The 57,671-nt window shown below is 51.6% G+C and carries 56 protein-coding genes and 7 tRNA genes (1 of these 63 only partly in view); 16 read left to right on the forward strand and 47 right to left on the reverse strand.

Annotated elements, in window-relative coordinates:
- Positions 1 to 103 precede the first annotated feature (103 nt).
- The gene (locus tag CO251_RS14865) at positions 104 to 463 is read left to right on the forward strand and encodes a helix-turn-helix domain-containing protein (RefSeq protein WP_103376583.1); all 360 of its coding nucleotides are present in this window, start codon (positions 104 to 106) and stop codon (positions 461 to 463) included.
- 21 nt (positions 464 to 484) lie between these two features.
- Here CO251_RS14865 and sucD read toward each other — a convergent pair whose 3' ends face one another.
- The 5 genes from sucD to feoB all read right to left on the reverse strand — a co-directional run bounded on the left by sucD (position 485) and on the right by feoB (position 7,037).
- A complete protein-coding gene (gene sucD, locus CO251_RS14870; protein WP_103376584.1) occupies positions 485 to 1,354 on the reverse strand; it encodes a succinate--CoA ligase subunit alpha in 870 nt (289 codons plus the stop codon).
- Positions 1,354 to 2,466, reverse strand: a complete 1,113-nt coding sequence (gene sucC, locus CO251_RS14875; protein WP_103376585.1) for an ADP-forming succinate--CoA ligase subunit beta — start codon at positions 2,464 to 2,466, stop codon at positions 1,354 to 1,356. Before sucC ends, sucD begins: the two co-directional genes overlap by 1 nt.
- Before the next feature lie 261 nt (positions 2,467 to 2,727).
- Positions 2,728 to 3,657 (reverse strand): malate dehydrogenase, encoded by a 930-nt coding sequence (gene mdh / locus CO251_RS14880; RefSeq protein ID WP_103376586.1) that lies wholly within the window; start codon positions 3,655 to 3,657, stop codon positions 2,728 to 2,730.
- Between the two features lie 22 nt (positions 3,658 to 3,679).
- Complete coding sequence (icd, locus tag CO251_RS14885) at positions 3,680 to 4,897, reverse strand: isocitrate dehydrogenase (NADP(+)) (RefSeq protein ID WP_103376587.1); 1,218 nt, start codon at positions 4,895 to 4,897, stop codon at positions 3,680 to 3,682.
- Positions 4,898 to 5,237: 340 nt separating this feature from the next.
- Entirely contained in the window at positions 5,238 to 7,037 is a 1,800-nt protein-coding gene (gene feoB / locus CO251_RS14890) for a ferrous iron transport protein B (RefSeq protein WP_103376588.1), read from the reverse strand.
- Between the two features lie 57 nt (positions 7,038 to 7,094).
- On the opposite strand from feoB, the gene CO251_RS14895 reads away from it, so the two are divergent.
- Positions 7,095 to 7,451 carry a hypothetical protein gene (locus CO251_RS14895; RefSeq protein WP_103376589.1) on the forward strand — a complete coding sequence of 119 codons (357 nt, stop codon included), beginning with the start codon at positions 7,095 to 7,097 and terminating at the stop codon, positions 7,449 to 7,451.
- Between the two features lie 157 nt (positions 7,452 to 7,608).
- A complete protein-coding gene (locus CO251_RS14900; protein ID WP_103376590.1) occupies positions 7,609 to 8,841 on the forward strand; it encodes an MFS transporter in 1,233 nt (410 codons plus the stop codon).
- Positions 8,842 to 8,905: 64 nt separating this feature from the next.
- On the opposite strand, the gene CO251_RS14905 is transcribed toward CO251_RS14900, so the two are convergent.
- The 8 genes from CO251_RS14905 to CO251_RS14940 form a co-directional block, all read right to left on the reverse strand.
- Complete coding sequence (locus CO251_RS14905) at positions 8,906 to 10,897, reverse strand: (Fe-S)-binding protein (RefSeq protein WP_103376591.1); 1,992 nt, start codon at positions 10,895 to 10,897, stop codon at positions 8,906 to 8,908.
- Positions 10,898 to 10,973: 76 nt separating this feature from the next.
- Positions 10,974 to 11,201 (reverse strand): FeoA family protein, encoded by a 228-nt coding sequence (locus tag CO251_RS14910; protein WP_103376592.1) that lies wholly within the window; start codon positions 11,199 to 11,201, stop codon positions 10,974 to 10,976.
- Positions 11,198 to 11,953, reverse strand: a complete 756-nt coding sequence (tatC, locus tag CO251_RS14915) for a twin-arginine translocase subunit TatC (protein ID WP_103376593.1) — start codon at positions 11,951 to 11,953, stop codon at positions 11,198 to 11,200. Before tatC ends, CO251_RS14910 begins: the two co-directional genes overlap by 4 nt.
- A gap of 20 nt (positions 11,954 to 11,973) precedes the next feature.
- Positions 11,974 to 12,618 (reverse strand): response regulator transcription factor, encoded by a 645-nt coding sequence (locus CO251_RS14920; protein ID WP_242968632.1) that lies wholly within the window; start codon positions 12,616 to 12,618, stop codon positions 11,974 to 11,976.
- Positions 12,587 to 13,498: a sensor histidine kinase gene (locus CO251_RS14925; protein ID WP_103376595.1), complete on the reverse strand. Its 912-nt coding sequence runs from the start codon at positions 13,496 to 13,498 to the stop codon at positions 12,587 to 12,589. The genes CO251_RS14920 and CO251_RS14925 overlap by 32 nt, the downstream gene beginning before the upstream one ends.
- A gap of 120 nt (positions 13,499 to 13,618) precedes the next feature.
- Entirely contained in the window at positions 13,619 to 14,428 is an 810-nt protein-coding gene (locus tag CO251_RS14930) for an alpha/beta fold hydrolase (RefSeq protein ID WP_242968633.1), read from the reverse strand.
- Entirely contained in the window at positions 14,425 to 15,069 is a 645-nt protein-coding gene (locus CO251_RS14935; protein WP_242968650.1) for an NTP transferase domain-containing protein, read from the reverse strand. Before CO251_RS14935 ends, CO251_RS14930 begins: the two co-directional genes overlap by 4 nt.
- A gap of 43 nt (positions 15,070 to 15,112) precedes the next feature.
- A complete protein-coding gene (locus CO251_RS14940) occupies positions 15,113 to 15,565 on the reverse strand; it encodes a CoxG family protein (protein WP_158246375.1) in 453 nt (150 codons plus the stop codon).
- A gap of 174 nt (positions 15,566 to 15,739) precedes the next feature.
- Here CO251_RS14940 and CO251_RS14945 point away from each other — a divergent pair, with 174 nt between their 5' ends.
- The gene (locus tag CO251_RS14945) at positions 15,740 to 16,027 is read left to right on the forward strand and encodes a hypothetical protein (RefSeq protein ID WP_103376598.1); all 288 of its coding nucleotides are present in this window, start codon (positions 15,740 to 15,742) and stop codon (positions 16,025 to 16,027) included.
- Positions 16,028 to 16,030: 3 nt separating this feature from the next.
- On the opposite strand, the gene CO251_RS14950 is transcribed toward CO251_RS14945, so the two are convergent.
- From CO251_RS14950 to CO251_RS14960, 3 genes are read right to left on the reverse strand one after another with little or no spacing between them, the layout of a single operon-like run.
- Positions 16,031 to 17,281 carry a polysaccharide deacetylase family protein gene (locus CO251_RS14950; protein ID WP_103376599.1) on the reverse strand — a complete coding sequence of 417 codons (1,251 nt, stop codon included), beginning with the start codon at positions 17,279 to 17,281 and terminating at the stop codon, positions 16,031 to 16,033.
- A 38-nt stretch (positions 17,282 to 17,319) separates the two neighbouring features.
- Positions 17,320 to 18,489, reverse strand: coding sequence for an MFS transporter (locus tag CO251_RS14955; protein ID WP_103376600.1), 1,170 nt, complete (start codon positions 18,487 to 18,489; stop codon positions 17,320 to 17,322).
- Entirely contained in the window at positions 18,476 to 19,711 is a 1,236-nt protein-coding gene (locus CO251_RS14960) for a glycosyltransferase (protein WP_103376601.1), read from the reverse strand. The genes CO251_RS14955 and CO251_RS14960 overlap by 14 nt, the downstream gene beginning before the upstream one ends.
- Before the next feature lie 144 nt (positions 19,712 to 19,855).
- On the opposite strand from CO251_RS14960, the gene CO251_RS14965 reads away from it, so the two are divergent.
- Positions 19,856 to 20,470: a YigZ family protein gene (locus CO251_RS14965; protein ID WP_158246376.1), complete on the forward strand. Its 615-nt coding sequence runs from the start codon at positions 19,856 to 19,858 to the stop codon at positions 20,468 to 20,470.
- Between the two features lies 1 nt (position 20,471).
- Here the strand turns inward: CO251_RS14965 and tenA are convergent, their stop codons facing one another.
- From tenA to CO251_RS15020, 11 genes are all read right to left on the reverse strand, one after another.
- Positions 20,472 to 21,134 carry a thiaminase II gene (tenA, locus tag CO251_RS14970; RefSeq protein ID WP_103376603.1) on the reverse strand — a complete coding sequence of 221 codons (663 nt, stop codon included), beginning with the start codon at positions 21,132 to 21,134 and terminating at the stop codon, positions 20,472 to 20,474.
- 17 nt (positions 21,135 to 21,151) lie between these two features.
- Entirely contained in the window at positions 21,152 to 21,763 is a 612-nt protein-coding gene (gene thiE / locus CO251_RS14975; RefSeq protein WP_103376604.1) for a thiamine phosphate synthase, read from the reverse strand.
- On the reverse strand, positions 21,754 to 22,551 hold the full coding sequence (gene thiD / locus CO251_RS14980) for a bifunctional hydroxymethylpyrimidine kinase/phosphomethylpyrimidine kinase (protein WP_103376605.1): 798 nt from the start codon (positions 22,549 to 22,551) through the stop codon (positions 21,754 to 21,756). The genes thiE and thiD overlap by 10 nt, the downstream gene beginning before the upstream one ends.
- Positions 22,548 to 23,618 carry an AIR synthase family protein gene (locus tag CO251_RS14985; RefSeq protein WP_103376606.1) on the reverse strand — a complete coding sequence of 357 codons (1,071 nt, stop codon included), beginning with the start codon at positions 23,616 to 23,618 and terminating at the stop codon, positions 22,548 to 22,550. Before CO251_RS14985 ends, thiD begins: the two co-directional genes overlap by 4 nt.
- 432 nt (positions 23,619 to 24,050) lie before the next feature.
- Positions 24,051 to 24,881, reverse strand: coding sequence for a prephenate dehydratase domain-containing protein (locus CO251_RS14990; RefSeq protein ID WP_103376607.1), 831 nt, complete (start codon positions 24,879 to 24,881; stop codon positions 24,051 to 24,053).
- Positions 24,878 to 25,777, reverse strand: a complete 900-nt coding sequence (gene ilvE, locus CO251_RS14995) for a branched-chain-amino-acid transaminase (RefSeq protein ID WP_103376608.1) — start codon at positions 25,775 to 25,777, stop codon at positions 24,878 to 24,880. Before ilvE ends, CO251_RS14990 begins: the two co-directional genes overlap by 4 nt.
- A gap of 37 nt (positions 25,778 to 25,814) precedes the next feature.
- Positions 25,815 to 27,479: a biosynthetic-type acetolactate synthase large subunit gene (gene ilvB / locus CO251_RS15000; protein WP_103376609.1), complete on the reverse strand. Its 1,665-nt coding sequence runs from the start codon at positions 27,477 to 27,479 to the stop codon at positions 25,815 to 25,817.
- A complete protein-coding gene (gene leuB / locus CO251_RS15005) occupies positions 27,476 to 28,558 on the reverse strand; it encodes a 3-isopropylmalate dehydrogenase (protein WP_103376610.1) in 1,083 nt (360 codons plus the stop codon). The genes ilvB and leuB overlap by 4 nt, the downstream gene beginning before the upstream one ends.
- Positions 28,559 to 28,579: 21 nt before the next feature.
- On the reverse strand, positions 28,580 to 30,109 hold the full coding sequence (locus tag CO251_RS15010; RefSeq protein WP_103376611.1) for a 2-isopropylmalate synthase: 1,530 nt from the start codon (positions 30,107 to 30,109) through the stop codon (positions 28,580 to 28,582).
- A gap of 15 nt (positions 30,110 to 30,124) precedes the next feature.
- Entirely contained in the window at positions 30,125 to 31,147 is a 1,023-nt protein-coding gene (gene ilvC / locus CO251_RS15015; RefSeq protein WP_103376612.1) for a ketol-acid reductoisomerase, read from the reverse strand.
- Positions 31,092 to 31,631: a hypothetical protein gene (locus CO251_RS15020; RefSeq protein ID WP_103376613.1), complete on the reverse strand. Its 540-nt coding sequence runs from the start codon at positions 31,629 to 31,631 to the stop codon at positions 31,092 to 31,094. The genes ilvC and CO251_RS15020 overlap by 56 nt, the downstream gene beginning before the upstream one ends.
- A gap of 660 nt (positions 31,632 to 32,291) precedes the next feature.
- Here CO251_RS15020 and CO251_RS15025 point away from each other — a divergent pair.
- The 7 genes from CO251_RS15025 to CO251_RS15055 are packed head-to-tail and all read left to right on the forward strand — an operon-like array spanning position 32,292 to position 39,815.
- The gene (locus CO251_RS15025) at positions 32,292 to 33,659 is read left to right on the forward strand and encodes an isochorismate synthase MenF (RefSeq protein WP_103376791.1); all 1,368 of its coding nucleotides are present in this window, start codon (positions 32,292 to 32,294) and stop codon (positions 33,657 to 33,659) included.
- Positions 33,659 to 35,362 carry a 2-succinyl-5-enolpyruvyl-6-hydroxy-3-cyclohexene-1-carboxylic-acid synthase gene (gene menD, locus CO251_RS15030; RefSeq protein WP_242968651.1) on the forward strand — a complete coding sequence of 568 codons (1,704 nt, stop codon included), beginning with the start codon at positions 33,659 to 33,661 and terminating at the stop codon, positions 35,360 to 35,362. Before CO251_RS15025 ends, menD begins: the two co-directional genes overlap by 1 nt.
- The gene (gene menH, locus CO251_RS15035) at positions 35,359 to 36,198 is read left to right on the forward strand and encodes a 2-succinyl-6-hydroxy-2,4-cyclohexadiene-1-carboxylate synthase (protein ID WP_103376615.1); all 840 of its coding nucleotides are present in this window, start codon (positions 35,359 to 35,361) and stop codon (positions 36,196 to 36,198) included. Before menD ends, menH begins: the two co-directional genes overlap by 4 nt.
- Positions 36,199 to 36,216: 18 nt before the next feature.
- Positions 36,217 to 37,038: a 1,4-dihydroxy-2-naphthoyl-CoA synthase gene (gene menB, locus CO251_RS15040; RefSeq protein ID WP_103376616.1), complete on the forward strand. Its 822-nt coding sequence runs from the start codon at positions 36,217 to 36,219 to the stop codon at positions 37,036 to 37,038.
- A 6-nt stretch (positions 37,039 to 37,044) separates the two neighbouring features.
- Positions 37,045 to 38,511, forward strand: a complete 1,467-nt coding sequence (menE, locus tag CO251_RS15045) for an o-succinylbenzoate--CoA ligase (protein WP_103376617.1) — start codon at positions 37,045 to 37,047, stop codon at positions 38,509 to 38,511.
- Positions 38,512 to 38,538: 27 nt separating this feature from the next.
- Positions 38,539 to 39,405 (forward strand): 1,4-dihydroxy-2-naphthoate octaprenyltransferase, encoded by an 867-nt coding sequence (gene menA, locus CO251_RS15050; protein ID WP_103376618.1) that lies wholly within the window; start codon positions 38,539 to 38,541, stop codon positions 39,403 to 39,405.
- A gap of 29 nt (positions 39,406 to 39,434) precedes the next feature.
- Positions 39,435 to 39,815 carry a hypothetical protein gene (locus CO251_RS15055; protein ID WP_103376619.1) on the forward strand — a complete coding sequence of 127 codons (381 nt, stop codon included), beginning with the start codon at positions 39,435 to 39,437 and terminating at the stop codon, positions 39,813 to 39,815.
- A 14-nt stretch (positions 39,816 to 39,829) separates the two neighbouring features.
- Here the strand turns inward: CO251_RS15055 and CO251_RS15060 are convergent, their stop codons facing one another.
- From CO251_RS15060 to CO251_RS15125, 14 genes are all read right to left on the reverse strand, one after another.
- Positions 39,830 to 40,429, reverse strand: a complete 600-nt coding sequence (locus CO251_RS15060; RefSeq protein ID WP_103376620.1) for a hypothetical protein — start codon at positions 40,427 to 40,429, stop codon at positions 39,830 to 39,832.
- A 279-nt stretch (positions 40,430 to 40,708) separates the two neighbouring features.
- Positions 40,709 to 40,784, reverse strand: a tRNA-Gln gene (locus tag CO251_RS15070).
- An 18-nt stretch (positions 40,785 to 40,802) separates the two neighbouring features.
- A tRNA-Ala gene (locus CO251_RS15075) sits at positions 40,803 to 40,878 on the reverse strand.
- 2 nt (positions 40,879 to 40,880) lie between these two features.
- A tRNA-Gly gene (locus tag CO251_RS15080) sits at positions 40,881 to 40,954 on the reverse strand.
- A gap of 5 nt (positions 40,955 to 40,959) precedes the next feature.
- Positions 40,960 to 41,036 (reverse strand) — tRNA-Trp (locus CO251_RS15085).
- A gap of 12 nt (positions 41,037 to 41,048) precedes the next feature.
- A tRNA-Lys gene (locus tag CO251_RS15090) sits at positions 41,049 to 41,125 on the reverse strand.
- Positions 41,126 to 41,132: 7 nt separating this feature from the next.
- Positions 41,133 to 41,208 (reverse strand) — tRNA-Glu (locus CO251_RS15095).
- 2 nt (positions 41,209 to 41,210) lie between these two features.
- Positions 41,211 to 41,286: transfer RNA gene (locus tag CO251_RS15100), tRNA-Ala, on the reverse strand.
- Between the two features lie 520 nt (positions 41,287 to 41,806).
- Positions 41,807 to 43,777, reverse strand: a complete 1,971-nt coding sequence (locus tag CO251_RS15105) for a sensor domain-containing diguanylate cyclase (RefSeq protein ID WP_103376622.1) — start codon at positions 43,775 to 43,777, stop codon at positions 41,807 to 41,809.
- A gap of 277 nt (positions 43,778 to 44,054) precedes the next feature.
- Complete coding sequence (locus CO251_RS15110) at positions 44,055 to 44,606, reverse strand: flavin reductase (RefSeq protein ID WP_158246378.1); 552 nt, start codon at positions 44,604 to 44,606, stop codon at positions 44,055 to 44,057.
- Positions 44,584 to 47,676, reverse strand: coding sequence for a DNA polymerase III subunit alpha (locus tag CO251_RS15115; protein WP_103376624.1), 3,093 nt, complete (start codon positions 47,674 to 47,676; stop codon positions 44,584 to 44,586). Before CO251_RS15115 ends, CO251_RS15110 begins: the two co-directional genes overlap by 23 nt.
- Before the next feature lie 24 nt (positions 47,677 to 47,700).
- On the reverse strand, positions 47,701 to 47,850 hold the full coding sequence (locus CO251_RS17470; RefSeq protein ID WP_158246379.1) for a hypothetical protein: 150 nt from the start codon (positions 47,848 to 47,850) through the stop codon (positions 47,701 to 47,703).
- Between the two features lie 13 nt (positions 47,851 to 47,863).
- Positions 47,864 to 48,139 carry a DUF6504 family protein gene (locus CO251_RS15120; RefSeq protein WP_242968634.1) on the reverse strand — a complete coding sequence of 92 codons (276 nt, stop codon included), beginning with the start codon at positions 48,137 to 48,139 and terminating at the stop codon, positions 47,864 to 47,866.
- A gap of 56 nt (positions 48,140 to 48,195) precedes the next feature.
- Positions 48,196 to 49,287: a hypothetical protein gene (locus tag CO251_RS15125; protein ID WP_103376625.1), complete on the reverse strand. Its 1,092-nt coding sequence runs from the start codon at positions 49,285 to 49,287 to the stop codon at positions 48,196 to 48,198.
- A 270-nt stretch (positions 49,288 to 49,557) separates the two neighbouring features.
- Between CO251_RS15125 and CO251_RS15130 the strand changes: the two genes are divergently transcribed.
- The gene (locus tag CO251_RS15130; protein ID WP_103376626.1) at positions 49,558 to 49,989 is read left to right on the forward strand and encodes a hypothetical protein; all 432 of its coding nucleotides are present in this window, start codon (positions 49,558 to 49,560) and stop codon (positions 49,987 to 49,989) included.
- A 138-nt stretch (positions 49,990 to 50,127) separates the two neighbouring features.
- Here the strand turns inward: CO251_RS15130 and CO251_RS15135 are convergent, their stop codons facing one another.
- From CO251_RS15135 to CO251_RS15160, 6 genes are all read right to left on the reverse strand, one after another.
- On the reverse strand, positions 50,128 to 50,904 hold the full coding sequence (locus tag CO251_RS15135) for an enoyl-CoA hydratase/isomerase family protein (RefSeq protein ID WP_103376627.1): 777 nt from the start codon (positions 50,902 to 50,904) through the stop codon (positions 50,128 to 50,130).
- A gap of 82 nt (positions 50,905 to 50,986) precedes the next feature.
- Positions 50,987 to 51,922, reverse strand: coding sequence for a hydroxymethylglutaryl-CoA lyase (locus CO251_RS15140; RefSeq protein WP_103376628.1), 936 nt, complete (start codon positions 51,920 to 51,922; stop codon positions 50,987 to 50,989).
- Between the two features lie 24 nt (positions 51,923 to 51,946).
- Positions 51,947 to 53,464 carry an acyl-CoA carboxylase subunit beta gene (locus tag CO251_RS15145; RefSeq protein ID WP_103376629.1) on the reverse strand — a complete coding sequence of 506 codons (1,518 nt, stop codon included), beginning with the start codon at positions 53,462 to 53,464 and terminating at the stop codon, positions 51,947 to 51,949.
- Positions 53,465 to 53,492: 28 nt separating this feature from the next.
- Positions 53,493 to 53,705 carry an acetyl-CoA carboxylase biotin carboxyl carrier protein subunit gene (locus CO251_RS15150; RefSeq protein ID WP_103376630.1) on the reverse strand — a complete coding sequence of 71 codons (213 nt, stop codon included), beginning with the start codon at positions 53,703 to 53,705 and terminating at the stop codon, positions 53,493 to 53,495.
- Entirely contained in the window at positions 53,702 to 54,382 is a 681-nt protein-coding gene (locus CO251_RS15155; protein WP_103376631.1) for a hypothetical protein, read from the reverse strand. The genes CO251_RS15150 and CO251_RS15155 overlap by 4 nt, the downstream gene beginning before the upstream one ends.
- Positions 54,382 to 55,521 (reverse strand): acyl-CoA dehydrogenase family protein, encoded by a 1,140-nt coding sequence (locus tag CO251_RS15160; RefSeq protein WP_103376632.1) that lies wholly within the window; start codon positions 55,519 to 55,521, stop codon positions 54,382 to 54,384. Before CO251_RS15160 ends, CO251_RS15155 begins: the two co-directional genes overlap by 1 nt.
- Before the next feature lie 126 nt (positions 55,522 to 55,647).
- On the opposite strand from CO251_RS15160, the gene panB reads away from it, so the two are divergent.
- From panB to CO251_RS15175, 3 genes are all read left to right on the forward strand, one after another.
- Positions 55,648 to 56,481: a 3-methyl-2-oxobutanoate hydroxymethyltransferase gene (gene panB / locus CO251_RS15165; protein WP_103376633.1), complete on the forward strand. Its 834-nt coding sequence runs from the start codon at positions 55,648 to 55,650 to the stop codon at positions 56,479 to 56,481.
- Positions 56,478 to 57,374 (forward strand): ketopantoate reductase family protein, encoded by an 897-nt coding sequence (locus tag CO251_RS15170; protein WP_158246380.1) that lies wholly within the window; start codon positions 56,478 to 56,480, stop codon positions 57,372 to 57,374. Before panB ends, CO251_RS15170 begins: the two co-directional genes overlap by 4 nt.
- 211 nt (positions 57,375 to 57,585) lie before the next feature.
- Positions 57,586 to 57,671: the 5' end (the start) of an MFS transporter gene (locus CO251_RS15175; RefSeq protein WP_103376635.1), read on the forward strand. The gene runs 1,255 nt beyond the window's last position; only the first 86 of its 1,341 coding nucleotides appear in the window; it begins with the start codon at positions 57,586 to 57,588; the stop codon falls past the right edge of the window.

Below are 57,671 nucleotides of genomic sequence, written 5' to 3' on the forward strand. Positions count from 1 at the left end.
GATTTGCTATTTTGGCAATTTTCTTAGGCAGCACGGGAGTTGCCTACAGGCAACGAATTGAGTAGGATAGGGATGATACCGTACGGACAAAGGAGGGCTGGTGATGCGTTTTGGGCATTTTCTACGATCCAGGCGACAAGCCTGCCATCTATCCTTGGTGGAACTGGCTCGTCTGAGCCGCACCAGCCCTTCGTACCTCTCGCGCGTCGAACGTGGACTCAGGGAACCTCCCCGCCCCGCTATTTTAGGTCGTTTAGCCGATGCCCTCGACTTACCCTATGAACAATTAATGCAACAAGCCGGCTACCTCACGCCGCATTTACAAGAAGAATCCGCTCCCTACGGGATACAGCCGGACGAATGGGCCGAAGCACTCGCCACCTTGTCAGAGGATGATTGGGCCGATGTCCGGGCCCTTATACAAAACAAAGTGGCCCGAAGAAAACAAGGCCACTCGTCTTAATAGGGATATCCTGTCAAGCCGTTACGACATTACGGAACGGACGGCCTCCGCGACTTGCCATGGCATCGTCACCACTTCCGCACCATGCGCGCGCAGCGCTTGCTCTTTGCTCTCCAAAGTGCCGCGTCCACGCTCAATGATAGCCCCTGCATGGCCCATGCGTTTTCCCGAAGGAGCTGCCCGGCCCGCTAAATATGCGACCACAGGCTTGCCCAATGTCTCAAGATATTCCGCTGCTTCTTCTTCGGCGCTGCCTCCAATTTCACCAACCATTACCACCGCTTTGGTGTCGGGATCCTGGCGAAAATGCTCGAGCACCGTAATAAAGGTCTGACCCACCACCGGGTCGCCCCCCATCCCTACCACCGTGGATTGCCCCAGTTGCGCATTGGTCAGACTAAACGCAATTTCGTAGCTAAGGGTCCCTGAGCGCGCCACGACGCCAATCGGACCCGGTTGATAAATATGGTTCGGCATAATCCCCATTTTCGTGTGTTCACCCGGGGAAATAATCCCAAAGGTATTCGGGCCAATAACCGTCGCACCCAGCGCTTTGGCGCGCGCCACAATATCAATGGAATCTTGCACGGGAATGTGTTCAGGAATCATGACCAGCAAACGAATACCATTTTCCAAGGCTTCAAATGCCGCATCCTTCGCATAGGGTGCCGGCACAAAAACAATGGATGCATCGGCTTTGGTGGCATCCACAGCTTGGCGCACGGTGTCAAACACCGGAACCCCTTCCACCATTTGTCCGGATTTGGTCGGCGAAATCCCACCCACCACCCGGGAGCCAAAGGCGAGCATTTGGCGCGTATGAAATCGTCCTTGATTCCCTGTAATGCCTTGGACAATAATGCGCGTGTCCTGCGTGAGCAAAATAGACATTACATCGCCTCCTTTGCGAGGCGCACCGCTTGTTCCGCGGCTTCAGCCATTTCCGAATACGCTTCGATACCCGCTGCTTTCAAGAGGGCCACCCCTTCTTTTTCATTGGTCCCCACTAAGCGCACGACCAATGGTACGGGAATCCCCGTGGTTTGTTTCACTTGCAAAATTGCGGAAGCCACATCATCACACCGGGTAATGCCCCCAAAGATATTGACCAAAATGGCTTTGGGATGCATCGAGACTAACACCCCGAGCGCTTCTGCTGTAGGACCTACTGAAGCTCCTCCCCCCGCATCCAAAAAGTTTGCTGGCCTTCCGCCAAAATGTTGAATAGCGTCTAACGTGGCCATGGCCATACCGGCGCCATTGGCCATGACGGCAATATCGCCATCGAGCTCGACATAGGCTAGGCCAATTTCATGCACTTTGCGCTCCAATGCTGATCCCTCGTCAACCACCGTCACATCTTTGTGGCGATAGAGCGCACTGTCATCCAAGTTCAAGCGGGCATCGGCCGCCACTAAGTGCCCATCCACAACCGCAAGCGGATTGATTTCCACTAATTCGGCGTCCTTCTCGCGGTAAATCTGATAGAGCTTGACCACCAAGTCGGCAAACTCTTTAAAAATGGTGCCCTCCAATCCTAACGCGGCAGCTACTTCTCTCCCAAAGTATGGCAAGACGCCAACCGCGGGATCCACATAAGCTTTCACAATCTGGTCGTCGGCCACATCTTCAATTTCCATCCCACCCGCTAAAGAGGCCATGACCAGGGGTTTTTTGGCATTGCGATCGGTTGTCACGGAAATATACAGCTCCCGCTCAATCGCCAGCTTGCTTTCTGCGTACAGCAGTTCGACGGTATACCCCTTAAGGTCCATCCCCAACATGTCCTGGGCCACACGACGTCCTTCTTCAGGAGTTTGGGCAAAGCGAATGCCCCCTGCTTTGCCCCGGCCTCCCACTAAGACCTGCGCCTTCAAAGCAGCCGGCCCAATGGTTGCCACCGCCTCCGCCCCGTCCTCAGGAGTACGAACAAGCTGACCCGGGGGAATAGGTATGCCGTAGGCTTTTAATGTGCCTTTGGCTAGATATTCATATTGCTTCACGCGGCACCCTCCTTTTATCCCATGTGTTCTCTTTTGACTTTCACTAACCACAATGCCCTACCCTGACATCCTTGGGATCTCAACTAGACAAAAATTGATGACCTAGACGTAAGGAATATCACAAGGTCAATGGGAACGCTCCCCACCTCGTGGGCGTAAGGGTTCTGTCACGAGTGGGGCGCGGGAAGTCAAGCCTTTGTGCTTGTTCGCCACGCCCCATCCTCATAGTCCCCCTTGGATAGGAGGCATCGCTCACAAATTCTAATAGTTCAGCATGGATAGCGGCTTACGCACAGAGGCGACAGACTTGGCAAAAGCTTGGCGCTCTTCTTCTGTGAATTCCACTTCGAGCACTTTTTCTATGCCATTGCCGCCCACAATGGCGGGAACTCCGACAAAGATATCGTGCTCGCCATATTCGCCATTCAAGTAGCTAATCACCGGAATCACCCGGCGCTCATCTTTGAGCATGGCTTCCACCATCTCCGCCAGCGACGAAGCCGGCGCATAAAAGGCTGAGATTTTCATGAGATTCAGCACTTCGCCACCACCGGTGCGCGTGCGCTGGACGATTTGGGCGATAGTGTCGGCTGGCAGCAATTTTTCGATCGGAATGCCGCCGACGGAAGAATAGCGCACGAGCGGCACCATATCGTCACCATGACCGCCCATCACAAACGCCGTCACATCTTTGGGCGACACATTTAACGCATCCGCTAAGAACGCACGGAATCGGGCAGAATCCAGTACACCTGCTTGCCCAATGACCCGGTGATAAGGGAACCCGCTAGCTTTTTGGGCAACGTACGCCATCACATCCGCGGGGTTGCTCAAGACCACCAGCAACGCATTAGGGGAAAGCTTCGCGGCTTTTTCAACCACTTGATAGACAATCTCCGCATTGACTTTCAAGAGGTCGTCACGGCTCATGCCGGGCTTACGCGGCATGCCCGCGGTCACCACAATAATATCGGAGTCTGCCGTGGCATCATAATCATTAGAGCCCGTCACTTTGAGACTAAAACGCTCAATGGGTCCGGCTTCCCAAATATCTAGCGCTTTCCCCTCAGGAATCCCTTCAGCCACATCAACCAGGACAATATCGCCCATTTCTTTCAAGGCCATGACATGCGCAGTCGTAGCTCCTGTAGCTCCGGCCCCGATAATGGTAATTTTGTGCCTTTTGAACATTCTGATCACCCCTTGGTCTGTTTTAAAATCGGCTGATGATGGCGTCGGCAAACTGCGATGTTTTCAGTTCCGTCGCCCCTTCCAATTGCCTTGCCAAGTCGTAGGTCACCGTCTTCGCTTGAATTGTCTCCTCGAGCCCCCGGACGATCAAATCCGCCGCTTCATCCCAATGCAAATGCTGCAGCATCATCACTGCCGACAAAATAAGTGAGCCCGGATTGACTTTGTCCAAGTTGGCATATTTCGGGGCTGTCCCGTGAGTGGCCTCGAACACAGCAATTTCATCAGACATATTGTTTCCCGGTGCCATGCCTACACCGCCCACTTGCGCCGCCAACCCGTCAGACAGATAATCGCCATTGAGGTTGGGGGTCGCAATAACGTCAAATTCCTTAGGCCTGAGCAAGACTTGCTGAAAAGTAATATCGGCGATGCGGTCCTTCAGCACAATCTTCCCCTCGGGCTGCTTGCCGCCGTACTCGCTGTAGAGGACATCTTCGGTAATTACGATATCAGGGAACTCGCGCGCAGCGAGTTGATACCCATAGTCACGAAATGCTCCTTCTGTGAACTTCATAATATTCCCTTTATGCATCAACGTCACGGAACGGCGGTGGTGCTCAATCGCATATTGAATCGCACTGCGTATGAGGCGTTCACTGCCAAAGCGCGTAATGGGCTTAATGCCAATACCCGCTAATTCATCAATATGTTTCGAAGTTTCCTTGTTGATAAACGCGATAATCTTTTGGGCTTCTTCGGAGCCCGCTGGCCATTCCACACCGGCATAGACATCTTCCGTATTTTCGCGAAAAATGACCATATCGACCCATTCAGGGTGCACCACCGGCGACGGAACTCCGGGCACATAACGGACGGGTCGAACACAGGCGTATAAGTCAAGTTCTTGACGCAATGTGACATTTAAACTGCGAATGCCTCCGCCAACGGGAGTCGTCAGCGGTCCTTTAATCCCCACTTTGTATTCGCGGAACATGTCCAACGTTTTGGCAGGCAACCATTCTCCCACTTGCGTATGGGCTTTCTCGCCCGCTAGGACTTCCACCCAGTGGATTTGTCTCTGGCCTTGATAACTGGCTTTAACAGCGGCATCAACCACCCGCACCGTGGCGCGCCAAATATCTGGCCCAATGCCATCTCCCTCGATATACGGGATGATGGGATCGTTGGGCACCATAATTTTCCCATTGTGATACACAATGGCATGACCTTGTTCCATTGGCCCTCTCCCCTTCCTCGATTGCTCTCTTATGATCGCACAAATTTGGCGAGGGACTCAAGGATCGTTGATAAGTTCAACAAATTTCATTGTTTTGAATTGATTTGACAGATTTCGAACGCCGCGACACCCGTCCGAAGTGGCGAGATTCCTTCCCCCCACAAGATTTCTCGAAGCGGCACACTTGACACGGACTGCCCCACTCCACCACTGCTGCAGCCCCGCACCGAGGACATCGGCCAACTCCTCGCGACAGAGGATATCCGCATTGACGACACGAGGATCCTAAAGACGTTGGCGCCATTCTCATCACCTCATCTTCATCCTATGCCGCTCCCCATTAAATGGGTCCAAAGCGCGCGACCAATCCGCCTACGACCAAGGCCAGAGCAATGGATCCACCCCAAATGGCTGCCCCTTGCATCCAGCCTCGCTCTTTTAAGATGACCAAGGTCGAAGCCATACAAGGAACAAATAGCGTCAGGGTCACAGCCCCTGTCAAAATCTGATGCGGAGTCAACCCTAACTGATAAAATCCTGCGGCTCCAAAATCCCGGCGAATAAAGCCCAACACAAAGGGCTGGACCGCTTGCGCTGGCAACCCCAACCAATAACGCATCACGGGGGCCAAAGTCCGGTCCAACCAAGGCAAAAACCCAAAAATGTCCCCGAGTTCCACCATTGCGGATCCCCATAAGAACAAAGGTCCCGCCTCCCTAAGAAACTCTAGGACTTTTGTTTGTGTTTTCCAGACAACATTGCTCAACTGAGGGACGCTTAAACGCGGCAAATCCAACAGTAATGGGGTAGGACGGCCCGGCAACGACCGATCTAAGACCGTTCCCACGGCCACAAATAATCCCGTAATAATCAGCACATAGCTTAGGGCATAAGGCCATCCAATGCCGCTTAGCAGCCCGATGATGACGCCCATTTGCGCAGAGCACGGAATCGTCCACGCTAACAAAATGGTGGCAATCGTGCGCTCCCGCTGAGTCTCCAACACACGCGTCGTCAGTGTTGCCATCGTCACACATCCAAATCCCAGCACCAATGGAATGACCGCACGACCATTGAGGCCCAGACGCAAAAACCAACGATCCAGCACTGTCGCTAACCGCGGCAAGTACCCACTATCTTCCAGCAAGGCCAGCAGGAGGTAAAAGCCTGTGACTAAGGGCAGCAAAAGGGCCACAATATAGAGCAAGCCCGCCGAAACAATGCCATATTGGCCCATCAGCAGCCGGTACGGCAAAGACGTCCTGGGCACGACACTCCCAATGAGATGTCCTATAAAGGGCACAACCCACTGCATCGTGACACCTTGTAAAAAATTGACCACCGTTCCTGCCACAACCGTGCCCACAAAATAGTACACCAGAATTGAGAGAACCCCCGCACTGGCCAAGCCCCCCCACGGACTTAACAAAACGCGGTCAAGCCATTGCTCCAAAGCGGGTGTGCCCCGCCCGGGGCGATATACGGCAGCCGCTATGCGGTCTGCCCGCTCACGGCGTTCAATATAGCGCCGTTCTCGCTCTCCGGGTTCAGGGCCCGTGCCCACTTGACGCCGCAGTTCCTTGTCTTCTTCATACCACAAGACCGCCTCCAATGAAGACAGATGCCACGTTTCAGACACGGCCCACTGGGGGTCAATTACGGGGGGCTCCAAGCGTGTATCGAGCAGACTTTTCAAGACAGCGATATTGCGCCCTTGAACAGCAGCAACGCCAACAACCGGCACTTTGAGTTCTTCTTCGAGACGAGCCGTGTCGACAAAGCCTCCTTGCGCCGCGACTTGATCCATCATGTTGACGACGACGATGACACAAAATCCCGCATCGAGCAGTTGCAGGGTCAAAAATAAGTCGCGCGATAAATGGGTCCCATCCACCACATTGACCACAAGATCGGCGTTCTTTAAGGCTTCTACGGTAATTCGCTCTTCTTCCGTCCACCGACTCAGTCCATAGACCCCAGGCGTGTCCACTACCAGATCGTCTCCGACCACCGATTCAAACATTTGTACGGTGCTTCCGGGGAAATTGGAAACTTCCACATAACGCCCTGTAAGTTTTTGAAACACCACAGATTTTCCCACATTGGGGTTGCCCACGAGAACAATTTTACGGCCTGGCATAGGTTTGTCCCTCCTAGGACAGACTATGACCAAAATATGGAAGGAAGAACTGCTGCCATGATTGAATTTCGCTTTGATCGCCATGTCTCGATAAGGACATTGAAACGTTTGTGGGATACGTGTTTAGACACGGCAGGGCGTGATCCCGAAAGCATCGATTTAGCCTGGCAGAACAGCGCCTACGTGGTACACGCCTGGCGGGGAGAGGACCTCATTGGCATGGCCCGTACCATTTCTGATGGACGTTATTTTGCTGCGGTCTGTGATGTCATTTGTGCCCCGGATGCTCCCCCCCATCTCGCATCACACCTCAAGCGTTTGGCAAAAGCCCCGTTTCAGCGCCGCGGTATGACCATTGTCTTGATTTCCCCACATCATGCTCCGTCCTCCGCGGTAAAAAAAAACGGACGATAACCGTACGTCTGTGCGAAGTCCATCACACCCCAATGCCTGATAAGTTCGGCACAATATAGGATTTGTTCCAAAGAGAAGCGGAATTTTTTTGCGCTGATCTTTGCGGCTTAAAGGCTTGTATAATAGCGATACGAATGAGACCTAGGACGGGCGAACCATGCGCACATCGTTGCTGCGGAAAAACATGCGACTATCATTGTGGCACGGCGCGTTCTTTACGGCGGCCACCACCATTGTCACAACATTTTTTCCTCTTTTTTTAATTGACTATCTTCATGCCAGCGCTCAGCTGGTCGGCTTGTCGAGCGCACTGCCGGCGCTGGCCGCACTCATCGCTAGTCTTGTCCTCATGGTACGGCTTCCCAAGACGCCCACCTTGCTATCATGGACGACCCATTCGTTTTTGGCGACGCGCCTTTCCTATTTATTGATTGCCGTAGCCCCCTGGCTAACGCCTCACCATGCCGCACTAGCAGCTGTCCTCATCCTCACGGTCGGCAATATCCCGCAGACTTGGGGCCTTATGGGATGGCAAACGATTATTGGCCACGCCATTCCTCCCTTAGTCCGGGAAAGTTTTTTCAGCTACCGTAGTATCGTGACAACCTTGGTCGCTTTAGTGGTCAGCCTCGTGACGGGGCTTATCACGCAGTGGGGAGGAAGTCATACTAGTCTCTTTCTCAAAGCCTTTTTTATCTTGGCAGCTGGCTTGGGCATTGCAGAGGTTATCACGCTCGCACGCCACCGTCTTCCAGTCCGGCCCCCGGCTGCCACTCCTGTCATCCCCCCGATTGCTTGGCGGGCCATTTGGCAGAATCCCGTCTTTGTTCGCTATCTCGTCCTCTCAGCGTTCTTTAATTTTGGTTGGCAAATGTCATGGCCGCTATTCAGCCTGTATCAAATCGGCCAGGCTCATGCCACCGCTTTGTGGCTGGGATTGTTCACCGTGGCCGCTTTAATCTCTCAAGCCATCAGTTTCCCAAGCTGGCGCGCTTTAGCCCGCCGCCAGGGAGGCATGCGGGCACTGGGAATATCCGCCTTGGGACTCGCCTCCGTTCCGTGGCTCACCGTTCTTTCACGCAACTTATGGATCTTAACCGGCGTTAACTTCGAAAGTGGCCTGTTTTTAAGTGGGGTGAATTTGCTGCTGTTTACCGAACTCCTCGCCCATATTCCCCCTGCCTACCGCACCCAATATATTGTCATGTACAACGTCGCCTTAGGCGCCGTCGCTTTTATTGCCCCGGAATTTGGCATTGTAGCGCTACATCAGTGGCATATGCACGGCGCCATGGTATTGTCCTCCATTTGGAGAGCGTGTGGCGCGATAACATTTTTGGCCATCGGTACAAGTGTCGAGCGCAAACGCGCTCAGATTGTGCGCCCCTAATAAAAGGCCAAGGGCTGGTCCCGCGGCTTATGCGGCACCAGCCCTTGGCCTTGACGCCATCATTCTAGTGGATTACAGGCAATACCGCATCCGCTAAAATCTCAGAGAAATCTCGCACCCTGACACCCTCTTCGGCCCCCAAGGACTGCACCCCATCTTTCAGCATCGTCAAACAAAAAGGACAGGCCGTGGCCACCGTGCTAGCCCCCGTCGCGACGGCCTCTTGCGCACGATTTTGGTTAATGCGCTGGCCTTGCTTCTCCTCTAGCCACATTCTCCCGCCTCCCGCTCCACAGCAGAAACTTTGCTCCCGTGAACGGTCCATTTCTACCAAGGACAAACCGGGCACCGATTGCAAAACATCGCGCGGGGCATCAAAAACACCATTGTATCGTCCTAAATAACACGAGTCATGGTACGTCAGGGTCTGCGCCTCTTGTGCCTGAGGAACCAGTTTGCCCTCCGCGACCAATTCGGCGAGATATTCCGCATGATGCTTGACGGTATACTCACCCCCAAACTCAGGATATTCGTTTTTAATGGTATTAAAGCAGTGCGGACACGTCGTCAAAATCAGATCCGGATGCACGGCGTTTAAGTTCTCAATATTTTCAGCCGCCAGGGATTGGAAGAGATATTCGTTTCCAAGCCGTCTGGCGGAGTCACCCGTACATTTTTCCAGCGCGCCCAATACGCCAACATCCACACCTGCCTCTTTCAACAGCTTAACCGTGGCTTCAGCGACCTTGTGCGCGCGGTCGTCGTATGTGGCCGCGCATCCCATCCAGTACAACACCTTGGGCCGATCACCCTTACTCACATCCTTAATTCCCATCTCTTGGGCAAAACGCTGCCGAGGATCGGATCCTAATCCCCAGGGATTACCCTGCGTTTCCATGTTACGAAAAACATTTTGCGCTTCCGCTGGCATTTCTCCTTGGGTCAGCACGAGATGACGGCGCATCCCGACGATTTTCACGACATGCTCATCAAAGACAGGGCAGGCCTGCACACACGCCCCACAGGTCGTACACGCCCACAAATCCTCTTGGGCGATAACACCACCGGCAAGCGGCAGTTCGACACACGCGATTTCCTCCGCAGACCGTTCTTCCGGTGATTTTTGCAAAATCGGACCGACTTCTTCGAGTTGATGGCGCAGGGTGACGATAATATTTTTGGGGGACAGGGATTTTCCCGTCTGATTGGCTGGACACTGCGCGGTGCAACGTCCGCACTGTACACACGCATAGGTATCAAGCAAATCTTTCCACGTCAAATCATTGACCTGGCCAATGCCAAAACTTTCTTGGGTCTCATCTTCAAAATTCAACGCCGGCAACTGCCCTTTAGGTCCTAAATTGCGATAATAAATATTAAACGGCGCCACCATTAAGTGAAAGTGCTTGGAATACGGCAGATATACAAGAAATCCCAACAAAACCAAGGCATTAACCCACATCGAGATGTGCAGCCCCATCACGTCAGCAGCGGGGCCAAAGTGGCGGAGCCAGCGTCCCAAAGCGCTGCCAATAGGCGCATAACTGCCATGCGGTGCCAGCGCCATCTGAAAGCCCTCGATACTCAGCTGCGCCAAAATAATTAACGCAATCAAAATCAGCACGGCACCCGCATCCCAATTTCGGACTAACCGCGGTGTGTGAGCCACATACCGTTTATACGCAGCCATGCCGACGGCAATCAACACCAGTACCGCGACGATATCAAAGGCCGAATCGATGAGCGTTCCTGCAATCCCCCCTGGCGCTCCTAAACCCGGGAAGAGACCATCCAAGAAAAAAATAGCGGTTTCGACGGAGACCACAAAGAAACCCCAAAACATCAAGACATGCATGATGCCCGAGAAACGTTCTTTGAGCACCCGGTGTTGACCAAAAACTTCTGTCATCACTCCAGCCCATCGTTGCCCTGATTGACCTGTGCGGTCATCAGCCTGTCCTAAGTGAACGAGCGCTAATTTTTCCTGGACTAACAACCCAAACCACAACAGGGCCAAAGCCACCAGCGCGATAAAGAAAATATGGTTAAGCGTCACGGCCGTTGCCTCCTCATATGAGGTCTTCTGTCCCATTCTACCATTAGTTAATTATTGTTGTATACAAATATTTCTTTTAAAAATCTTTCATCAGGGTGACGACAACATGCTGGGCCAATGCGCGTCCGAGCGCAATTTTACTGGGGCCAACCAACACAATAACCGGCCCCTTCGGCAATTGCTGGTGCACCGTCAGCACCCGACCTGGAACAATGCCCAGGCGAATCGCTTGCAAGCGGCTGTCAGGCAACAAAATCTCCGATACCAGCACTTGTTGGCCTGGCTTTACCTCATCGAGTGTCACCGTGTACCCTCCGCGTCAGGAGGTCCGCTTGTGGCCGCAACCGTGGTCGCAGGTGCCTTATATGCAAGGCGGGCAACCAATGCGGAAATCTCGTAAACTAAATAGATGGGAATCGCCATCAATGTCATCGACAACGCATCAGGGGGCGCTAAAATAGCAGAAATAAAGAAGGCTAATAAAATCGCATAGCGGCGGTAGCGCCGAAACATGATAGGCTGCACCAGACCCAAGTGTGCCAAGACCCCAGACACCAGCGGTAATTCGGCCACGATGCCAAAAGGAACTGACAAATCAATAATAAAGCTTAAAAGACTTCCAAGACGCCACATGGGTTGGATGCCGTGCCCCGTAAAGGATAGCATCACATGCAAGACAATCGGCACAAAAACAAAATACCCGGCCGCTGTGCCTACCAAAAATAAAACCAGACCGGGTCCTACCACTACGCCCACAACATGACGCTCCACAGGCGTTAGCCCGGGCAAAATAAACGACGCCACTTCATACAAAATCAATGGCGACGTCAAAATCAGCGCCATTGCAAAATCTAATTTAATGAGCGCAAAAAACGCTTCGGTGACGCCCGTCACAATGACGTGATGCACCGGCGTATGCTGAATAATCCAGTGCAAGACGGGACGCGTAAAGAAAAACCCTACTAAAAAAACCACCGCAACCGCTCCCAAGATGACAAAGAGTCGGTTGCGGAGTTCCGTTAAGTGTTCCGTTAACGTCATCTCTCTATCGTTCATAGCCGCTCCTCTACCGCAACCTAATGAGGGTCCACCAACCCGCGCCGAATCGCATAGGCGGCGGCTTGCACACGATTTTCAAAGTGCAGTTTTTGTAAAATGTTGCGGAGGTGATTCTTAACCGTGTTTTCCGAAATAAACAACCGGGTCGCAATGTCTCGGTTAGAAAAGCCTTCTCCAACCAATTTCAATACTTCGAGTTCACGCGTGGTCAACTGGGTTTGCTGGCGTTCAACGTCATGAGACGAAAAGGCACGGATAATTTTCAACGCCACATCCCCGGAAATCGATGCCTCACCCCGAATTTGCGCCGACAACTCTTCGAGAAATTGCTCAGGATCTAGATGTTTGAGTAAGTAGCCCTGTGCCCCAGCCTTAACGGCTTCAAACAATAAATCATTCTCATCGCTAGCCGTCAACACCACAATCTTCACATACGGCATTTGTTCTTTGATAATCCGTGTGGCTTCCAAGCCCCCGCCACCCGGCATATTAATGTCCATTAAAATCAAATCGGGCATCAATTCTTCGGCCAGTCGCACCGCTTCTTCGCCTGTTTCGGCCTGCCCTACCACTTCAAGGTCGGGACGGCTGGACAATAATGACGCCATACCGGACCGAAATAATGCATGATCATCCACCAGCATAACTCTTGCCTTTTCCACCAAGCTCTCCTCCTTTGTCACCATCCAACTGATACGATATCGTAACTGTCGTTCCTTGTCCAGGCACAGACTGAATCGATACCTTTCCACCAAAAGTTTGGGCGCGTTCTTGCATAATGCCTAGCCCAAAATGATGAGTGGGGCGGTCCTGACTCACAATAAATCCTTTCCCATCATCTTGGACCACAACCTCAACCCTATCTCGTTGCATTTCCGCCCGAATATGCACATGTTGGGCTTGGGCATGCTTGCGAACATTGGCCAGAGATTCCTGAATAATGCGCAAGATCTGAACGGACGCCATATCGCTCCAAGGTACCCCGTCGTTCGGCAACGCGGTGACTTCCACGGCAATATGACTGCCCTCTTCGAAATCTTTGGCCAACGTCCGCACGGCTGGCCAAAACCCCTCTTCTAGGCGCTTTCCCGCACGCAAGTCATAAAGGGATTGCCGAACTTCAGAATATGACTTATTGACAGCGGCGCGAATATCTTCAAGTTCTACCTTTAGCTCGTCAGTTCGGTTAGCCTCGAGCAGTGTTTTGGCTTGATAGACCTTGAGATTAATGACCGCCAGACTTTGCGCCAACCCGTCATGCATTTCCCGTGCCAAGCGTTCTCGTTCTTGCAACGACAACATCGCATCCTGATATTGCCGCCGTTCCCGTTCGATTTTTTCAATCACATCAAACACATAGGACGAAAAACCCGCCGCCCCCACTAAGGTCACGGCTACCGCTACCAAGCTCACCCCCGCTGGAGGCAGAATCTGACGCAAATAATAAAATCGGACCGTCTCCGCTATGGCGACAAAGAGCGTGGGACCGATAGTCGTTAGCAGTTTTAGCCTGCGATACCGTCTATGGTCATCATAGCCCATGTTCGTTCCTCCTTGCCGCACCATCTATTCCTGACTCGTATATTTTACCTATACCATGAAATAACGGTAAAGGGGCTAGGTAGATCCTTGGAAGCAGTCCCAAACACCTATTCCCGCGCCTTAGTCGTCCGCAGCCACGCCATGCTGCCAAAAATAACGACATTCCCGGTGTACACGGTCAGGCTGGTCCAATAAAGCCAAATGCCCACTACGAGGCAACACCTTAAGCGTTCCCTGTGGCAGCAACTGACACACCGCGTCGGCCTGAGCGGCATCGGTACGCGTATCTAAAGCTCCCACCATCACCAGCGTCGGCACAGACACGGCCGGATAAATCCGTTCGTTTGATTCGGTGTAAATGATGCGCATCGCCTCTAAATACCGCTGCACATTACAACTGCCCAGCTCAAGGGCTAAGTTTTCTTGAATTTCCCCCGAAGCGTACATCGTCAGGGTATTGTGTGCATATTCACGCGCAAATGCCGCCATCCCATTCGTCTCCAACTGTTGTTGTCGCTTCGATACATCCGCCTCTTGCCCATAAAATCCCAAAGTAGCGCCGATAACCGTTAAGGATCGTACCAGACCGGACGGATTTTGTACGGCAGCACGAGCCATCACCCATGTTCCTAATGACACCCCCAACAAATGCACGGGCATATTAAGCGCTTGGACAATATCGGCCACATCATGCACCCAGTCAGACATGGTCGGTTGCCATTCGGTATGGTCTCCAATTCCCCGGGGATCCCATGTCACCATGACAAACTCCCGTGACAAGGCGGGGACCATGCGGTGAAATAAAAAGCGTCCCAATCCCAGACTCGGATGGCACAACACCGCTTCATGCCCCTTGCCATAGACATAATACGTCAATCCTGTGGCCGTCCGCATACGACGCTGGTCCACCCCTTCCTTCCAAAGACTCATGGCTTGTCCCCACCATTCCATAATTTGAACGCTAGACGATAGTCCTCTGGGGTGTCAATATCTATAGCCGGATTAGGACGCCCCTCGATGGTCCGCAGAAGCCGGCATTCTGGAGCCAACGACGCTAACACGGGGCCCAATCCTGCATCTCCTTGTGCATCGCGAGTCCATCCCATCGCTTCCGCATCCAGCAGCACGGGATGCCCCACTTGCCCATTATAATAGGGACGCACAGCATGACACGTCTTTTCCCTGCATAAAAACCCTTCGAGTACAAAGTCGATATCATCCGCCGTAATAAAAGGTTGATCCGCTAAAAACACCGCCGCCGCGGCGCCGGGCCACCGGTACGCAACCCGCTCAAGCCCTAAACGCAAGGACCCAGATAAGCCGCGCTCCGGGGCCGGGTTAAAGACATAGTCCACACCGAGCTCCTTCGGCAAGACCTGGTGATGAACAACCACAACGGGCATTCCCACAGCCTGAATGGTTTCCACAATGTGGCCTAGCACCGTGCGGCGGCCCCACGGCAACAAATATTTAGGGCGCCCCATCCGTGACGAAAGACCGGCCGCCAACAGCACCGCGACGACGCGGGCAGGAGGCTTACGTCTCTGCTCGGGCTGTTCGGTTGTGCTCATCGCCACCGGTCTTCCCTTCCGTTCGAGGCTGACCCAATCGACCTCACCCATCAATTTTGTGAGCACGTTTGGAAATTTCACTAAAAAATTGTCCTAAAATGACACTCGACGCGCCCGACAGCACTTTTTGAGCCACTCCTGATGAAGGAGATCCGAATTGTCCTTCTCCCTCATAGTGTAGATCCGTTTGCTGTCCATTTCCACTAGCCGTCAAGGTAATCCTCAGATCCATCTCGATCGTTCCTGCCGGGCCGTTCCCACTAAGATGGAGATGGTAGAAAACCGGAGCCTTAATCTGGTCAATCTGCATGGTGCCGGCATATTTCCCTTTAAATCCGGGAATCCCTAACTCCATCTCTACATGGAAAATGTTGTCGCCTTCGGGTGTCATACGTTTTAACCCCGGCATCGCCTCCACTAACACCGCCGGATCCATCAGCAACCCAAACGTCGTCTCAGCCGTCGCGTCGATCACTTTGTGGTTATCTATCTCCATGCGCATCCCCCTTAAGCCAACTGAGAGCATATCTAAGCCCCAAGGCCGCTATTGACGCCCTTTTAGGTATATTCATGAACCGTAGTACTTAGTGCTGTTTCCTGTTTTTGCCCACGAACGCCTGACATGGTAGGATAGCGATATCACACCCTGTGGGATAAGGAGGGTACACCCGTGCGACTGTTCAACGTGGAACAACAATTAGAAGAGCGGTTTGAGGCATTTCTGGAGCCGCGTATTGAACGCTGGTTCCGCAAGTTTCTAGACTCCCCGGCAGGAGAAGAGCTAATTTCCGGCATTCTCGCGGATGTCATGGTATCTTGGATGCGTCCTGGATCTTCCGAAGGCCACAGTTATTTAGAAGGCATTGTCTTAGACCTCGTAGGCCGTCTTAAGGATAACCCCGAGTTTCGTACCCGTCTCTTAGCCATAGTGACCGCCAAAGAAAGTCCCAAGTCTTAAGTGTCAAGCTTGGCGTTTGTTCGAAGCCCGCCGATACTTTTTCATCAAGGTTTCACGGTCCATGACCAACAGGACCGGATGGAGCCGCAAAAATCTATGGAATGTCCGCCATCCTTCAGAATGATAAATGGCCATGAGAAAGATTAAATAGACCCACATCGTCCATTTGCGAAACCCCGATACGGGGACCCGATCAAACCCCAACTTCTCAATCGCGCTCGTCGCATCCAACAACGTAATCCCGCCCACCACTTCAATATGCTGGTATTTGGGATGTTCATCCACATACTGCGCGAGATCGCTAAGCGAACGCATTACAGCATGAAAAGCTCGCAAACCTCCGGCTCGGCCCGCGCTCATTTGAGACAAGGCCGGATTACCAAAATGGATTTCTCCCATAGGGTCACCTTTGCTTACCGTACGCCCCGAACTCAGCGTGATAGACGGGTAGGGAAAGCGGATATAGCCCAGGCGGAGAACGGGATCCCCTCCTAAAGATGAAGCAATAGTATCAATGTCCCAGCTGCGCGTAAATCGGGTTTCCCACCACGTCCACCACCGCCGCAATTCCGACACTTCCGGTTTTAAGTCAGACACACGGACTGGCTCCATGCCTAATTTTCTAAGTTGCGGGATCATCATTGCCACCGCTTGGGCGGTCGCCGTCCGGTCTCCCCCCGCATCGTGCATCACAACAATGGCTCCCGGCTGCGCTAACTGAGTCACGTAGTGATCAATAAATTCGGCCGTGCGTCCCGGCTTCCAATCATCTGGTGCAATGGTCCATAGCACACGGCGCAACCCCAGTTGATGGGACACCCAGTAGGTCATAAGATTGAAATGTCCCCACGGTGGGCGGTATACAAGCGGCCTTACACCCGTAATTTGCTCAATAATTTCAATCCCTTGCTCCAATTCTTTCCGTACACTCCACGGCCAGAATAAATACATCGAGCGATGCTGAAACCCATGCAGTCCAATTTCATGCCCGCCTTGTACGATAGCCTGAAGCACTTCGGGATAATGACGCGCGCGCTCAGCAACAACAAAAAAAGTCGCATGAGCCCCGTGCGTATTCAAAGACTCTAAAATGGCCGCCGTATCGGCTCCCGGCCCATCATCAAACGTCAGCGCGATTTGGTGGCTATCCCTAGCCCCAAGCGCCCCTTTCCACTGCAACTGATGCCAGAGCAGATCGGGAATGAGATAGAGGATGGCCCATATCACGATTAGTAACCCAATAATCCAACCCATGAATCCAGCAATCCCCCTATGTTCATCGCCGGCGCTTCTTACACCGATATTTTGTCTTGCACGCGAAATGATGCGTAAAAGGTGCCCATGATGAGTAAAATGATGGCTGAGGCTACAAAGGGTAGCCAAATTCGGTACGCAAACAACCGAGTCCCTAAAATAGGACCCACCGACATGCCAAATCCTTCAATGGTCATAAACACACCCCAAAGCCATCCCTCGATCTCCTTAGGGATGAGTTCCGCTAAAAATGCGTTCCAGGATGGCAAGATCATCGCATACGAGAGCCCTAAAATACCCCCAAAGACGATCAATTGAAAGAAGTGGCGAAAAAAGGCAATTCCCAATAAAGCACTACCGGCAACGAAAAATCCGCCCACAAGGGGAACCCGCAAGCCAAAGCGGTCCGTAATTTTTCCCATGGGGACGAGTAAGATCACGGTAAAAGCGCCACTGCCCAATAACAATTCGGCAAATTCTACGTGACTGAGGTGTAATACCCGCGTTGTAAACGGCTGCAAAATCGGCAACATTAGTCCGAGGGTCATATTTTGGACAAAGGTACCAGGAATCACCCAGCGAAACCGCCACAATGTTTTCCATAGGGGGTGGGACTTCAAATGCTGCTCATGAATGTGGGTCAAACGTGGGTCAGAGACCATGATGGTCACCGCAAAGGCTACCACGTCCGCTATCACCAACAAAAGAAATGCTGTACGGTCCCGTCCCCCCAAGAGAAAATTAATCAGCACCGGGCCCAACCCTGAACCGGTTAACCATGCCGCAAAGACCACGCCCATCATGGACGCCCGCCGTTCGGGCGCGGTGAGTCGATTTGTCCCCGTCACGATAGCCGGCCAATGCGTGGCCGTCCCCACGCCTAACAGCGCAACAAACACAATAATCATCGCCGGCTGCGTCGTATTCATCGCCCCAATAAGGGACAAGCACTCAATCGCCAAACCAATCGTCAACACCCGCGGTACTCCGATATGGTCGACCAGCCAGCCCGCAGGCCCTCTAAAGACCGTATCCAAAAAATAGTGGCTCGATAGGGCCCACCCGACAATGGTCAACGAGGCGCCTAAGGGGCCGGTCACGTAGGCAGGAAGCAACGAAATAATGAGAGCACCGCGGGCAAATTCCGCTAATCCCAATATCACGAGCAATAATGTCTGCGGCAAAGACATCCGCTCACGCTGGAGCATGAGCTTCCTCATTTTGCAGCGCCAAATAGATTTGTTGTGCCACAATCTGCGCAGCGTCGGCATGACCTAACGCGCGCGCTTGATGCGCCATGGATTTCAGTTCCCAAGGGTGTTCTAACAAATGCGTCACGATCTCCCCCAAATCCTCTTCACTATGCGCTCGACGCCCTGCGCCATTACGCACCAAAAATTCGGCGTTGGCGTCCTCTTGGCCCGGAATGGGCCGATAAATGATCGTGGGCAGCCCTCGACATAGCGACTCCGTTGTCGTAAGCCCTCCTGCCTTGCTAATGAGCAACGAGGATATCGCCATCAATTCGTGGACATTATTCACGTAGCCTAGCACGACCATAGGATTCGCCGCCTGCGGCAAGTATTGTTTGGCCAAGTTCATCCGCACGGCTTCATGGCCAGCAATCACAATGGTTGTATGCGGTACCCGCACTTGATCCAGAATCTTAAGGACTTGAACATATTCCCCGATGGGCATATAAGCGCCGCCCATAAATAATAAAATCGGCAAAGTAGCATCCACGTTTAACGACGCTTTCACCCGTTCGATATCGACCTCTTCTTGAAAGCGCTCATCCACCGGAATTCCCGACACCATAATTTTGCTGTCAGGCACCTTACGGTCGAGTAATTCGTTACGCATATCTTCGCTACCGACGAAGTACATGTCAACGGCGGGATGAATCCACTGCGAATGAACGCTGTAATCGGTCATCACCACAAAGTTAATGGCGTCGAGCTTGCCCTGCTGCTTCAGCGTTGAGACCACTCCCGCCGCCGTAGGATAAGTCGACACAATCAATTTGGGCGGAGCATCCTTTAACGCCGTATAGAATCGTCTCATGCCGATATGATTAATCATGCGCTGGGTATGCGACATGGGATCGATACTTTGCGTTGACATATAGAACCAACGCCACAATGATGGCGCCCGTTTCACGCTTGTCAAATAGCCCCAACGAATAAGATTATCTAGGCCCGGATTGACAAATCGGTAATAATCCAAAATGCCCAGGCTAATCTGACTGTCCATCAAGAGAAGTTGTAAGGCCACTGCTTTAGCCGCTCGCAAATGACCGTCTCCATAACGGGCAGCCAAAATCATCACTTCGGGATGGAGGCTTAAGGTTGCATCATGGTGGGTGGCCAACCAGTCAATCCAATCTGACGACTGTTTAAGGTCTTGTCCTGATGCGGGAACCATGTCCATTCATTCACCTCCATCATGCGCGTGGCTCGCAACCACCTTCATGTTTTGTTTCATCTCAAGTGTACGATACCATGGACGCTAAAAAGTGGCTAGTCTGCCATTACATCCTAATATATGCTATGCAGAGAGAAAGGAGAGCTTGTCGTGCTCACGGTCATTCAAGGCATCCCCATTGAAAAGATTGTTAAGCAATCACGGTTTATTAGTGTCGCCTATCACGTGCGCACGCATGACGACGCGTTATCCCGATTAACCTCGGTTCAAAATCAATGGCCCAAGGCCACCCATTACGTCTGGGCCTATATTTTAGATCCAGGTCATGAGCGCATGACCGACGACAAGGAGCCTCAAGGCACCGCAGGAGCCCCCACTTTAGCCCTTTTGCAAAAACATCACCTGATTCACACCATGCTTATCACGGTTCGTTATTTTGGGGGCACAAAGCTGGGAACGGGCGGCCTTGTGCATGCTTATCAAGACGCAGCAAAAGAGGCTCTTGCCCAGGCGAAACTGGGCCAAGAGCAAGAAGGGATTGAGATTCACTTGCTCGTCCCCTACTCCCAATGGGAGCCCCTTAAAAAATTCATGGCGGATAATGCGTTAAACGTTTCCGTTGATTTTTCACAAACCGTAGGGGTCCAGTGCGCGCTGTCCGAGACGCTTTGGGATCAAATCCACGACACGATTTTATATAAAATTGCCCCCAACAGCCAAGTCGTGGCAACCCACCGGGTCCCCTTAGTCCTGCCCTATCCCTAAACTAACGGTCGATGAGGTGTCCCTCGGTGGCCGCTTGACTCCAAAATAGATATTCATATCCTACGGACCGTTCAAATACGTTCTGCACCTGCGGCCAATCTGCTTCATCAACCGCCATCGCGTTCACAATGGCCAATAGTTCCTCGACCGCTTGGCCGTACTCATCTCCCGCATACGTCTCAATCCACTGTTGATAGAGCGGGTCAGGCGAATGGTAATGCGCCTTGAGATGAATGCCGATTTCTTGATAGCTGAGGTAGCACGGCAAGACCGCCGCCATCGTTGCCGGCCAGGTGCGGCTCCACGCCGTTCGCACCAAATGGTCCGTATATGCGATGGTCGCTAAACCAGGCACTGCCCTGCCCAGATCCGCGGCCGACACGCCAAATGCTGGCAACAGCGAAGCATGGAGCGCTGTTTCCACAGTCGTCACATTCTCCGCGTGGCGCAAGAGCGTTTCTGTCCATTCCCGTCTCGGAGCACGCGACGCGGCAACGGCGAGTGTGGACAAAAAATCCCCTAGATAAAGAGCATCTTGCGTCAAAAAATACCCAAACTGCCGATGTGACACGGTGCCCTCCCCGATTCCGGCGACAAATGGGTGGTGAATCAACTGCTGCCATTGATCCTTAGCCGAATCTTTTAATCGGTTTACCATCGTCATGGGTCTTCACCCCTTTATTAGTGCTCTCTTAATCTGCGGCACGCTTCTTGTTTGTCCGCTGCTTGCCAGACAGCAGAGATGACGGCAATTCCGTTAACCCCGCACTGCCACACCGCCCCTGCATTCTCCAAGCTAATGCCTCCAATGGCCACAACCGGTGCCATGGCCTGTGCGACCCTAGTCCATTCTCGAAGCTTACTTGTGCCCACAGCCGGGCCAGCATCAGATTTTGATGCCGTCGCAAAGACCGGCCCCATACCAAAATAGTCCGGGGGACTAGCCTCAGCCGCCAACACTTCTTGTAGCGAACTGACGGATAACCCGACCGTCAACTGCGACGCTAACGTTCTCACCATGGAGACGGGCATGTCGTCTTGCCCCACATGAACCCCATCGGCTCCTAACGCTAAAGCCACATCGACCCGATCATTGACGATAAACGCCAACCCATACTTCTGACATAATTCCTTGAGCATGCGCCCACCGTCTATTAACTCGCGTGTTGACCGGTCTTTGCTGCGCATTTGCACGACCGTCGCTCCTCCCAGAGCGATGGCTTGCACGCCACTCCTTAAGGATTCTTCAGACAAGGCAAACGGGTCCACCAAAACGTGCAAACTTAAATCCATGGCGATTGCCCCCAGTGGTGAAGCAATGGCCCATGTCCGTGCCCAAGCCCCGGAGCATGACGAATGGCTTGCGTAACATACTCCTTGGCAGTCGAAATCGCCTGCTCGATATTGTCGTGACGCGCCAAGCCTGCGGCAATCGCACTTGATAGGGTACAGCCCGTGCCATGTGTATGCAAGGTCTCGATTCGCGGAGCCGATAGCCATGTTTCACGGCCCTCATGCAGCAATAAATCCACCGCCTCTTCGTCCGCCAAATGACCGCCTTTGATCAACACAAAGGGGACCCCCAAATTCTCTAGAACATGCGCAGCCTTTTGCATATCGGCACGGGTTTGCACAGGAAATCCCACTAACGCCGAGGCTTCTGGCAAGTTGGGAGTCACGACGGTGGCAAGGGGCAACAGTACATCACGCAAAGCCTTTTCCGCGCCAGGATCGAGAAGGGGTGCCCCTCCTTTGGCGCGCATCACGGGATCAAGGACCACAGGAATGCCAGGCCATTGGCGTAGCCGCTCTGCGACTACCTCAATGATGGGCTTCGAAAACAACATGCCAATCTTGATAGCATCTGTACCCAAGTCCCGGGTGACGGCGTCGATTTGCGCCCCCACGACTTCGGGATCCAACGCTTGGACACGTTCAACACCAACCGTGTTTTGCACGGTGATGGCAGTAATCGCCGACATTCCAAAAACAGAAAATGCCATAAAGGTTTTCAAGTCGGCCTGAATGCCAGCCCCGCCCCCCGAATCCGATCCTGCAATCGTCAAAGCTCTCGCCATCATTTGGGCGATCTCCCGGCGGCTAAAGCGCCAAAAGCCGCCCAAAACGGGTCAATGCGCGGATGTACCAAGGGCATCCGTCGCCCATGAGCCTCCCGCCACATGCCCTCAGACGCTGGACGCATTTCCCCAATGACTGACACGTCAATGCCTTGCGCCTTTAATGCCCGCATCACTTTATCCACCGCATGGGGTTTGACCGTTAGCAACAAGGTGCCCTCGCTAATGGCAATGAGAGGGTCGATGCCGGTCAGATCGCAAATGGCTTTGGTCTCTTCCCGCACAATCACCGCCTCATCACGCATCACTACGCCTAGCCCTGAGGCTTCGGCAATCTCATACACGCCACCCACAACCCCGCATTCGGTGGCATCATGCATCGCCGTCACGCCCTGGGACCGAACCCCTTGTGCAGCCGCTGTTAAGGCATCTGTTACGACAGTCATCTCATCAAATAGCGCATCGGCCCGTGCCCAGAGATCATGCCCCAGATGCTGACGGATATAATCAGGAAATGTTGCAGCCATTAGACCGGTTGTTTCAATGGCTGCGCCTTTGGTACATAGCAACAGATCACCAACCTCAGCCATGGCCGTCGTGACGTAGCGATCTTCCGGCCCAATACTCATCACAGTGGCCCCTCCCACCATAGGGAAATCGCAACCTTCGTAACGCGCGGTATGGCCTGACACGACAGCAATGCCCAATGATTGACATGTTTTAGCAAAGGCTTCCCAGAGCTTTTGAAAATCTTGCGTAGTAATGGTAAGGGGGAGATTTAAGTCAACCGTCATTAACGAGGGCGGAAGTCCAGACGTAGCCGCATCCGACGCCAGAATATGAACGGCAAACCAAGCCGCCCGTTCCCATCCATAAGCCGGCACTATAAAAACCGGATCGGTCGTCGTCGCCATTACGGTTCCCGGAGCGACCCGAGTAATCGCAATGTCCACGCCTGAACGCGGTCCAACCAACACTTCAGGCCGGTCTTGTCCCAAATTGGGATAAACATAGTCCCGAAACACTTCCGGAGAAATTTTTCCCATTGCTGGCATTTCTGACTTTCCCACAACGTTCCTCCATTCACCCATCGCCGAATGATGTTTCAGACTAAAAGGCCGGCCACAGTTCCGAGATGCCCGGCCTCTTTGCTCGCTTCGGCGTCATTTTTTGGGAACTGACATCACCTTGTAGCATAGCATCAAGCGAAAACGAAAAGAAGTATAAAACCGCATACGTCAGCGTAGAATTGGGGCTGTCTCAAAAGGCTCTTACCCTAACTTTTCTCCCACTTTACCCCTAAAAACCGGGAAGAAAGTGAATCTTTTCCTCCACTACGCAGGGTAAAACGGGCAAACTTTAGGGACGGCATTACCGCCGACATACCTTTTGAAACAGCCCCGTAAATGCAAACGGTTTTTCGATTATTGGTTGTCAGGCCCCGCTCGCACCAAAACTTCCTAGATTAGAGCTGGGCCAACCCAACACGATTCTTTACAGCCTTATTGACTTAACACGGGGTAGGTGCCAAAACGGCGAGACCACTCCGCGTGGGAAGCCCCAGCCGACCACGCGGCGTTTAATGCATCCACCGTTCCGACCGCATCGATCCAAAACCGATAGGCAAACGGCGCCCCCGGTCTCGGCCGCGACTCCACCTTAGACAAATTGATGCCCGCTTTTTGAAACTCCTGCAAATACGCAACCAACGAGCCGGGTTCGTCTGGCAAATCCACAACCCCACTGGTTTTGGTTAATCCCAGCGGCGATTCAATAGTCAGTTGCTTTTGACTCAGCAGCCAAAACCGTGTCCGGTTATCCGGATGGTCCTGAATTCCCGTACGGACAATGCTCAAGCCGTATATTTCGGCCGCCCTTGGACTGGCAATCGCCCCGGTATCTTCCCGGGGATTTTCGAGCAACTCCTTCGCGCTTCCCGCGGTGTCTAAGGCCACTTCGACCGCGAGCCCATGCTCTTGGCAAAATTTTTGACTTTGCATAAGCGCCTGGGGATGCGACCGAACCCGGCGCAGGCGCGACAAGTCTTGATGTCCATAGGCCATCAACGCTAACTCGACGGGCTGGACAGCTTCCGCCCAAATAGATAATGGGGCAGAAGCTGTCAACAAATCCAGCACATCATACACGGGGCCGCGGTAGGCATTTTCAATTGGGAGAAGCCCTACCGCGTTTGGGTCGTCCAATAGCGCTTGGAATGTCAACGCAAAAGTCTCAAACCCTTTAGCTTTTGCATGCGGCCAATGCGACAAAATAGCGGCTTCACTAAAAGCCCCCGGCGAGCCTTGATAATAAATCACGGGCACAGCTGTCATGCGGTCGCCACATTTTTATCATAAACGGGAACTCCCGTCGAACGGGAATACCGTTTAAACGCCTCGAGTGTCTGCTTCGTAATTGGACCAACCATTCCATCCCCAATCACACGCCCATCACATCCGACCGCCGGCACAATTTCTGCAGCTGTCCCCGTTAAAAAGCACTCATCGGCATTGTACAGGTCATGCAGGGTCAGGTTTTGCTCACGGCAAGGAATCCCCATGTCACGCGCCAACTCCATAACGCATTGGCGGGTAATGCCGTTAAGAATTCCCGCATAGACGGGAGGAGTCAGTAGCTCGCCATTTTTGACAATAAAAATGTTGTCGCCTGTACCCTCCACCACGTAGCCTTGGTGGTTCAATAAGACTACCTCTGGTAGCCCGCGCAAGTTCGCCTCAATCTTCGCAAGAATGTTGTTGAGGTAATTGAGGGACTTAATTGAGGGATTAAGCACATCGGTCGCTGGGCGCCTCGTGGAAACCGACGCTAGTTGTAGGCCATTAAGATACAACTCTTCCGGATATAGGGCAATCCGGTCCGCAATGATAATCACACTAGGCACAGGACATTTGTTAGGATCTAATCCCAAATCGCCTTTACCGCGTGAAACAACCAAGCGAATATAGGCATCTTGCAAATTGTTTGCGCGCACAGTAGCGCACACGGCCTCGGATAATTCCTCTTTTGTATAAGGAATTTCCAAAAGAATACTTTTGGCGGAATCGTAAAGCCGGTCAAGATGCTCGGCGAGTTTAAATACACGTCCTTCATATGCCCGAATGCCTTCAAAAATCCCATCCCCATAAAGAAACCCATGATCAAACACGGATACGCGGGCCTCACTACCGGGTACCATTACTCCGTTAAAATAGACCTTTAGTTCATCCATCCCATGTTCCTCCTGTTTTGCAAACGTCACGATGCTGTTATCCTTCTAGAACCATTGATAATGGCTGCCCCGCTGGGACCATTGGAAAAACATGTTCATCCTGTGGCACCCGAACTTCAAGCATAATCGGCCCCTCGATCGTCTCCATGGTTTGTAAGGCTTCTTCCAAGGCCTCTTCAGAATTCACACTAAAGCCTGGGATACCAAATGACTGTGCCAGTCGCACAAAGTCCGGATTCAACAAGTCGACACCAATACGGCGTTGGCCATGAAAAAGGTCTTGCCACTGTCGTACCATGCCATGTCCCTGATTATTAAGGACAATCATCCAGATGGGGATCTTGTATTGGGCCACGGTGCCCATTTCTTGCAAATTCATCTGAAAGCTCCCGTCTCCCGCCAGAAGGACCACACGGTGGCCTTCAGCAGCAAACTGTGCGCCCATCGCCGCGGGAAACCCATAACCCATCGTTCCGGCGCCTCCTGAGGTGAGAAAAGTCCGTGGCTTTTCCCGGCGGAGATATAAAGCGGCCCACATCTGATGTTGACCAACCTCCGTCACCACAATGTCCTCAGCTTGGAGATGGCGATTGACGATTTCCATCACCTTGGGCGTCGCGATACTCCCGTCAGGAGCCGTAGGGGGACGCAGGGGATGATCCTTTTTCCATTCATTAATGGTCGCCCACCACTCCTCGTTGGTGCGCGCGGGAACCATTTCGACAAACTTCGGTAGAATGGTTCGCAGATCTCCACGAATGGCAATGTCTGCCGGAACCAATTTACTCAGTTCTGCCGCATCGACTTCCACATGGATAATGTGAGCATTCGGAGCAAATTCATCCAGTTTGCCCGTGACGCGATCGTCAAAACGCACTCCAAGGGCTAAAATAAGGTCCGCATTTTGAATGGCATTGTTCGCATACCACGTGCCATGCATCCCCAACATCCCGAGCGCCAATGGATGGGTGCTAGGAAATGCTCCCACTCCCATCAGAGTATGAGCAACGGGACATTGATAGGTTTCGGCAATTTGACGCACATACTCCTGGGTCCCGCTTGAAACGACACCGCCGCCAATGTATAGTAAGGGCCGTTTCGCGTTGCGCAGGTAGGACTTAATACGCGCCAACACCAGGGGCTTCTCATCCCATTCAGCCTGTTCTTCTTGCTTCGGCTGAAATTCCCACGGCGGGCACTCCATGAACTGAATGTTCTTAGGAAATTCCACCACCACTGGGCCAGGACGGCCACGCCGTGCGGTCTCATACGCCTCAATTAAGACATCGGCCACCTGACTGGGATCTGAAATACGCCAACTGTGTTTTACCACAGGCATTGTCATATTAAACAAATCCGCCTCTTGGAAGGCATCGGTACCAATGAGGGTGGTTGGCACTTGACCAATCAACAAAACAATCGGCACAGAATCGGTCATAGCGGTCACAAGACCAGTAATGACGTTAGTCCCTCCCGGGCCCGAAGTCGCCATGGCAATGGCGGGTTTTCCGGTCACACGGGCATAACCATCGGCCGCGTGAATCGAAGCTGCTTCATGACGAGACACCACAAATTCAATGGGGTTGTCTTTGCGGGTTGCTAACGAGTCTACTAAAGGAAGAATGGCGCCGCCTGGCACACCAAACACAACCGTTGTACCGAGTTTCGACAAAACTTCCCACGCCAATTCTGCACCGGTCATTGCTGTCTCCTCCTCTGCCAAATGTCCTTTAACCGATTGCCTACAGCCTCCGTGAATTCTTGCGTCGTGGCTTGACCTCCCAAGTCAACGGTTCGGGGCCCTTCGCTTAACGTCTGGGTCACAGCCTCGCGAATCAGGTGCTCGGCGTCGTGTTCTTGCCAACTCCATCCGACAAGAAATGCGAGGGATAAAATGGCTCCTGTGGGATTCGCGCGGTTTTGTCCAGCAATATCGGGGGCCGAGCCATGAACAGGTTCGAATAGTCCACGCGTGCCTGGAGTTCCGGCCACAGACAAGGAACCAAGAAGTCCAAGAGACCCCACCAATCCCCCAGCTAAATCACTTAAAATATCGCCAAAGAGATTTTCCGTCACCACGACTTGGTAATTTTGCGGATTGAGTACCATATCCATAGCTGCAGCATCAACATATCGGTGGCTAAGCGGCACGTCGGGATATTGACGAGCCAGTTCTTCCGTCACTTCACGCCATACTCGGGAGCTTTCCAATACATTGGCTTTGTCCACAGACGTCAATGTCAAACCGTGGTCCTTAGCGTATTGAAAAGCCAATTGTATAATCCGCGTCATTTCGGATTTACGGTATTGTAGCGTATCAATGACTTCCAAGTCTCCTGGTAAAAACCGCCGTCCCCGTGGCTGCCCAAAGTAAAGGCCACCTGTCAATTCTCGAAAAATAATGCCATTCATCACAGGATGTCGTAATGGAGATAAATGCTCGAGACCGGGAATCATTTCGAACGGTCGTAGATTAGCCCACAGTCCCATGTATTGGCGCATGTCGAGCAACCCTGCCTCTGGACGCCTTGGCGCGTTATCCCACTTGGGTCCTCCAACCGCTCCCAACAATACAGCAGAAGACCGGTCAATCGCCTGCTGCGTCGCCTCCGGAAACGGATCGCCGTATTGGTCGATGGCAGCACCGCCAATCGCGGCATGATCCACTTCAACCTGCCAATCTTCCAGCTTCGCCATAATTTCCAGAATCTTCAATGCAGACTCCGTGACCTCGGGCCCAATTCCATCTCCAGCCAACACTAGTAATTGGTGACTCGCCATGATGTCCTCCTTGGTTGTGGCTTAAGCCACGACGTTCTGTGTGCGTTCATATAAATAGGAAAGCGCTTCGTGCAATGCTATCGCTGTCGCTTTCATGACATCGCTGTCCGACGCCTGCCCTCGTGTTTCGCAGTCATAGCCGTTAATCTCCACCTGCACCGTGGCAAGACCTGCCTCACCGGGAGAAATGGGGGACAAATGATAAGCGGTTAATTCCACATGATTCAATGCCAAGGCTCGGGAAAAAGCTTGAAAGAGCGCATGGACCGGACCATCGCCACTCCCAGAGTCTTCGCGGGTTTCTTGACCCACGCGGACTTTGACATAGGCCACCGGGTGATTTTGGCTACCGGTACTAACCTGCCATGCGACGAGCTCCGTATGCCTAGAACGCCGAATTTGCCCCACTTCCTCTTGCCATACCGCCTCCAGGTCTTGGTCATTGATGTCGCTCTTCAGCTCACCCAGTTCCTTGATCCGCGCTTGGATTTGGTCGATTTGCTGGCTCGTGGCGGTTAGCCCCAATTCCTCAAGGCGCTGTCTCAGCGCATGACGACCGGAATGCTTGCCTAATACTAACCGACTAAGACCCCAGCCAACCGTCTCTGGCGTCATGATTTCGTACGTCGACCGGTCTTTTAGCATCCCATCTTGGTGGATCCCGGACTCGTGACGAAAGGCATTTTTGCCAACAATCGCTTTATTCGGCTGTACAGTCATTCCGGTTAATTTACTGACCAATTGGCTCGCACGGTAAATCTCTTGGGTTTTGATGTGGTGTTGGACTTGATATTGGTCTTGACGCGCGGTGAGGTTCATTACAACCTCTTCTAATGAGGCATTCCCCGCCCGTTCGCCAATGCCATTAACGGCCACCTCCACTTGCCGACAACCAGCTTCAATGCCTGCTAATGTATTAGCGACGGCCATTCCGAGATCATCATGGCAATGTACAGACAAGATGACATCCGGATCAGGAATCGCTTCGCGCATGGCCGTGATCAACTGGAAATATTCTCGAGGACTCGTATAGCCGACCGTGTCGGGAAAATTCAGGGTCGACGCCCCTGCCGCAACCGCGATGCGCCCCGCCCGGATTAGAAAATCATGATGAGAACGCGTTGCGTCTTCACACGAAAACTCCACGTCGTCACGATAGCTCTTGGCCAACCGCACCATCGCATCGATGCGTTCCAACACCTCTTCGGGGCTCATCCGCAACTTCGCCTGCATATGAATGGGCGATGTCGCGATAAACACATGAATGCGCGCGTTTTGTGCCTTTTCAAGAGCCTGTGCCGCCCGTTCAATATCCTGGCGATTGCAACGGGCCAACGCCACTATGGATGGGCCTTGAATGGAAGAGGCAATCCGAGACACGGCGTCAAAGTCTCCCTCCGACGCTTGTGGAAAACCTGCTTCCAGATAATCGACCCCTAAACGCGCCAGCTGCTCAGCAATGGCCAATTTTTCCTGTGCGGTCAATGCCACGCCCGGCGACTGTTCCCCATCTCGCAAAGTCGTATCGAAAATGCGTACCGTGTCGGCCATGGACGAACCTCCCTCTTATTTGCCAACCCCATCTTGTTCAACGACTGACGGCTTCAACCAAGACATCATCGATCGCAATTCGCGTCCCACGTCCTCCACACTGTGTTCTTTAGCGGCCTGACGCATCCGGTTAAACGAGGGACGACCCGCTTGATTTTCCGCAATCCAGCGTTCGGCAAAGGTACCATTTTGAATATCCGCCAATACACGCTGCATCTCCTGCTTGGTTTCCTCGGTGACAATTTTGGGACCGACGGTTAAACCGCCGTACTCTGCGGTATCAGAAACGGAATACCACATGGCGCCCATTCCACCCTCATAAATCAAGTCCACAATAAGTTTTAGTTCGTGCAACGTTTCAAAGTAAGCAATTTCGGGTTGATAGCCCGCGCCCGTCAGCGTTTCAAACCCTGCCTGGATCAAACTGGTCACACCACCGCACAATACCGCTTGTTCGCCAAACAAGTCCGTTTCCGTTTCCTCCGCAAATGTGGTGCGGATAACGCCGGCTCGCGTGGCACCAATACCTTTGGCATACGCCAGAGCCATATCCAGCGCATGTCCTGTCGCATCTTGTTCAACCGCCACCAACGCAGGAGTTCCTTGACCTTCCACGTAGAGTCGGCGAACCAAATGGCCTGGAGCCTTGGGAGCCACCATAAACACATCGACGTCAGGCGGTGGAATAATCTGCTTGAACCGAATGGCAAATCCATGAGCAAACGCTAGGGCGTTGCCGGGCTCTAAGCCAGGCAAAATATCTTCTTCAAACAACTGTCCTTGGAGATGGTCGGGTGTAAGAATTTGAATAATGTCTGCTTCACGTGCGGCATCTTTCACGTCCATCGTCCGAAACCCTTGTTCGTTGGCCCGGTCCCGGGAATGTCCTGGGCGGATACCGATGATGACATTGACTCCCGAATCGCGCAGATTTAATGCGTGAGCGTGACCTTGGCTCCCATAGCCAATGATCGCCACCGTCTTATCGGCTAACCACCTCAGATCGGCGCTGTCGTCGTAGTATAATTTTGCGTTCATGATTCCATCCTCCTTGAATGTGGTGAGTCTGAGTTCGAGCGTGTTTGTCATTGATTTTTCCCGATAAGCAACTAGGGAAGAGAGCAAAAACACGGGCATGGTTTTCTTCAATCCACGTGTCCACGGCGTGACGGGGTCCCGCTACGGTGTAGTACCCTGCATGCGCGTCAATGGGTGAACAAGAGACCGCTGGGACATCGCGCACAGCAGAATCCTTAGGCCCTGCAGCGACAAGCACCGTATGAAAAGAGTTCTTCGCGAGAAAGGTGCGCACAATGTCCTGATGCCTTGTCAATTGGCGCATTACCCACCGGGCTTTTTCAGCCGTCGCGTCAATGCCAATCATGGCAGTGAGCCGACCAGCCTCTCGGTCTTTTTTAATGGTCATCTGTTCGATTTCAACATTGCGCTGTCCAAGAAGCAGCAAAAGACGTTGAATAGCGCCCGGCTTATCCTGCATTTCCACCCCAATGAATGGATTCATGAGAGACACCCCCCAAGTCTTAGAAATAATGGCTAATAAAAGAAAAACCCCTTCAGCCGCTATTGGCTAAAAGGGACGCGTTGGCGTGGTACCACCCTTATTTTTCCCTTGGCAAGACCAAAGGACTCGTTGATGGTTAACGACATCACCCGGCTTCGTCTACCTCCAGAACACTCTGGACTCGGGAAGCGCGCTCAAGGGTGAGACACACAACCTCGCCAAACCTCGAGCTTCCACCATCCTCGAGTCGCTGTAGTCTGGGCAATGAGGCCATGATACCCCGTCATCGCTCAAATCTAGCCGTAGGTATAAAAAAACCCATAGCAAGTTCAGTTACTGCCGAACCTGCCACGAGTCTTTTATCCCCATGGTGTAGCCCTTTTTGAGAAAAGAGCCTGTACCGCTTGGTCCTACCGCTACGGGCGGATCCCTAGGTACACTCCGACTAAGAATTTATACAAGCACTATACCATTCGTTCTGAAAATAACAAGGGCTAAATGCCGAATTTCGTAAAATATTTTTTCGACAGCTCTCGTCACGAATGACCTCTCCTTGTTATTTGTACCAATCTATGCGCCCCGTGATGAATCCATTCCTGTATTAGTCTTCGGCGTGCAAGATTGATTGATTTCCTTCTCATTCCGTCTTATGATGGCAATATGAACACGCATTCAGTCACTGAGAGCACAAGCCTTTTAGAGTTCGTTGCAGCCGCTTGGGAACATTGGCGGTATACGCCAGATCAACAGTTCTGGCAAAAAGAATTTGACTATCCAGCGGTGGATTTGCCAATGGCATTGCAAGATACCGTAGACGGCTGGTATTTTGCACATCCCCATGGGCAGGAACAATGCGGCCTGGGGGCTGCGATGCGTTGGCAAACGACAAGTTCCCAAGACTTCATCGATATGGAGCGTGAGCGTCTCAAGTTGTTAGCCGCCGGTCTCTCCTCTAAGACCACCTTAGGAGGAGGATTTGCTTTTGACGCGTCAGACAGCCATGATGAGGCTTGGGCAGCATTTGGGCATGCTCGGTGGGTACTGCCCGCTCTGTATATTCATCAGTCGGAAGGACAAGCCCATATTGTCGTGACGGTGTACCCTAAGCATTTCGCATCAGCCCAGGACGCTGTGCAGTATTATGGCACTCTGTGGGCTGCTGTCGACCGTCCCCAACGTCCGGACTCCAAGGATCCTGTTCCCGTCTTGTCGCAAAATATGATTCCACCATCATCCCAATGGATGGCGCTCGTCGAAGAAGCCACAGCCGCTATCCAGCAAGGTCTTTTACACAAAGTCGTGGTAGCCCGCCGCGTGGATACAACGTTTGCAGCGCCATTAGCCGTCGGGCACCTATTACACACATTGCATCACCATAACCCCTCAACAACCATTTTTGGCCTCCGCGCCCAAGGTCAAACATTTCTCGGAGCGACGCCCGAGTTGCTTTTGTCCATCCACGACCACACGCTAGAAACCATGGCGCTAGCTGGAACCACAGCGCGTCAACCATCAGCTTCCGCTGACGCCCACGCCGTACAAATGCTCATGAACAGTGCAAAAAATCGTCGTGAGCATGATGCGGTGGTCAACCGCATTGTCGATACCTTAAGGCCCTACGCCGATTTACACGTGCCCCAGGCTCCGCAGATTCTCACGTTAGCCAATGTCCATCATCTCTGGACCCCTATTCAGGGGGGTGTGCGAGGCGATCAGTCTCTTTGGTCATTGGCCTTGAAACTACACCCGACACCGGCAGTAGGAGGAGAACCCCGAACCGTTGCCCAACAATGGTTGCGCACCCATGAAGGACTGGACCGAGGATGGTATGCGGGCAGTGTCGGCACGATGGACCTTAAGGGTCAAGGAAGCCTATGGGTTGCGCTACGGTCTGCGCTGGTGGCCGGCAATAGAGCGTCCTGTTATGCCGGATGCGGCATTATGCACGATTCGGATCCTCACAAAGAACTCGAGGAATCAGAATGGAAACTACAAGCCATGTTAAACGCGTTAGGAGTGAAGTCGTGATGTCCACTCAATCTTCCGAGGTCGGCCGCTATTTAGCGCAATTTGTCATCTCTCTTGAACACAGTGGCGTCACGCATGCTGTTATATGTCCGGGGTCACGCTCAACCCCTTTGTCTCTTGCCCTTTATGCGTCGCATTTAAAGACATACGTCCTTATGGATGAACGGTCCGCGGCTTTTTTTGCGTTAGGCATCGCGAAAAACTTAAGACGGCCAACCCTTTTGGTCTCGACTTCAGGCACAGCCGCCGCCAATTTTATGCCCGCCGTGGTCGAAGCCTTTTGGTCTCATGTGCCATTGATTGTGCTCACGGCGGATCGGCCTCCTGAACTGCGCGATTCAGGCGCCGCTCAGACCATTGACCAGATCCGCCTTTATGGCTCTCATGTCAAATGGTTTCAAGACATGCCCTTAGCAGATGGCACGGAGATTTTGGACCGATTTGCCAACATCACGGCTCAGCGCGCCGCCATTACCGCCCAACAAAATCCAGCGGGACCTGTGCATCTCAATTTTCCATTCCGAGAACCCCTGTTGACGGTCTTTCCCGACCCCTCGACGCTGTTAGATCCGGGTCCTGCTCGAATTATTCCCGCCCAGGAGCAACCCAACCCACAAGGCATTTTGCTCGTGGCCCAGTGGCTGCGCCACATCAGCCAAGGCTTCATTGTGGCGGGACCCGGACACATGGCGCAGGCTTTACCCGCCATGCTCCGCCTCTCTCGCCAGTTAGGATGGCCTATTTGGGCCGATCCGCTATCTAATCTTCGGGGCCTAGACCCGGCGATTTTGGGCACCCACGATGCTATCTTGCGGGCCCATGCGGCCTCTTTGCCCACCCCGCAAGCCGTTATTCGAATCGGGGCGCCGCCAACATCCAAAGCTCTTAATCAATTTATTGCCCAGAGCCGGTTAGTCGTCATCGACGCGGAAAACAGCTACCGAGAACCCATGCTCCAAGAGGCCCAAATTCTTCAGGGGTCAGCGGATCAGGTGCTTGATGAATTGGCGACCGCCCTTTCTAACCAAACCGTGGATCCAGCGTGGCATCATTTATGGCAAGAGCAAGACCGGGGTATGCGTGCGCAATTAGCGCAACGCTTGGCGTCCGTGAATACCCCCAACGAGCCGTCCCTTTATTACCATCTGGTGAATTGGTTGGCCCCATTAGAGCCTGTCGACGTTTTTGTGAGCAACAGCATGCCGATCCGTGACGTCGATGCCTTCACGCTCAATCCAGGCCGTCAGTTACGGTTTTGGGCTAACCGGGGCGCCAACGGAATCGATGGCGTAACGTCCACGGCGTTAGGGATGTCCGCGGTACAAGGCCAAGTGGTCTTAATCACCGGAGACCTTGCTTTTTATCATGACATGAATGGACTCTTGGCCGCTAAAAAATATGGTCTCAATGCGCTTATCATTGTTGTCAATAACGACGGCGGAGGGATTTTTTCGTTCCTGCCCCAAAGCCAGTTGGCTGAACCAACCTTTGAGGCGTTATTCGGTACACCTCATGGCTTAACCTTTGAACATGCAGCAGCGCTCTATCACGCGGCCTATCGCCACACCCAGACTGTAGAAGAACTGAAGGCCGCAATTCAAGACTTAGCTCCTTTGCCCGGTTTGCGCATTATCGAATGGCACACCGCAAGCCGCCAGGATAATGTCTCGTGGCATGCCTTTCTTTGGGGTGACCCCGTATGAACTTCCAACACCACCAGTTTGCAGCCACACCGACCCGCACCTATCACTTCGTGACCGCGGGTCAATCAGGCCATCCAGCGTGGCTGTTACTCCATGGATTTACAGGAAGCCACCACGATTGGTGGCCGACAGCCGAGACTTTGGCTTCGAAATATTACTGCATTATGCCCGATTTACCTGGCCATGGCCAGAGTTTTCACACAGGAACCGTGGACGATATGGCCCTGCCCACAACCGCACGAGACCTATGGCGCTTACTCAAACATCTTGGCGTATCCGATGTGGGGATTTTAGGATATTCTATGGGCGGTAGACTTGCTTTGCATCTTCCCTTGTATGGTGGAGGAGCCAGGGTGCGGTCGCTGATTCTCGAAAGTACCACGGCAGGGCTTCGCAGCAGAGAAGAACGAGCTCTACGACGCCAAGCAGACGAACAACTAGCACGCCACATTGAGGAACGCGGCATCAAATGGTTTGCAGACTATTGGGGCACATTGCCCTTGTTGCGCACAGACGATCCGGCTTTAGCAGCCCAGCAATACGAAGAACGATTAGGAAATAATCCCGTAGGACTAGCGTCCAGTCTGCGCGCGGCCGGAACAGGGCACCAAGCTTCTTTATGGAGCATTCTGCCCTCCTACCATATGCCGGTTCTCCTTATTGCTGGCGCGCATGACCAAAAGTTTCAGGCCCTGGCGGAATCCTTGCACACGGCGTTACCCAATAGTCAGGTGCATCTCATTCCTCACGCTGGACACACGGTGCACAAACAAGCGCCAGGGGCCTTTCATCAAGCTCTTCGGACATGGGTAGACAGATCCGAAGCCACAATATGACATTTGAGGTGAGCAATTATGGCAACCATTTCATGGCAACTACTGAAAAACTATTCCGATGTGATTTTAGAAGAATATGAAGGCATTGCGAAAATCACCATTAATCGGCCCGAGGTGCGCAATGCATTTCGTCCGCAAACCCTCTTTCAATTATCTGATGCATTTAATATTGTGCGAGATGACCCACACATTGGAGTGGTCATTCTTACCGGACAGGGCGATAAGGCGTTTTGCTCAGGCGGCGACCAACGTATCCGCGGTGAGGGTGGATATGTGGATGACGAAGGCGTCGCACGCTTGAATGTTTTGGACTTGCAAAAGCAGATTCGCGCCCTTCCCAAACCTGTCATTGCCATGGTCAAAGGCTACGCGATAGGCGGTGGCCATGTCCTGCATATTGTCTGCGATTTGACCATTGCGGCGGACAATGCGGTGTTTGGCCAGACGGGTCCAAAAGTCGGCAGTTTTGACGCAGGCTATGGCGCGACCTTGTTGGCCCGTATTGTTGGCCATAAAAAAGCGCGAGAGATTTGGTATTTATGTCGTCAATACTCCGCCCAAGAAGCGCTAGACATGGGATTGGTCAACACCGTGGTTCCGTTGGACCAAGTCGAAGAAGTCACGGTTCAATGGGCACAAGAAATGATGCAAAAAAGCCCCTTGGCTTTGCGGTTCCTGAAGTCTGCCTTTAACGCAGATACCGATGGGCTTGCTGGCCTTCAAGAACTCGCTGGCAACGCCACAATGCTCTACTATATGACAGAGGAGGCCAAGGAAGGGAAAAACGCGTTTTTGGAAAAACGGCAACCCGACTTTTCCAAATTCCCTCGTCTTCCCTAGGGGTTTATGATGATGGCAACCATCCTTCCTGATTGGCTTCATGCCCGTGCAAAAACGTCCGCTCACTCTCTTGCTTTCACCAACGGGCAAGAGAGTTGGACCTTTCAGCAACTCGATGACATGGTGGCCCGCGTTGCCACTCGTTTGACACAAAGCGGTGTTGTCAAAGGACGCCGTGTCGCCTTAATAGTGTCCGGCGAGTGGCAGGCGGTGCCCGTCATTCATGCACTAGCCCGGATCGGCGCGGTGCTCGTTCCATTAAATGGTAGGTTGAAACAGCAAGAACTGGCCCCTCTTGTGGCCGATGCCGACGTTGATCTCATCATTGCCCAAGATTCCCTTCCATCCTCCTTTGGGACGGCCATCTGTCTAGAAAATCTGTTCGACAAGTTGAACACTTATGAACCAATGCCGGCGTCATTCATTGATTTAACGGCTACACAGTTTCTCGTATATACGTCTGGGACGACGGGACGCCCCAAAGGAGCCTTGTTATCCTTTGGAAATATCTATGCGAGCGCTGTATCGAGCGCGATTCACTTGGGAACGCTGCCTCAAGACCTGTGGCTACACATGATGCCTTTGTCTCATATTGGCGGTCTTTCCATTCTCTTTCGGAGCGTGATCACGGGCAGTGGCATTGTCTGGCTCAATCGCTTTGACCCTCAGACGGTCTTTGATTTGCTCCATCGCTATCCCATTACATTAATATCCGTCGTGCCCACCATGTTGTATCGCTTGCTCGAATCGGATGAATCGTTTGGGTCTAACCTACGCATTGTGCTGTTAGGCGGCGCTCCTGCGCCTGCCTCCCTCGTTGAAGAAGCGCATAGACGCAACGTGCCGGCCGTGCAAACCTACGGACTGACTGAAACCAGTTCGCAGATTGCAACCCGCTTGCCGGACGATGCCTATGGTACCCTATCATCAGGCCCCGCCATCTATCCGACTCAAATTGCGATTATGACGCCTCAAGGGCCTAGCTTTAGCCCCTATCAACACGGTGAAGTGTTAGTCAAAGGCCCTACAGTCTTTCAAGGCTATTGGAAGCAGCCAGACGCGACTCAAGCAACATTTTGGAATGACTGGCTCAGAACCGGCGATATCGGATATCTTGATGAGAGGGGCTACCTGACCGTCATTGACCGGCAGAAGGAACTCATTATCAAAGGCGGTGAAAATCTCTCTCCGAGTGAGATCGAAGCCGCATTACTAGCTCATCCCCATATCAACGATGCGGGCGTCATAGGCGTTCCTGATCCGCAATGGGGTCAAGTGCCTGTGGCCATTATTGCCACAGACCAATCGATTTCCCGTGATGAATTGCATCGGTGGGCCCAGCTCCACTTGTCAACCGTGAAGCAGCCAACGCAATATTACCAAGCGAATACTCTCCCACGAACCGCCAGCGGAAAGCTTAGGCGCCGCGAATTAGCAGCGATGTGGGAAAACGGGCAATACGCGCCAATTTAATCGGAACCGTTGAGGAAGGAATCCTTCATGAACTTTAAACAATTTCTCCGTGTTAGCCGCCCCCCTACGCTTTTAGCGACCATTGTCCCATTGCTCATTGGGGGCGCAATGGGCTGGATAACTCATCATTTTCAATGGTGGGCATGGCTTGATATGGTAGTCATCGCTTTTAGTATGCAGATCGGCGTGAATATGCTCAATGAATACTTTGACTACCGTCGTGGCTTAGATGACCACGAATCGTTGGGCATTGGCGGCATTATTGTCACAGGGGAAGTGAAGCCCCGCACCGTCTGGCATGCGGGATTGCTCACTTATGCTCTAGCCCTTATTCTCGGATTAATTCTTGTCTATTGCCGTGGCCCCTTGCTCTTGGTCATGGGACTGTTGGGCATCATTGCCGGCTTTCTTTACACAAGCGGACCCTACCCCATTTCCTCGACCCCCTTCGGGGAATTGTTAGTCGCGCTCATTATGGGCCCGATCGAAGTGCTTGCGACGCAATTTGCATCAGCGGGCGTTATCACGCCCGTTGCTGAGTTGATTTCCTGGCCCGTAGGGATTTCCGTCGCAACGATTTTAATTGCAAACAATTTACGCGACTTGGAAAAAGATCGGCGTCACGGGCGACACACCCTCCCTATTGTCTTTGGGGCCAAACGCGGACTGCTCATTTTAATCAGCATGATTGCAATCGTCCTGCTCTGGATTACCGTTATGGCCTTCACGGGCCTCTTGCCCTACAGCGTCCTCATCATTTGGCTTTCACTACCAGTTATTATTGCCAACTTAAAAAAACTGTCCTCGGGGCAGGCATGGGGCAAAGCCGTCCCGATTACAGGACGTATTCACGTCATCATCGGGGTTTTGCTTGCAATCGGTATTCTATGGTAGGGTGATGTTTAAGGAAGGAGACAAGCACGATGGCACAACAATCTGTCGCCCTACGCGGCATCAAAATCACTCAAATGATCTTGCGCTTAGCTTTTCTCGTCGCTTTGATTATTGGCCTTGGAGGCATGTTTGGCTGGTTCGCCTTGAATCGCGCGACGGTTGACTTACATATTGTATCGGGGATTATCGTCCTAGGCGCCATGATTACCGTAGCGAGCAGCATTGGCAAAGCCCGTAAACCCGGGGCTGGCGCCCTGTGGACGGGCGCCGTACTTGTCGCAGTTGGAGGATTGATGGGCTTGACGTTGCACATACGCGGCAACGCGTTAGGCATTGTGCATTTGCTCCTCATGCTCGTCGCAATGGGACTGGCTGAAATGGGCGCTTCGCGTGCTAAAAAAGCTGCATAACGGCACCCTGGCCATCAATGATATTCTTTGATTAACGCACTAAGCTCGGGTGGCATTTGCCCGGGCTTTAGTTGTTTAAACGTATCGGCATTGGCTTGCGTGTCAATTTGCAGCATTCCGTCACTGAGATGGGATACGGGAACGCTGCCCGGAGGAATATTAGGCCCCCCAAATTGGTCGGGATTAATGCGATTTTTTGCTAAGGTTTCAAGCATCCCCACGCTATATGCAACAGGATTCCCCGGAAAGGGTGTCAGGGGCGTAAAGACATTGTTGCGCGTTCCCAAAGCTTGTTCCAACAAATGCGGATCGTCGGCCATGGCTGCTTGCATAGGCGCTTTGGTATCAACAGGTGTGTACCAATTTTCTCCTCGGTGAATACTAAAATCCTTTAACGGTAAAGGTGCCATGTTTACCACGACCGTCGTTTGGGGATTTGGCGTTTCCATGCGGAGCTTAAATTGTTGCGTATCGGCCTCATATTCTCCTTGCCATCCTGTTACATTCGCCTCAGTAATATTCTGACCCAAGGAGGTTGTCATCGGCACAAAAATGACGCCGATGGTTAGTAGCGCCGACACTCCAAAGACAAACTTCATACTCTGCGTATTCATGTACGTCCTCCTGCTTTCCGTTCGTCGTCCTATCATCGCATTACCCAACGCGACTAGCCGGCCTGAAACACGGTATACTGTCGCTTTATTTTACCGCCATCATGTCCTATCGTCCAGAAAAGGGGGTGGTGGTAATGTTTAGCCATTTCAAACATGATTCCCGGTCCCACTCGCATCAGCACTGAAAAGCCTGGCAACCCAACATCGGCCATAATTTCGCCGTTTTGACAAAAAGGAATGGACATAAAAAAAGCCCTACAACAATTTGTAGGCTTAAACTGGCTGGGGAGGCAGGACTCGAACCTGCGCATACGGGATCCAAAGTCCCGTGCCTTACCAGCTTGGCGACTCCCCAATAAATATTAAATTGATATGGTGGAGCTTAGCGGGATCGAACCGCTGACCTCCTGCGTGCAAAGCAGGCGCTCTCCCAGCTGAGCTAAAGCCCCGATGGAGCGGGTGATGGGAATCGAACCCACGTGATCAGCTTGGAAGGCTGAGGCTCTACCATTGAGCTACACCCGCTTAAATGGCAGGCCAGGAGGGACTCGAACCCCCAACCCGCGGATTTGGAGTCCGCTGCTCTACCAATTCGAGCTACTGGCCTAAGTTCATGTAATGGTGGGCCATGAAGGACTCGAACCTTCGACACTCCGCTTAAAAGGCGGATGCTCTAACCAACTGAGCTAATGGCCCGAATAGATGGCGACCCCACCGGGATTCGAACCCGGGTTACCACCTTGAAAGGGTGATGTCCTAGGCCTCTAGACCATGGGGTCGCTGGTGGAGATGAGGGGAGTCGAACCCCTGACCTCTTGAATGCCATTCAAGCGCTCTCCCAACTGAGCTACATCCCCATTGACTGGCCTTAACGAGCCGCTTTCTTATTATAGTGATCTTCACTTGGCTTGTCAAGTTCTTTTTTTGCTCTGCCTCGTCGGCGTTGCAACAAAAGCAATTTTATCATCACCCCAGCATATGGTCAAGAGGTTTCATCCACGAGCTTTTTTTGCATTGTACCCATTAAAAAGCTTATGGTTGCATTTTATTGATAACACAGGTGATAGTTTTTGGCATACGTGCCATATTGTATAATGTTGTGCTTTTCTCTCCGTCATTGAGCCTGTTCCGGGCTGTCAGCTCTTTTTCCGCGAATGGTGTGAAGTTCCATTGCAAAGGAGATGGCCACGCGACTGTTCCCCGTTCGGCGGTCGTACGCTTGGCATATCCCCGCTTCCAGTTAAGCTGGTTATAGCTGGCTTGGTCAATCGGCGATCGGTTTTCAGAGCCATGCGTAGCCCCCACGCCGACCCATTGGGCCGGACAACGTTTTTTCCTATGTTACGTCGAAACAAGAACGCGACCACAGCCAATGACTTACGATACTGCAACGACTCGATTTTTCCCTGATTGCTTGGCTTCATACATCGCGCGGTCAGCGGCTGCAAAAAGCTCTTCTTGCGACATGGATGAGTCTAACTGTGCCGCCCCCACACTAATAGTCGTTCCAATCATAGAATCGTTCCACGCAAATTTCCCATCCATCTCCCGCCGAATGCGTTCCCCAACGGACATGGCTTCATCCACCCGGGTATTGGGCAAAATAATAACAAATTCATCGCCAGCATAACGACACGCCGTATCATTTTCTCGTATATTGCGCAGAATCACATGGGATAGCATCTGTAAGTGGGTATCGCCTGCCATATGTCCATAACGGTCGTTGATTTGCTTCAAGCTATCAGAGTCAATCAAGAGCAACGATAGGGCTGTATGAGTAGCCCGAGCATGGTCGATAGCCAATCGCAAGGCTATCGTAAAACGCCGAGAGTTTCCAAGATTGGTCAGGTGGTCTGTTAAGGCCACCGACTCGGTTTGTTGGTACAACTGGGCATTTTGAATCGCGATTGCCGCTTGAGAGGCAATCGATGAGACAAACTCCACATGATCTTGGTCATAGTCTATCCGGTAGGACTGAGTAGAGATCACACCAATGATAGTGCCTTCAAATATCAACGGCGCAAAAATTGCGCTCTTGGGCACACGGTATGATCCCAATAATTGTGATGGCCCAATATCTCCCGCAATGAGTAACGCTTCTTGTCCTTCTAACACCCGTTCCGTAGGACTGCCAGGCGTAATCGACATCACTTCCGCAGGATATTCTTGACCTTCATCAAAAAGATACTCCATAAGGATACGCTCCGAATCATCAGGCAACGTCAGCGCGACAAAAAACGAATCGGTTTCTAATTCCTCAGCGACGGCTTGGTGCAATGACCGCAAAAGCATGCCCATTTCAAGGTTTTTATTCACAATACGTCCGACTCGCTCTAGAATTCCTAGCAATCGACCGCGTTTACGCGCGTCAGATTGAGCCTGAGCAAATCGGCTCTGGTTCACCACCATGTCAGCAAGTCCCTCAAGCACAACCTGTTGTTGATTGAGCGGCACTCCTCCCCGGTCTCCTGCAAACGCCATCACCCCAATTACCTTAGCGCCATCTCTTAACGGCACCATGGCCAATTGATAATACCGAAGGGCTAACAGGCCATGGTCCACCTTAACAGGTGGAAGACTCGCAATGTGTTTCCAATAAGTCATTTCAGTGCGGTTAAGGGCATCGGCTTCATAACTGTCACGCGGATCCCATTCTTCCTCGTCTTCACTCAACCCCACTTGGGCCACCATCTGTAGTGTTCCAGAGGTTGTCCACCGCGCAACATATCCTACCCGCGTTTGCAATAACTGAGTTCCTGCTTGGAGAATCGTCATGACCATGGTACTTAAATCCGATAATTCCACTAAAGAACCTTGTAAAGATTTCAAAGCAGCCAATTGTTCAAGTTTGACTTTTCCGGTATTGGCACTACGCATGGCTTTGAGAACCGAGGACCCTAATGTATGGGCGCTCAATGCCAGCAAGACTAATAACAGGACTTGCCACCAAAACAAGCCATGGGTCCATCCATTAGATACTATGCCATAGCTGACGAAGATTAAGCCCGTCCCCACCGCGATCCATTGCCACGACACATATGTCACCAAAAACAACACATCAATGCTATAGAGGAGAAAACCATGACTTTGTAATCCGCCGGAGAGAAATACCGCGGCGGATATCACGATTATATCGACGGGAATCAATAGGACATTCCATGTTCGCAGACCGCTTTGGGGCATCTTCCACAGCATCAAAAGAGCCATAAGCCCCCATATGAGCGTCACTATCAAGTCGCGGGGCTGTTGGACCCCCAATAGCCCCGCGGCAAGCAACCATTCTAAAGGACGAATCTTCCAAATGGCCCTTTCGGTTTCGATACGGTACGGCGCTTGCTTGACCTTCACAATGTTCACCCAACATTATGGCGTATTAGATACTATTTCGCTTTATCCAATAAAAATCCTTTAATTCATAGGAAACTTTTTACAAATCTTAAAGAAAGTTTCCTATAAATCGATTAATTATGGGAAAAGAACATCATGATTTTTCGTCAAGTCAGGGACGTAAAAATGAGATCCTCTCGGTGGGAAAGGCATGTCAAGCACGGAAAAGCTTTAGACCACTCTTCCGTGCTTGCCTTTTGGCGTTCACATCAATTTTAGAGTTACAGGAGGAAATGGGTTACCGGGCATCATTAGAACGGTCTGGCAAAACTCTCGAATCATCATATCCACGAAAGGGCATTTTCACTTTCGTCACCGGGCCAATGTCGTTAACGAGCAAATCAGGGACCTCTCGCAGCGGCGTAGCCGTCACGGTTTGTCCAATCATCCAGTAAAAGTCGCCTAAATCTATAAGGTCATCAAGCCAACACTCAAAATTTGCAACGGCATTGGCCCATAACGGAACGCCCGTCTTTTCGCCATAGACAATAGCCCCTTCGCCAAGTAAATCAGGCGTAAGGGCACCTTGTAAAAACCGAACATAAAGGTCATACTGATCTGCTGCTACCAACGATAACCCAAAACGACGTCCTTTTTGAACAATGCGTGCGCCTTCAATTTCTTTTGCCATCGCTACTCCCATCCGGGGCGGCTTATGAGAGACAGGGCTGACCCAACACCCCGTATGCATATGGCTGCGTTCTCCGTCGGATGTGGAAATAATAAAGGTCCCTCGCCTACGCGCATCATAGACGGGTTCGGTCCAATCAAATTTTGCTCCCGTATCCATTTTTCGCTTCCCTTCTATCCGGTTGATAAACCGGGCCATTCCATACGGAAATGGCCCGCACGTCGAGACTCTTCTGTCCAATACGTCCCGCCACAACAATCACCGGATTACGCGGTCCAAAAAGCAAGTGGCCAAATTTTTGATAACCATCCGGGCCTAATCGTGCTTCGAGCACACCGGTTTCGTCCAGTAATGAAAAGAATACCACGATCTTCCCACTGCGTGTAGGCGGGCGATGGGGTCGAATCAGTAAGCCTACACAGCGAACAAATCGTCCAGCAGGCAGATGATCCAGGGCGTTAATCGGCACAAACCCCTGCTGAGTCAAAAGATTTCGCCACGGAGCCATCCATTGCTGATGTTGACCAAATCCACAATGCTGATAGTCCCAAAGATTTTGCTCAATGGGGGATGGGGCCTTTTTATTAGAGGAGATTTTTGATGTCAAGACTAGACCATCTGGTAATGTTAACTCATCGATTAAGGCCTCACGCGACAAACCCGTCTCATCCCACGCACCAATTTGAATCGTCACCATAATTTGCGACTCGTTTAAGCCGCAAGATCGCAACTGACGAGGCGTCTTATACCCTTCTTGGGGCCGCCGCGCTACAATATTTTTAGCCAACTCTATCCCTAACCGTTTAATGAAAGCCAGCCCCATGCGAATCCGGTGAGTTCCTGATTTCTGCGCTTTCACCGCACTGGCATTAATATCGATAGGCTGTATCTCCACTCCCCGTCTGCGAGCTTCCACCATCAGCACATCTAGAGGATAATAGCCTAACGGTTCAGCATTGAACAATCCGATAAAATATTCGGTGGGATAATGGGTTAAAAGATAGGCTGTACGGTAGGCCGTCGCTGCAAATGCCGCAGCATGCGCTTCATTGAACCCATAGCTTGCATATCCCACCATTTGTTGAAATGCCGCCTGTGCAATTTCAGGATCAATTCCCCGCGCTTGAGCCTTTTCCAAAAACTTCTGGCCCAATTCTCGCATGTCCTCTACGGACCGAGCATGGGTCATGACACGACGCAGGGCATCTGATTCTCCCGGGGTAAATCCCGCTAATGTACTCGCAATGGCAATGACTTGCTCTTGAAAAAGCACCACGCCATAGGTTTTAGACAAGATCGGTTCCAGTGCTGGATGGAGATACGATATCGGCTCTTGTCCTTTACGCCGTGCAATAAATGGATCAACCATATTGCCTTTAATCGGTCCTGGGCGAATCAATGCTAAACTGGCAACGATATCTTCCCACCGATCGGGTTCAAGTTTGACAGCGAGTGATCTTTGCGCAGGGCTTTCCAATTGAAACACTCCGATCCCGTCCCCTTGCCGCAGCGTCCGGTAAGTAGCCTCATCATCCAAAGGAATCTCATCATACACAAATGTTGGCGTACTCTGTTGGATGGCTTGATTAGCGATTTCTACAGCGGTAAAGGTCCGTAATCCCAGTAAATCTAATTTCAACAACCCCAAAGCTTCGACATCCCGCTTATCAAACGGAATGATTTGAACCCCTTTGTGTGATATTTCGCGTGGACTAATCATCGACAATGGCTCATGGCTAATCACCACCCCACCCAAGTGTGTGCCGATATGCCGCGGCAATCCTTCTATATGTGAAGCCCACTCTATGATTTTTTGCAGCATAGGACGTTCGGCATATTGACGCAACTCGGGAATTTCATCCCAGCGAGAAACAATTTGGGATAAGGAGGCTTCTGGCAGCGATTTGACTAGTCGATCCAACTCTAACGCGGGAAATCCCAACACTTTTCCAATTTCTCTCACAGCTGAACGCTGACGAAAAGTTTGATAAGTTGCAACGCGAGCGACATGTGCCTCACCATAGCGATCTTGAACATAGGCAATCACATCATCCCGATAGCGGGTATCAAAATCGATATCAATGTCAGGCATTTCCTGTCGTTCTGGACTCATGAACCGTTCAAATAAAAGATTGCGTGCATAGGCGTCCACATCTGTAATTCCTAGACAATATGCCACCACAGAATCCGCGGCAGATCCTCGTCCGGCAAACCGAATGCCCTTTTGCCGAGCATAGTGGGCGATGTCCCAGACCACTAAAAAATACTCGGTAAACCCTAAAGATTCAATAATGTTCAGTTCATGTTGAATACGCGGCCAAACATCTCGGGCATTGCGCGGATACCGCCAGCGCATACCCGCGACCACTTGCGACCGTAGGTATTCAAACGCAGACGTTTTAGGCGGCAAAGGAAAATGAGGAGTACGGCGTTTGTACAAAATTTGAGGGGTTTGCAAACGCTCCGCTAATGCCAAGGTGTTCCGCAATGCTTCAGGCCACTGCGCCAAAGAGGTGACGATGGCCTGCCATGGCTTAATATAATTTTCGGCATTTAAATAGCGCCCGGGCCCGACGTCCTCAATTTTTTGCCCTAACCGTATGCTGGTTAACAAATCAAACGTTGCGAAGTCTTTTTTTCTGGCATAATGGGCTGCGGCACTCACTACAGTCTGTACATTTTTCCACTGCGATAAGTCCGTTAATACTCGAAAAAGAGCGCTGTCTCCGGGAAGATAATTCGCTGGTAATTCAATAAAAACATGGCCCGTTCCAAAAATTTCAATAAACCGATCGAGCAATTCTCCCATGAACATTTTTTGACCACGAAACCATGCACGCATAATAGCGCCCATACGGTCGCCCGTCAGAACCATGAGACCCTTTCCCCAACGGTTTAGTGTGTCCCACGTCACATAAGGCGTCTTTCGTGGAGCAAGAAGATGTGCTTCCGACAAGATATTGACAAGCGCAGAATAATGCGCCGTATCAGGAACTAAGAGCACGATGCGCCCGATATCTAAGAGTTCGACTTCGGCCCCCACAACCGCTTTAATGCCTAAAGCGCTCGCTTCAGTCAAAAATGGGACAATACCCGATACGCGGTGAAGATCGGTCAACGCTAACGTAGAAATTCCTTCTTCTGCAGCAACGCGGACGAGGTCTTGAGGCAGTGAAGCACCTTCTAAAAAGGAAAATGCCGAATGAACATGAAGATGTGCCCCTATCATCTTTTTATTAAGACGTCCGCTCTATCAAGCGCCCGGTGCATGTTTTTTCCAATTCCTCCACACCCGATCAAGCAAGGAATGCTCCCGAATACGAAATGTCCTTTGGCCAATGTGAATCACCATCTCTAGCTCGCGCGCTTGGTATTGCTTGGGGAAGATAATAATTTTCGCCATAGTCTTCACCTTCCTAGTCGTAGACATGATAAACCCACCATTGGTTACTCTGAGGATGGCATACTAGCTCGTACACCCCCTGACGATCTGTTAAAACGCGCCAAAACCATAGTTCCGGTTCTCCTCGCCACCATTCGGAAACATCTCGCCAGTAATCCATAATACGGATAATCTTATGAGATTGACCATTCAAGAAGAACTGATACGGTACATGGTTACGTATTCGAACCTGCGAAATGGGGCGAACCTTTTCTTCACGACTGAAATGGGGAATTCCTTCTGGACTCACGCCGCAATCCCCCTTTTCGATGGCAATCATAGACCCGTTGTATTCCCCATTTCCCGTTATCGGTCCAGTGAATGTCCTCTCCGCCAAGGATCCCAATACTGAAGCATTCGCGTTCGGCGGGATTCTGATATTGGCCCCTCTGGATCTCCCTGAAAACGACGTGCAATAGGGCCGGACCACCAAGCCATTTGTTCTGCCCGTAAATCTTCAATTTGATGAGCTTCTAATATAATTCCTTGAGGAGGCGCTTGGGGGAGTACGGAAAGCAACGTTAAAAACCGCGTCACGACTTGCTGAGAATTTTCGGTTTGCACTGGCCAAGTTCTTTGGCGCATTTCATCTCCCTGCTCATGTTCCCAAATAATCCGCAACTGTCGGCTCCCCTGCCTTCTTTCACGTAAAATCCTCGCGATTTCCTCTGCCATGATACGCACTAACTCAGGAATTCCTTGTTCTACAGGACTATCAAATCGTTTTTCTACACGGATTACTGCCGTACTTTTGAAATGCTGTCCCCCAAACTCCCTTGTCTTGACTTTCGTATATAAATTGGGTACATCTCCAACCCTCATCCATCCTCTTTTTTTCCAATCTTTCGGATAGTACTCTGGAATGTTTTCTGGTAAGTATTCTAACGGTAATAATTTCCACAGCTCTTCCTCTTTATTTTCCCGCGCGACATACGCCTCATGTTGCGCCTGTGTCCAATGCTCTGTTAATTGGGGATAGTGTGCTCCTTCATGAGCAAGCCATTGTGCTAACAACGAATGAGAAGCAATGCCCATCGTGCTTCTTGTGGCCCATTGAAGTAAGGTCGACGTCACAAGGTGTTGCCATTGGCTGCTATTCATTTCCTGACAACCCCAATACCCTTGTTGTACATCATCTTGCACATAAAATAATGCGTTGTCATTGAGCCATTGACACAGGTTGTCATAGGTAGATTGGTAATCTTTTTTGCTCCAGGAAATGATTTTTGCGTGGGGATAACGCCATTTCATCTCCTGTATCGACATGCCTTGCCGTACGCCATTATTCCACCCGAAAGGGTCTGTATCATAAACCTTATTTTCACGCTCGACTATAAATCCGTCTTGATCCTGGCCACTTCGCTTGAGATGTGCTAAACGCCAGTACACTACCGTCATTGCTTACACCTCAGCTTCACGGAACATTTGTTCGCCTAAGCGATCTTTATTATACCCACAAGATAGCGCTTTATCAAATACTTTTTCTTCCTCTTGACCAGGTTTAGGACATGCTTCGAAAACGCGTGAGCATCGTAAATGGTTCTACTGCGCTTTGTGCCGAAGCTCTAGCCTACGCAAAATCTCGATCATAAAAACAGGAAACATCCACGCCGTGGCGAATTTTTACGGAGATCAATTTCTTCAAGAAAAGCCAAGGAGAGCTATTTAATGGAAAAGTCACGGGGAATCATAACCGCAGGAGCTATGGTCAGCGTTCTCGCCTTATCTGGGGCTGCTTTTGCGCAAAAGCATCACGATATGCCAGACCATTCCAAGCATATGGAGACCATTCACGGGATGTTTGAATCCGGCAACTTTACGGGAGCGGAAATTACCCTCAAAACATCCTCAGGAAAAATGGTTACTATTGACCTAACACGTTCAACACGCATCTCATTAGAAGCACAAGGCTCGGTCAGCACCATTATGACCGCCTTGCAAAACCATCAACTGCGCATTACGGCAGACGTCATACCCGGGCCAAAGGACTTAATCGCCCGTAAAATCGAAGCTCATCTCAATGTCGAACAGAATTCTCGTCATAAAGAAGATCATCAAGACCATAACGGCGCCAAAAAGGCCGCCCAAAACAAAAATTAAAACAATCCTATCGGCAAAATCTCTAAGCCGCGCAATAGTCACGAAGCTTAGAGATTTTTTATATCCGAACGTGCTTTTAATAACTAACGCCCACATAGACCATGCAGATTGCTAGCTCAGTGAGGCAATGTCCCCTCGTTACTGTGCGGAAGGCCACCGTGGCGAACGCTTTTCTTGGAATGCCAAGATACCTTCCCGGGAATCCTCTGATAAAGCGACTAAGCTCACCATATTTTTCAGATAGTCCATGGCTTGTGATGTATCCATCCCTTGAATATGCCGCCATGCTTCCTTTCCCATTTGCGCAATAAATGGGCTGCCTTGATTGATCGCGTCAGCTACCTCCCATGCCTTGTCTTGCAAGAGAGAAAACGGAACCAACTGATTGAAAAACCCCCATTGATGTAATTCCTGCGCCGAAATAATGCGTCCTGTTAATGCCAGCTCAAGGGTCCTTCTTGGCCCAATAAGCTGAGCAATGGGCGCCATCACCACCATAGGGAACAATCCAATTTTTACTTCTGGCAGCCCAAACGACCCGTTATCCGCCGCTATCAAAATATCGCAAGCCGCTGCCAGCCCCATCCCCCCTGCCAACGTATATCCGAAGGCCGCTCCAATGACGGGTACCTTCACGCTGCGTATGGTTTCAATCAGTTGCGCCATTAAAGAAAAATATGTACGGACCGACTCCACTTCCCGCAATGTCGCCACTTCATTTAGGTCCGCTCCCGCGCAAAATGCTTTTTCCCCACGTGCGCTTAAAATAATTACGTGAACCGTAGGATCCTGACCAAGGCGTTCGAATGTCCCAATTAATTCTTGAATCGTTTGTCCGTTTAATGCATTGCGTACAGCAGGCCGATTCAACCAAATCCGGCTAATCGCCCCGGATTCCACCTCTATATTGTTCATCACTATCCCCCAGTCGTTGCATCACCTAAAACACAAACCGCCAGCGCGATCTTGGAGACCGCATCTGACGGTTTAGGTCGCTTTATGATTTCGAAGCGTTTACAGGAATCATCTTCCCGCCCGCATGAAAAACTTTAGCGGGAACATCATGGCCCAATTTCTCAACCAAAAAACGGGCTGTCTGTAACAGCTGATCTAAATCAATGCCGGTTTCTATACCCATTTCATCCAAACAATACACGGTATCTTCTGTCGATAAATTGCCACCGGCCCCTGGAGAAAAAGGCGAGCCCCCAATCCCTCCTAACGCGGTTTCAAAACGTGAGGCACCACTACCAACAGCGGCTAGCAAATTGGATAATGCCGTTCCCCGCGTATCATGGAAATGCAAAGCCAATGAGATATCCGGCAATTTTTCGCGAAAAGCCTGCACAACGTGCGCAACCTGCCGCGGATTAGCAACGCCCACGGTATCCCCCAGGGCCAATTCATGAATGCCCATATCGCGCAACCGCTCCGCCAAGCCCAGTACTTGAGACAAAGGCACGGTGCCTTCATAAGGACAGCCAAAAGCTGTGACAATAACCGCAGAAAGAACTACGCCATGGGACCGTGCCATTGCGCTGATCTCTGCAAAGCCTTTTAATGACTCGTCAATGGTCCGGTGCACATTTTTTTGATTATGCGTTTCACTGGCCGACACAAACACAGTCATCTCATCGGGATGTGTTGCTAAAGCGCGCTCGGCTCCTACAGGATTGGGCACCAATACCGAGTACACGACGTCCGCACGCCGGGCGATCTTTGCCATAACCTGCTCCGCATCCGCCATTTGCGGAAGCCACTTGGGGCTCACAAAAGACGTTACCTCAATACGGGGTACCCCGGCATGGGTCAGTTGATCAACGAGCGAGACCTTATCCTCAGTGGACACAATCACTTTTTCCGCTTGTAGTCCATCTCGAGGAGACACGTCCCGAATCCAGACTTTCGGTGGTGCTTGCCATTCCCAGCTCATTGCTTGACTCCCTTTCTACGGGATTTATACCGGAGTCACTGGATGACGCCTAGCACTAAAATCCCGTGATTTATTCCGATACAAGTGAAAACGCCGAATCAACTCTTGGCGTAACTCATGCGGTTGCACGAGTTCATCCACAACCAATTCAGAGGCTAAGCGCAGAATATCGATATCCTCACGGTATTCCCTCTGCCGTTCTTGAATAAACTGCTGACGCTCGGCTTCATCGAGTTCATGAATCTTATTAAAATACACGGCATTGACCGCAGCCTCTGGTCCCATAACCGCAATTTGCGCCGACGGCAACGCCAACGTCGCATCCGCTCCAAAAGCCGGCCCCGCCATAGCATAGAGTCCTGCTCCGTACGCTTTACGAACAATCACACTAATTTTGGGAACGGTCGCTTCGGACACTGCGGCAATCATTTTCGCCCCATGGCGAATGATGCCCATGCGTTCAACCTTGGTCCCGATCATAAATCCCGGCACATCCGCCAAGAATAATAAAGGAATATTGAACGCATCTGCCAAGGTAATAAAGCGTGCGGCTTTGTCGGCGGAATCCACAAACAACACCCCGCCCTTGACCTTAGACTGATTGGCTACGATGGCAATAGGCTCGCCATTTAACCGCGCCAGCCCCACCAAAATTTCTGGTGCAAACAACGGCTTGATTGGAAACCAAGTGCCTTCGTCCACCAATCCAAAAATCACTCGGTGCATATCAAACGGCACATTTTGATTGCTTGGAATCACATGATCCCAATCGGTTGGCACGGGAGGCTGTGGCGCAATTGCCGGCGGTGTGGCTTGATAATGGTCGGGAAAGTAACTGAGATACTGCTTACCCCATGCAATTGCTTGCGGCTCATCGGCCGCCAATAAATCGCCGTTGCCACTTACCGTGCAATGCATCCGGGCCCCACCCATTTCTTCCAAACTCACTTTTTCTCCAATCACCATTTCCGCCATGCGCGGAGAACCTAAATACATTGATGCATTGCCATCGACCATAATGACCACATCCGTAAAGGCCGGAATGTAGGCTCCGCCTGCGGCTGATGGCCCGAATAACAAACAAATTTGCGGGACACGGCCCGATAGCTTGACCTGATTGTAAAATATCCGGCCAGCCCCCCGGCGTCCGGGAAACATCTCAACTTGATCCGTAATGCGCGCGCCTGCCGAATCCACCAAGTAAAAAATAGGGCAATTCAAATCCAATGCCTTTTCTTGGATGCGCAGAATTTTCTCGACCGTACGCGCCCCCCATGATCCTGCTTTAATAGTCGGATCATTGGCCATCACAACGACCGTACGTCCGTCGATCGTTCCGGTAACAGTCACCACACCATCAGCCGCAAGACCATCCGCCTTGGCGTTGGCAAACAACCCATCTTCGACATAGCCATGGTCAAGTAAGAGATCAAGACGCTGGCGCACCGATAATTTGTGGGATTCTGCCAGCTTTTGCTGATATTTCTGTGATCCTCCAGCCAAAGCTCGCGCACGTTGTTGGCTTAACTCCTCGGGACTCAATGCCGATATCCCCCTTCTGATATCTATGTTATTCCAAAATCAGCAGAGGATCGCTTTCGTTGACAAAATCCCCTTCATGCACTAGCACTTCAATGACCCGGCCTGCCACTTCCGATTCAATGGGAATTTCCATTTTCATTGACTCCAGCCGAACCACCTCTTGTCCGACGGCCACCTGATCTCCCGGCCCGACCAACACCTTAAATACGGTTCCTGCCAAACTTGCAACAACACTACTCATGAATTCATCTCCTCGATTTGCCATATTGATTGTTCGGAAAACCATCCCTCTAAGGCAGGTAGTGGACGTAGCCCCGTAGAGCCCCATACGCCACCAGCAATGGCCTCACCGCGGATTTTCCACTCTCGGGGAGGCGCGTATTCTGCGGCGAGACCCACTGACGCCACCAAACGTCCCTCCACCCACTCTCCCACTGGTCCCAATATCAAAGGATGCCACAGGAGCACATGATCGGCACTGCGAGCAGCCCAAAATCCGGGAATGGGGGATGGGCAACGAATATAAAGCGTCTTTCCGTTAAAGCCGGGCATATCGTTCATCCAGCTAATCTCTTGCCCATGTCCCACTACGGCGTGAATATCCCAAGATTTCCATGCACAAGCCCCATAATAGACCGCTTGATGGGAAAATACCCATAGTTTATGGTGAAATATTGTCGCCAGGGCCCAGTATCCCTGACTTTCCCGTCCATCTAAAATTTGCAGAGGCGTCAACCGAGCCTTTTTTGATGCATTGAGACAAAAGACATGATGCGTAACCCATCCAGCCCAAATATCGGCCCAATTGTGAGGGAGCTCTGCAAACCCTGAAAGACGCTGCCAATACTCTAGACGTTCAGGTGTGAGTTGCGTCCGAAGTGCCGCGTCGCGTTCCCAAGTCGCCATGACCGTATGCACTATTCTACGGACTCCAGCTGTCTTGCAATCACCATGCGTTGAATCTCCGATGTCCCCTCTCCGATTTCCAGAAGTTTCGCATCGCGCATAAAGCGCTCCACAGGGAAGTCATGCATGTATCCTGCCCCCCCATGAATTTGCACCGCTTGCAATGCGGCCCGCATGGCAGTCTCAGACGCATAAAGCTTGGCCATTGCCGCCTCTTTAGCATAGGGGCGATGCTGATCTTTCAACCACGCCGCTTTCAATACCATCATGCGCGCCAGTTCAACTTCCATTGCCATATCCGCCAGCTTAAATTGAATCGCTTGAAAACGATCTAACGTTTTTCCAAATTGACGACGTTGCCGACTATATCGCAAGGACGCATCCAAACACCCCTGAGCGACCCCCACACTCAACGCCCCAATGCTAATTCTTCCTCCATCCAAAATGTCGAGAAACTGGTGAAAACCCTTATCCTTTTGCCCTAATAAGTATTTGGCAGGAACTTCCACGTTATCCAAGTAGACCTCACAGGTTTCGCTAGAGCGCATACCCATCTTTTTATACCCCGCATTGACAGACAAGCCGGGACTCCCTTGAGGAACAATAAACGCCGAAATACGGCGCTCATTGCGGTCGGTTCGAGCCGTCACCACAATATAACCGGCATGCTTCGCATTGGTTATATAGATTTTCGTCCCTGAAATGCGGTAACGGTCCCCATCTTCTTGGGCAAACGTTTGCGTTCCTCCGGCATCTGAGCCAGCTTCCGGCTCAGTTAAGCCAAACGAGGCCAAAAACTCCCCTCGTATGGCCGGAACTAAAAAGGTTTCTTTCTGTTCCTGAGTGCCAAAAGCATAAATGGGCGAACATCCTAAAGACACATGGGCCGCAAATCCCAACCCTAACGAGGCATCAACCCGCCCAATTTCCTCCACGGCTAACGCATAGCTTACGGTCCCGGCCCCAGACCCACCCCATTCTTCCGAAAACGGCAATCCATAAAACCCCAGTTGCCCCATCTGTTGCATTAAATCCCATGGAAACTCTTCGTGCTCATCGCGGTAGCCTGCCTCAGGTGCTACCATCTCATTAGCAAATTCTCGAACTGTCTCTTGAATCAGGCGCTCTTCGGGCGTAATATCCCAATCCATGCGTCATATCCCCTTTACATGGCTACATCCATCCAGAATTCATTCTACCGCGAATTTGTCCAAAACGACTATAATCTAAATAAATCCGGCAGCACTTCTGCGCCATCAAAGACAGGTGAATACAACATGTTAACTGCTCCACAACTGCGATCGTTAAAGGGCACACGCCCTATCACATGGATTACTGCCTATGACGTCGTGCAAGCCCAAGTCGCTGAAGAGGCAGCCATCGATGTGATTTTGGTGGGTGACTCGCTAGGCATGACCACCTTAGGATACGAGTCGACCATTCCTGTCACATTGGATGATATGCTGCGCCATGCTGCCATGGTGCGTCGTGGAGCTCCTCACACGATGATGATTGTCGATTTGCCCTATCTGACGTATTACAATGTGGACATTGCGCTCGCAAGCGCTGGACGCATTATGCAGCAAACGCTAGCGAACGGCGTCAAATTAGAGGGAGGACAAGCCATTCTTCCTGTGGTGGATGCCCTTATCCAAGAAAAGATTCCCGTCATCGGCCACCTAGGTCTAACTCCACAAAGCGTGCATACCATGGGCGGATATAAAGTTCAAGCCAAATCCTCATCGGCCATTGAAGAATTGGTCCAAGATGCACAAGCACTCAGCGATCATGGCGTAAGCGCCATCGTCCTTGAAGGAATCCCTGACCGGGTAGCCGCTTATGTCACAGCACACATCGAGGCGCCAACCATAGGCATTGGGGCCGGTCCCGGCGTCGACGGACAAGTCTTAGTGTTTCACGATTGTTTAGGACTTAGCTCATCGTTGCCTAAGTTTGCCCGCCCATTTGCCGATATTCGGCACGCCATGATTGCGGGGTTACAGTCCTATCGCGACAGTGTTATCAACCGCACGTTCCCGCAAGACGCCGAATCCTATCACCTGCCTGATAGCGAATGGGAAAAATTTATCCAAGCGAGAGAAAATTCATGAACATGGCCATAGCGGGCACAGGCGCCATGGCCATGTTCTATGCCTATAGCCTAAAGCCTTTATCACCCACGTTAATCGGGCGGCGTTACCGCCCGTTTTTGGTCACAGAAAGCGGCAAGCAAACACTGCTTGATCCGCCTTTTGTCTCGTGGAACGACGCAGCTGACACACCCTGGGATGTGATTATTTTGGCTGTAAAATGGCCTGCCATGCCGCTTGTCCAGCAATTATTGGCCCATCAACCCAATGAGTGCTTGATTATTTCGCTAATGAATGGCATGGGGCAAGAGGCGGCTTTAATTCCGCCCTTGTCCCCTCAACAACTGGCCTGCGGTTTAACCACTAATGCCGTAACGCTTTCGTGGAACAAACACCACCGTTTACCTGAAGCCACGGTGACGGCGCGGGGAGAAACGACGATTCCGTTGATGCCTCATCCTCTCATCCCTTTTTGGAAGGAAACGCTTGACCATATCGGATGGTCATGGCGGTTTCTCCCCTTGGAGGCCGTTCTACGCGCACGCTGGGTTAAACTGGTTCAAAACAGCGTCATTAATCCCTTATCTGTCCTGGCCAATGCCCCCAATGGCGCACTCCCCGACCTGCCATTGTGGCATCTGATGCCAGATTTAATTCACGAAGCGCGCATGATAGCCCAAACGGCCGGAATTGTTTTACCCTCAAATCTCGGCGAGCAAGTGACTCAGTTGGCCCGTGCCACAGCTCCCAATATCTCCTCAATGCTCCAAGATGTCAGGCGGCACCGCCCAACAGAAATCAACTCGATTAATGGATATCTTGTGCAACAAGCACGCGCTCATGGAATGCATCTTCCTACGCATGAAGCAGTAATAGCCCTCGTTGACCGCATTGCATCGAACCCCAACGTATGACAATCCTCACGGCAGCCCCTTTGCAAACTGACACGTTGTTGTCCTCTGACTTTGCGTTACAAAAGCAGGCTATAACGCACCAGACATTCATAAAGCCATTTTTGACAGAATACTGTGTACCGATTTAATATTCTTCTTTTCCCTCATAAAAGAACGTGCATGCCGATACGCACGCCGACTGATCTGACTAGGTCAAAAAGGAGGCGTCATCATGGATGGACTTCAAACGGGTGTCAATTTTGGAGACTTACCCGTTAGTCGCTTTATTCGTCGTCTGACCTTTCTATCAGCAATGGG

Source organism: Sulfobacillus sp. hq2 (assembly GCF_002903155.1).
Lineage (GTDB): Bacteria > Bacillota > Sulfobacillia > Sulfobacillales > Sulfobacillaceae > Sulfobacillus > Sulfobacillus thermotolerans.

Excerpts from the sequence above, each read along its gene's own strand:
- CO251_RS14865 (WP_103376583.1), top strand. The coding sequence starts at position 104 with ATGCGTTTTGGGCATTTTCTACGATCCAGGCGACAAGCCTGCCATCTA.
- sucD (WP_103376584.1), bottom strand. The coding sequence starts at position 1,354 with ATGTCTATTTTGCTCACGCAGGACACGCGCATTATTGTCCAAGGCATT.
- mdh (WP_103376586.1), bottom strand. The coding sequence starts at position 3,657 with ATGTTCAAAAGGCACAAAATTACCATTATCGGGGCCGGAGCTACAGGA.
- icd (WP_103376587.1), bottom strand. The coding sequence starts at position 4,897 with ATGGAACAAGGTCATGCCATTGTGTATCACAATGGGAAAATTATGGTG.
- feoB (WP_103376588.1), bottom strand. The coding sequence starts at position 7,037 with ATGCCAGGCCGTAAAATTGTTCTCGTGGGCAACCCCAATGTGGGAAAA.
- CO251_RS14895 (WP_103376589.1), top strand. The coding sequence starts at position 7,095 with ATGATTGAATTTCGCTTTGATCGCCATGTCTCGATAAGGACATTGAAA.
- CO251_RS14900 (WP_103376590.1), top strand. The coding sequence starts at position 7,609 with ATGCGCACATCGTTGCTGCGGAAAAACATGCGACTATCATTGTGGCAC.
- tatC (WP_103376593.1), bottom strand. The coding sequence starts at position 11,953 with ATGAACGATAGAGAGATGACGTTAACGGAACACTTAACGGAACTCCGC.
- CO251_RS14925 (WP_103376595.1), bottom strand. The coding sequence starts at position 13,498 with ATGGGCTATGATGACCATAGACGGTATCGCAGGCTAAAACTGCTAACG.
- CO251_RS14930 (WP_242968633.1), bottom strand. The coding sequence starts at position 14,428 with ATGAGTCTTTGGAAGGAAGGGGTGGACCAGCGTCGTATGCGGACGGCC.
- CO251_RS14935 (WP_242968650.1), bottom strand. The coding sequence starts at position 15,069 with ATGAGCACAACCGAACAGCCCGAGCAGAGACGTAAGCCTCCTGCCCGC.
- CO251_RS14940 (WP_158246375.1), bottom strand. The coding sequence starts at position 15,565 with ATGGAGATAGATAACCACAAAGTGATCGACGCGACGGCTGAGACGACG.
- CO251_RS14950 (WP_103376599.1), bottom strand. The coding sequence starts at position 17,281 with ATGGGTTGGATTATTGGGTTACTAATCGTGATATGGGCCATCCTCTAT.
- CO251_RS14955 (WP_103376600.1), bottom strand. The coding sequence starts at position 18,489 with ATGCTCCAGCGTGAGCGGATGTCTTTGCCGCAGACATTATTGCTCGTG.
- CO251_RS14960 (WP_103376601.1), bottom strand. The coding sequence starts at position 19,711 with ATGGACATGGTTCCCGCATCAGGACAAGACCTTAAACAGTCGTCAGAT.
- tenA (WP_103376603.1), bottom strand. The coding sequence starts at position 21,134 with ATGACGATGGTAAACCGATTAAAAGATTCGGCTAAGGATCAATGGCAG.
- thiE (WP_103376604.1), bottom strand. The coding sequence starts at position 21,763 with ATGGATTTAAGTTTGCACGTTTTGGTGGACCCGTTTGCCTTGTCTGAA.
- thiD (WP_103376605.1), bottom strand. The coding sequence starts at position 22,551 with ATGATGGCGAGAGCTTTGACGATTGCAGGATCGGATTCGGGGGGCGGG.
- CO251_RS14990 (WP_103376607.1), bottom strand. The coding sequence starts at position 24,881 with ATGACAGCTGTGCCCGTGATTTATTATCAAGGCTCGCCGGGGGCTTTT.
- ilvE (WP_103376608.1), bottom strand. The coding sequence starts at position 25,777 with ATGGATGAACTAAAGGTCTATTTTAACGGAGTAATGGTACCCGGTAGT.
- ilvB (WP_103376609.1), bottom strand. The coding sequence starts at position 27,479 with ATGACCGGTGCAGAATTGGCGTGGGAAGTTTTGTCGAAACTCGGTACA.
- leuB (WP_103376610.1), bottom strand. The coding sequence starts at position 28,558 with ATGGCGAGTCACCAATTACTAGTGTTGGCTGGAGATGGAATTGGGCCC.
- CO251_RS15010 (WP_103376611.1), bottom strand. The coding sequence starts at position 30,109 with ATGGCCGACACGGTACGCATTTTCGATACGACTTTGCGAGATGGGGAA.
- ilvC (WP_103376612.1), bottom strand. The coding sequence starts at position 31,147 with ATGAACGCAAAATTATACTACGACGACAGCGCCGATCTGAGGTGGTTA.
- CO251_RS15020 (WP_103376613.1), bottom strand. The coding sequence starts at position 31,631 with ATGAATCCATTCATTGGGGTGGAAATGCAGGATAAGCCGGGCGCTATT.
- CO251_RS15025 (WP_103376791.1), top strand. The coding sequence starts at position 32,292 with ATGAACACGCATTCAGTCACTGAGAGCACAAGCCTTTTAGAGTTCGTT.
- menD (WP_242968651.1), top strand. The coding sequence starts at position 33,659 with ATGTCCACTCAATCTTCCGAGGTCGGCCGCTATTTAGCGCAATTTGTC.
- menH (WP_103376615.1), top strand. The coding sequence starts at position 35,359 with ATGAACTTCCAACACCACCAGTTTGCAGCCACACCGACCCGCACCTAT.
- menB (WP_103376616.1), top strand. The coding sequence starts at position 36,217 with ATGGCAACCATTTCATGGCAACTACTGAAAAACTATTCCGATGTGATT.
- menE (WP_103376617.1), top strand. The coding sequence starts at position 37,045 with ATGATGATGGCAACCATCCTTCCTGATTGGCTTCATGCCCGTGCAAAA.
- menA (WP_103376618.1), top strand. The coding sequence starts at position 38,539 with ATGAACTTTAAACAATTTCTCCGTGTTAGCCGCCCCCCTACGCTTTTA.
- CO251_RS15055 (WP_103376619.1), top strand. The coding sequence starts at position 39,435 with ATGGCACAACAATCTGTCGCCCTACGCGGCATCAAAATCACTCAAATG.
- CO251_RS15060 (WP_103376620.1), bottom strand. The coding sequence starts at position 40,429 with ATGAATACGCAGAGTATGAAGTTTGTCTTTGGAGTGTCGGCGCTACTA.
- CO251_RS15110 (WP_158246378.1), bottom strand. The coding sequence starts at position 44,606 with ATGGATACGGGAGCAAAATTTGATTGGACCGAACCCGTCTATGATGCG.
- CO251_RS15115 (WP_103376624.1), bottom strand. The coding sequence starts at position 47,676 with ATGATAGGGGCACATCTTCATGTTCATTCGGCATTTTCCTTTTTAGAA.
- CO251_RS17470 (WP_158246379.1), bottom strand. The coding sequence starts at position 47,850 with ATGGCGAAAATTATTATCTTCCCCAAGCAATACCAAGCGCGCGAGCTA.
- CO251_RS15125 (WP_103376625.1), bottom strand. The coding sequence starts at position 49,287 with ATGACGGTAGTGTACTGGCGTTTAGCACATCTCAAGCGAAGTGGCCAG.
- CO251_RS15130 (WP_103376626.1), top strand. The coding sequence starts at position 49,558 with ATGGAAAAGTCACGGGGAATCATAACCGCAGGAGCTATGGTCAGCGTT.
- CO251_RS15135 (WP_103376627.1), bottom strand. The coding sequence starts at position 50,904 with ATGAACAATATAGAGGTGGAATCCGGGGCGATTAGCCGGATTTGGTTG.
- CO251_RS15140 (WP_103376628.1), bottom strand. The coding sequence starts at position 51,922 with ATGAGCTGGGAATGGCAAGCACCACCGAAAGTCTGGATTCGGGACGTG.
- CO251_RS15150 (WP_103376630.1), bottom strand. The coding sequence starts at position 53,705 with ATGAGTAGTGTTGTTGCAAGTTTGGCAGGAACCGTATTTAAGGTGTTG.
- CO251_RS15160 (WP_103376632.1), bottom strand. The coding sequence starts at position 55,521 with ATGGATTGGGATATTACGCCCGAAGAGCGCCTGATTCAAGAGACAGTT.
- panB (WP_103376633.1), top strand. The coding sequence starts at position 55,648 with ATGTTAACTGCTCCACAACTGCGATCGTTAAAGGGCACACGCCCTATC.
- CO251_RS15170 (WP_158246380.1), top strand. The coding sequence starts at position 56,478 with ATGAACATGGCCATAGCGGGCACAGGCGCCATGGCCATGTTCTATGCC.